Consider the following 57,671-nt stretch of genomic DNA (forward strand, 5'->3'; position numbering starts at 1 on the left):
GGTACTGCACTCGACAGGGTGTGGGAGAGTAGGACACCGCCGGAACATCATTGCGAAAGGCCCTCCAACTTCGGTTGGAGGGCCTTTTTGCGTTCTGAGCAGTGGGAGAACACCCGGAGTCCGCCGGCTTCTCACACCGGCGGATCCCGCGGAGCGCAACTACTGCACGGTGATGCCGCTGGCAGCGAGAGTCCTTGTCACAGCAGCGATATCGGGCTCGACATTGTATGGCGGCCCGGGACGCAGTCGCCCGAACAGCAACTGGCTATCCAATCGGTAAGCCTCGGCGTCGGCCAGCAGATTGTCCACGTCCGGCCCACCCGGCGCCATCTCCAGATGCGGAACCAGCTCCAGAAGCAGTTCATCTCTGTCGATCACGCCGTGGAGCCCGCTGCTCAACCCATCATCGCCCAGGTCATCCGGATAGACCGCCCGCCCCCAAGCCCCCTCTTCGTACCAGTAGACGGTGCCCGCCCGGAAGTCTTCATACAGCTCCCGGAGCTTGTCGAACGGAAGCCATTCCGGCCCGCCCGCCAGCACATCGACCGGCGGGTCACAGAACCTCAGCTCACTCACTTCCTCCTCCCCATACAACAGAAACCGCCCCTCGCCCATGGACGTCAGTGTCCACACAGTGCAGGCGGAATCGTCCCAATGCAAACCTTCCCCGTCGATCCAATACCCCGTCCGCCCATACCCCTGCGCCTCATCCCTGCTGTTGGCTTGAAGCGCGGCAATGAACGCCCACCGCCCCCACAACGTCCTGGCATCCGGCAGGTCTTCCGGCCGTCCCGGCCGATGAATGGTCATCGCACATCCCCCATGGTGAATTCTGCTGTTGAGCAATGCTATCGGCTAAGGGTTCGCGATCGTCACGCCGCAATGCCCGCGGCGACAAGTGCTCTGCAGATCGCGGGCAGGTCGCGCGAACCCGGGTAGTCGTCATACGTGCGCAGCCGTTCGAGCAGTTGCCGCGGCTCGAGGCGACCAGCTTCGGCATCGGCGAGAAGCCGCTTCGCGGTGTCTCCGTGTGCCTCGTCGACGAGCTCGTCGGGATAGGGAGCACGAGCCCACACCCCGCGCTCATACCAGTAGACGCAGCCGACTTCGTGGCCCTCGATCCTTTCCCGAAGCGTGTCGTAAGGCAACCACGCCGGCGCTCCCGCGAGCATGTCGATCGTCGTGTGATGCCAGCGCAACTCACCGGAATCGTCGTCACCGAAGAGCACGAACCGGCCCTGCCCCATCCGGCGCATCGTCCACCAGGTGCAACCACCGTCGTCGTAGTAGAGCTCGTCGCCCGGTAACGCAGAAGCCGCTGCCGTATCGACACGGGTTCTCCTCGTCCCACGGGGTCATGTGCGCGGCCGCGACCAATGCCCATCGCGCCCACAACGTTTCGCCCCTCGGCAGATCCTCGGGCAACCCCGGGTAGTGCATGCTCATGGTGAGAGGCTTTCACATCGGCGGCCAGGTCGGACCACGAGCACGCACCGCCGAACCCGAGCGCCGATGTCGCTGCGGGCGACGACGGATACCCTGGTGTCGATGGCTTCGGGGAGCGAGGGGAGCGCCGAATGGCCCAGTCGCCGACGTTGTCCGCTGTGGAGATCGCCGCGGAGCGGGTCCTGCTGCGGAAGGCACGCGCTGCCGACCGGGAGCGGCTCATCGAGCTACGGACCGACTCGGAGGTCGCGGCCTATATCGGCGGTCCGCGTCGCAGGGAAGACGTCGAGCGATACCTCGACGAGATCGGCGGCGTGGCGAACGCCACCGACGCGCCTGGCACTTTCATCATCGCCGACAAGGCAACCGACGACCTCCTCGGAACATTCGAGCTCAGGCGTCGCGCCCCGGACCAGCCCGGTCGCGTCGCCGGCGGCGAGGAACTGGAACTGGGCTACCTGATGCGCCGCGAGGCCTGGGGCGCCGGCCTGGCATCCGAGGCCGCCACTGCCGTATTACGCACCGCCGCAGCCGAACTCCCCGACCAACCTGTCCTGATCGTCACCCAGACAGCCAACAAACGCTCGCTCGGCCTGGCGACCCGCCTGGGATTCCGCCCGATCACCATCTTCGAACAGTTCGACGCCGAGCAGGCACTGCTTGCCGTGAGTCTTCACCTGTTCAAACCCTGAGCCGGCTCGAGCATCCTGGAATACCGATGGCCCGGGAGCACAGGCGAAGGGTCGTCTACCTTGCAGGATGGATGAGTGCTGGATATGTTGACGCCATGAATCTTTCCACTGAGAAGGGCGTCGTGCGCCTCGGGCGATGATCCCCGGAAGGGCCCAGTCCCCGGGCGTGCGCCGTCGTGCGGGTGTTCGGCCGGTTGCCAGACTTCGCAAGCGTTCGACAACTGTCAGCGTGATCGGGTTCGACTATCGGCCAGGACCGCCCGGACGTACCGATGTCCATCAGATCGTGCCCCACATTGATTCCATCCCTCTCACCGATCTCATCGATACCTTCGAAATCTGCGCAGGCATGGAACCGGCGGGTGACGCGTACGGTGGCCTCGTCCCCGTATTCTTCCGGTTCGGGTCAGCGATCGACCATTTCCATATGTCCTCTTCCCGCAGTGAGCTGAAGACCCCCGTACTCGCCTGCACCTGCGGGGAAGTGGGTTGCTGGCCTCTGATGACGCGTATAGGCATGACCGGCGACCTCGTAGTGTGGGACTGCTTCGAACAGCCCTACCGCACCGCTCGTGACTACACCGGATTCGGCCCGTTCCTGTTCGACCGAGATCAGTACGACAAAGCCGTCCAGAAGCTCGACGTCGCAATCACTGCCCACAAATGACATGCCCATGTCGCATCGGCCCGTATGTGCGTGTTCGGGCAACGTCGGATTTGGGCCGGTGGTCGCACGGACTGTCAGACTGGCCGGATGAACCCTGATGCGCGGGCCCGGGCACTATCCTCTCTGCGTGGACTGGCGGTAGGGGACGCGTTCGGGGCGTGCTTCGACGACGCCATCAACCATGGCGCGTTGCGGTCTCGAACCCTGTTGCCCGGGCCGTGGTTGTGGACCGACGATACACAGATGGCGTGCTCGATCTTCGCTGTGCTCAGCGCCCACGGTCGAATCGATCAGGACACGCTGGCTCATTCCTTCGCCGAGCACTACGACATCTATCGCCGATACGGGCCCGGGACGAGCCGGATCCTGCGGCTCATGCGGCAAAAGGGCTATCCCTGGGCCGAACTCGCTCGACAGGCACGGGAGGGGCGGGGTTCGTGGGGCAATGGTGCCGCTATGCGGATAGCACCGCTGGGTGCGTGGTTCGCTGACGACCTGGACCGCGTCGTCGACGAGGCGACAGCTTCGGCGGTGGTCACCCACGCCCATCCCGATGCCGTAGCGGGTGCGGTCGCGGTGGCTGTCGCAGCTGCCTTGTTCTCGGCGCAACCTCGGCTACGCCGCAATCAGTTTCTCGGTGCGGTGGCCGCCCGTACCCCGGCCGGCCAGGTCCGAGACAAGATCAGGGCTGCCCAGGGCATCCGCGATTCCGGCACCGCGGCAGCGGAACTGGGGGTCGGGCACGAGACTTCCGCGCTCGATACCGTCCCGTTCTGCCTCTGGCTCGCGGCTCACCACGGCCACGATTTCGCCGATGCGTGCTGGAAGGCCGCCGTGGCAGGCGGTGATCGTGACACCACCTGCGCGATCATCGGCGGAATCATCGGTGCGGGCCCTGTTCTCGAGGGCGTGCCGCCCGAATGGATCGCGAGCTGCGAACCGCTACCCGAATGGGCAACCGCATCTACACCGCTCGCCTGACCCACGTCGACGAACACCCCGCCGGTCACCGCGTACTTCGCCGATGGCACCACCGCCACGAGGCTGTTCATATGCCCGATTGCCGCCCGGCGATTCGGCACAGTCCGGTGGAGGGTCGAGCCTCGTACCAGTAAGCACAGCCCAGCTCTGCCCCACTGATGCGGTCGTGCAGCTCCTCATACGGGAGCCACTCCGGCGCCCCCGCCAGCACGTCGATCGCGGGCCGATGCCACTTGACCTCGCTCGACTCATCCTCCCCATACAGCACGAACCGCCCCGCCTCGATCCGAGCCAGCGTCCCCCACGGTGTCGACCGCTCTGCTCCTGGGCCTCTGTTCCGGTTATCCGGGTCGAGGGGTCGCTGGAACCGCTCAGGGGGCCGCGTCGGGAAGGTTGTCGGCAGCGAACTCGGCTGCCGGCGGGCACAGGTATTTTATGCTCGCCCCCGCGACGACCTCCATGGAATGGAAGTCGTCTGACCGTGTGTTGGGCAGCAGCGCGCTGCCGAGATCGCCACTCCCGCTGTAGATCTGATAGCAGATCCTGCGGCCTTGTATGGCGAGGTCGGTATCGGAGATGCCACCGCGGTCCACGCCGGAAACTTCGATGGAGCGCAGGAACCCCGGCACGTCCTCGGTCAGCGCATCGATCTGCCCTTGCACCCATGGATCCGGACGGGGTGTGGCCTCGGCGATGCCGACGCAGAGCATCGCACCGAGCGCGAGTGTGGCGAGTAGCGGCGAAACACTACGGCGTAGCGTCATCTGCTCACCGTACCGGCGATGTGCGGTTGCTATGGGCAAGTCCAGGGACTTTCGCTGATTTCCCTGTGTGCGGAGCTGTGGCAGCCGTGATCTCGACCGGATCGCTTTGGATTCGAGAAGCTCGAGAGACGCCGGGCGCCGGCATCTCGAATCTCGTCCACACCCGGGGGTGGGGCGCGAGTAAGCCGAGGGGTTAGATGGGGGATCCGATGATCGGGGAGGCTTTTCGGGGAATGCGGGGAAGAATGAGAATTCGCGAGGTGGTCTACGCGACGAGTCTGGGTGTAGTAATGGCGGTGTCGGCTTGCGGTCACACGATCGACGGGTCGGCCGTGGCTGCTGAGGCGAACACGACCGTCGCGAACAACTGGAAATCGCCACAGGGAACCTGGATCGGCACCTACGAATGCTCCCAGGGGACCACCGGGTTGACGTTGACCGTGCAATCCGAGACGCATGCCGAGTTCGACTTCTATGCGCTACCGGAAAATCCCACGGTGCTGTCGGGCCGTTTCCACATGCGCTGGCAAGTCGAATCGGGCCGCCTCGTCTTTCGCCAATCGGCCTGGATCGACCGACCGGGTTCCTACGTGATGGTCGACCTCGTCGCCGACAGGACCGACAGCACAACCACGCTGAGCGGCCAAGTGATCGGCGGTGGCTGCACCACCTTCCAACTGAGCCGCGACGTGTCCTGACCACGTCGCCGGCTGCGGGTCATGCAGCCAGTCCCGCAGCTATGCCTGTGGTTTCGATGCCGTCGAGTGTTCCGCGATGATCCCGGCGGCAGCGAGGGTCCTGGCCGCGGCGGCACGGTCCGGTGGAGGATCGAATCGAGTTTCGCTGCGCAGCCGGTCGAGCAACAGCTGGGCGTCCAAGCGGTAGTCTTCAGCATCGGCGAGCAGGTTGTCGACGCTCGGTCCGTCGGTGGGCTCGGTCAGGTGGGGGATGAGCGCTCGGATCACCTTGTTCCGGTCGGCCAGTGCTGCCATGCCGCAGTCCAGGCCGTCGTCGCGGAGGTCGTCCGGGTAGGGCACACGCGCCCATACGCCGTTCTCGTACCAGTAGACACTGCCGACCTCGTATCCTTCGATCCGATCGCGCAGTTCTTCGTGCGGCAGCCAGTCCGGTGCGCCCGCCAGCATGTCGATCGGTGGCTGATGCCACTTGACCTGGCTCGTTTCGTCCTCCCCGTACAGCACGAACCTGCCCGCACCCATCCGGGAAAAGATCCACCAGGTGCAGCCGGAGTCGTCCCAGTGGAGACCATCGGCGTCGATCCAGTGGCCACTGTAGTTGTCCTCCGCCGCGCCTTCTGCGCGAACTGCGGCGATCAGCGCCCATCGGGCCCAGAGTATTTCGGCCTTCGGTAGGTCGGTAGGGCGTCCCGGTCGGTGAATGGTCAAGGTTGCGGACTCCTGGCTAGTGGATCTGGCGCTCGCAATAGCGTCGGTGCCGTGATTTCGCGAGATGGTGCGAACAACGATAGTTACTGTGCCAGTGCGAAATCGAGCAGTCACGTCCTGGTTGCGTTATGAAATCTCTGCTGCGACGCCACGTGGTCGCTGTCGATGTCGGCGAGGTCGACGCACGTCGACGCTCGCGGCTACGATGTTCTGCGAGGCTGCAATCACTTGGACGGCACGGGCGGGTAGAGCCTGATCTCGACCGTGGCGGCCAGCGGTTCCAATGCAGTCCTGATCAATGGGCTCACCTGTTCCCAGGTGAGCCCGCCGTGCCCGCACCCGAGGGCGGGGATCGCGATCGACTGAATTCGGTACCTCTCGATCGTCTCGACCAGGGTGGGTAGGCCGGCGGACACGTCATCGAGTCGGCTGGCCGAGCGCCAGTGTCGCTTCGTCGGGAAGTTGACGATCAATCGCGGCCCGCGGGCAGCACCGGTTTCCCACACGAACATCCGGCCGACGTGGAGACCACCCATCCGTGCTGTACGTGCATACTCCCGGAACATGTCCGGGTAGGCCTGCTTGAACTGCAGCGCGATCCCCTTGCCCATGACTCCGACGGTGTTGACTGCGTTGACAAGAACTTCGGTGTCGGCATCGAGGAGGTTGCCGGACTCTTCGCGGATCATGGGGTGAATGTACGAGGACCATCCGACAAGTACCGAGGTAGCCGACGAAGGCGTCCGGGGATCGCCGATCGAAGGCAGGCTGAGCCGCAGCCCGCCCGATGAGTCTCCGTTCAGCCATGCCCGAGTGCGATCACCGTGATCGGAGTGCCGTCAGCCACCCTGCCATCTCAGACGTCGGCATCGACATTCGCCCACAGTTCGGTACCCAGCCAGGCAGCTGATGCGGCGGGGTCCTGGTCGACATCGATGCCGATGGCGTGGATAGTGCCCAGTTGACGATCGCTTCCGCGGACCCGCAGTACTCGACGCGAGTGCCGGTGCGTACGCGGATGCACGATCGCGGCCGTGCGGGAGTCGGCGGGGGAGTACCCGCTGATATAGGTGAGCAGCTGATGGGTGTCGGCTGCGGAGACGGAGTTGTCCTCGTAGCGTTTGTATTTCGCGTCGATCGGAAAGCGCCGTGGTGTGGCTGAGGGCGCGAAGGTGACCACGATGTCCGGGCGGAATGTGCGAGGGGACAGGTCACCGGACACCATGATCTTGGCGGCGGTGGTGGCAGTGGCGGTACTCGTGCCAGGTGGTGCCGAATCGGCGATGAGCCGGGCAACCGCCTTCTCCCATACTCCGGGGAGGTGCAGGAGAAGGCTTTCCGCGGCGGCGCCGGTATCGGTGAGCAGGTCGGTGACACCACCGGCGCGCAGGATCAGACCCGCCCAGATGTGGGCGGGGCGGTAGCGGCGGTTGAGCCGGTTGTAGGTGGCCCGCGACAGGGCGCCGATGGCCCCGGACACTCGGCCGGCCGCGGGAAAGCTGGTTGCCAGATTCGACAGCCGTTGTGCGAGTGCGGGATCGGAGACCATCGCCCGAGCGACGTGGAGGGCATGGCCGCAGACCTCGTTCTCCCAGATGGACGGGCTGCGGTCGAAGGTGTCGTGGTGGAGCTGATCGAGGAGCCCGTAGCGCCGGGTGGCTTGGGTGACAGCGTCGAACCGGCCGCGCAGCACCGGGGCGAGCTGATGGTTGCGGACATAGTCCCGGCGTAGTCCGTCGCGGAGCAGGATCTGGCATTCGTGCGCCAGGGCGGCGGCGACGAGATCGGCGAAACCGTTTGGCGAGACGGACCAGTCGCGCGCCGTCGATTCGTGTGGGACCGGCACCGCCAGGGCGTAGCAGAGCCAGCGGATGAGGGACTCGCCGCTGAAGGCGAGCTTCGGCTCGATCACGAGCCGGAGGCGGTCCAGGTTGAGGACGCCGACGGTGGCGTCTGCCTTCAGGCGCCAACCCGTGCGCGACTCGTCCACGATGATGCGGCCCCGCGTCTGGAGCGCCCGCAGCCGGGCGAGGTCGTTCGGGGTGAGCAGACTTTCGGGAATCTGAGCGGATCCATACTCGCGCAGTCGGATCTCGCGCCGTTCACTCATCGAAGGCGACGCCGCTCGTTATGAACTCGGCCGCCAGTGCTGTCGGCAGGTCGGCGACCGTGATGATCTTGGGACGGCCGGTCTCGGGGTCGACGAGAGTCCCGAGGACGCGGTGCAGCAGTTCGGCACGGCCCATGCAGTAGTCCTCGAGCAGTGGCACGATGTCGTGATAGTAGGCGGCGGCGAGTTCCTCCTCCGTCGAGACCGGGAGACCGTTGTGGAGCAGGTAGGCGTGGCCGACCTGATGGTCGGCGTCGAGATGAGTGGCGATGCGGTCGTTGAGCGTGGACAGCAGTTCCGAGAGGTCGAGCGGGCCGATGGTGCCGGAAACGATCTCCGGGTCGGGTCCGACCTGAACGAATGCGAAGCGACGGCGAATCGCCGCGTCGAGGTGGCCGACACTGCGGTCGGCGGAATTCATCGTGCCGATGATCTGGACGTTGGGCGGCACCGTCAGGACGCGCTGGCTGATCGGCAGTTCGACGCCGAGGCCGCGCTTGTCGGATTCCAGAACGGTGATCAGTTCGCCGAAGACGCGGGGTAGATCGCCGCGGTTGATCTCATCGATGATCAGGAGGAATCTGTCGCTCTCGTCGGCCGCGGAAGCCTCGGCGCAGAGCTTGTGGAACAGTCCGTCGGTCAGTTCCAGGTGCAGGCCAGCCGTGCCGGGATGATGTGCGGGCTTGAAGCCTTCGACGAAATCCTCGTAGCCGTAGGAGGGGTGGAAGGTGACCAGGCGGACGCGGCCGGTGTCGAGCAGCTCGGTGACCGCGGCGTTGCGATCCGGTCCGTCGATGTCGGCGGCTCTACCGTGGAGGGCGAGAGCCACATTGAGCGCGAGCCGGGTCTTGCCGGTGCCGGGCGGACCGTGCAGGATGACCTGGCCTTTTCGATCCAGAGCCGCGGTGACCACGGAAATGGATTCAGGCAGTTCGGCTTCGATGCGATCCGTGCGCCGCTCGTGGGGCGAGCTGGTCAGCTCGGCGAACAGACTGTCCGAGACCTTGACGATGGTGCGACGCCATCCCTGCGGGGTTTCCAGCCGTCGGGCAACGCTGGTGTCCCATGCGACGGGGACCACGTGCTTGCAGTCCGCCCGCGTGTCGTCGAAGCGGTAGCCGCCGGTCACTGTGCCGACAGCGAGCACCGTGGACATGCCCTGGTTGGCGATGATCCGATCGCCCGCTTCCAGATCGCGGTAGGCGAGCAGGTTCTTCGCGCTGCTGATCGCACCTCTCGGCCACAGCGCGGTGAACGCCTCTTTGAGGTCGGTGTCGCTGGTGTATTGGGAGAGGTCACCGAGTTCGTCCCAGCCGACACAGATGTAGTTGCCGTCCCGGCAGTCCTCCCAGTATTTCGCCTGTTCGCCGGGCGCGATCTTCCAGATCGGGCGGCTGGGTTCGCGGGGATCGAAATTGTCGTAGAGGAATTGCATCACTTCGTGCGGTGCCCAGGTGGCCAGTTCCGGATCTCGCTGCACCAGCCCGAGCAGCTGGCGGTTCGCTCGCCAGGAGGTGGCGCCGCGTTCCGGGACGCCACCGAGACGAGCGATGAAGCTGCGCAGGTGCGAACCCGAGAAGATCGGCAGGAAGTGCCGCGGGAAGTAGGTCGCCAGCGACTTGGTCACCAAGGAGGGACCGAATCGCAATGCGTCGAGGTCGTCGAGCTCGTCGAAGGCCTCCCGGGCGGCCGCGTCGAACGCGGCCACGAACTGCCCACGCAGACGCTTCCACCCCGCCTCCAGATCCGATCCGAGCCGCGGAGCCAGATTCCACTCCCCGGAACTACGCCGGAAGATGATGTGCTTGCGCGCACTGCCACCACCGATGCCACCGAGATCGACCGTGTCGAACTCCATCAACCGGCAGTAGGTACCCGGCCCACATCCCAACGCGTAACGCTCGACCTCGAGCGTCGGCCAGTCCTCGAGCGGGAACTCGGCGAGGACTCGCTTCCGTTGTTGCTCGGCATTGGTGACGCGGTAGGCGACTCGGCTGCGGTCGAAGGAAGCGATCGCATCGGAGAGTTCCATCTGTCTTCAGTCCTACGGTCGGATTCGCGGTGGTCAACGGATGCTATCCGGCCGAGATCCCGCACCGCACCGTCCGCCGGTCTGACGCGGCACGACCGCTGCGGATCCGGTAGCAGGCGGACATCGCCTGGTCGCAGTTGTCTATGGAATCGTCCGGGCAGCGATGGCCGTATCGACGGCGCGGGCGACACGGTGCGCGGCGTCCTGCCAGCGGCGTAATTCCTGAACCGCCGGCGCCAGCTCGAAATCGTTGTGGTGGGCCGTCGTCGACAGCGCCGACCACAGCAAGCGTGCTTCGGCCGCGGCTTCCTCACCGAGGTATTTGGGCAGGACCAGTAGTTGCGCTCGCACTGTCACACGCACCATCTGGGGTGATACGGCCTGCGCCGAGGACACGCCTGACCTTGGTGGTCGCCGCGGACTCGATTGCGAGCCGGCAGCACAGGGCGATCATCTCGTCGGCTTCCTCGCGGGGGAGATTGCGGGTGAGGCTGAGGGCGCGGGCGTCGTCGATGTAGCGGCGGACGGGGTCGATCGATACCCGGACTTCGACGACGGATCGTTCCCGCCGTTGCACGTCGAGGACGGTCGCGGGAATCTGCAAACGCCGCACGGCTTCCGGAAGGCGCAGGTCATGGGTGAAGACGATGACCTGCCTGCTGCTCGCTACTTCGGCCAGTACGCGAGCCAGCCCGTCGACCTTGGCCGGGTCCATCGATTGCACGGGGTCATCGATCATCAGGAACCGGAACGGACTCTGCTCGGCGGTGGCTCGCGGCAGGAACAACGACAGCCCGAGTGCGTGCAGCTCGCCCTGGCTCATGACTCCCAGCGCCGCCCCGGCGACACCGTCGACGGTGACGTCGAGACTGACCTTGCGAGTCTGCGCCGTCCCTTCCAGCACCACATCGCCGAGCTCGACATTGCTCTGCTGGCGCAGCGTTGTCCAGACCCGCTGTGACAGTTCGGTCAGCGGTCGCATGCGCTCATTACGCAGGGTCGCGGCCGCGTTCTTGAGCCAAGCCTCCGCCGCTTTGACCGTTTTGAGCTCCTCGGGCGCGCTGACACAGGTCGTCGCACTGTCTACCCAGGCAGCGATCTGCCGGGCGAGCGGCGCCCACACGTCGTCGAGTCCGGCCAGTTCGGCGCGGGCACGTGCCTGCAGTGCCGCCAATTCCGCCCGCACCCGCTGATGCCGAACGGGCATTCGAGCAGGGAATGCAGCGGAATCGCCGACCGCGAGGCCGGCCCATTCCCGCCACGCCAGGACGGCGGACGCTGAGTCGATCGGGCAGTTCGACAGGGCCGCAGGGAGCGGACGGATCAGGTCGCGAACCTGGGCAACTGCCGACGCGTGCTGTTTCTGCGCCTCGGCGAGTTCGACGGTGCGGGCGCGGATCTCGGCGATCGTCTGCCGTGTGGCACCCCGCCACTGCTCGTCGAGTGCGCCTTCGCCGCACACCGGGCACGGGCAGTCGGTGCCCTCCGCGAGTTCGGCGGCCAGCACGAGGAGGTCGAGCATCCGGGAGCTGGTCTCGGCGTCGGAAGTCGCGGCGCCCAGCAGACGAGTCGTCGCGGCGGCGAGGTCGGTGAGAGCTGTCGCGACGGCTTCCTCCGATGGCAGTTCGACCGAGGCCACCGCCGCCAACGAGGTGGTCGCTCCGGATGATTCCCCGACGCCGAGCGCGATGCGCGAGAGCGCGTCGAGATCGACGCGGCGCGCCCGCAGCTGCTGCTCGACCGTTCGCGCGCGCTCGTCCTCGACGATCGAGAGTTCCGCGAGCAGCGTGTCCTTGCCGCGCCTGGTCTCCTTGATCGCCTTGTCCAAGTCGAGCCGTCGGCGCTGCAACCTCGCCAACGCGGTCGTCAGATCGTCCAGGCCGAGCAGACTGTGCAGCGCGTCGTACATGCCGCTAGGTGTCCCGTCGATGAGGGACCCCAGTTCGCTGTAGGAGAGGAACGGGCGATACAGCTCGAGCGGCCGCGCGAGTCGCGCGCGATCCAGCGGACCTGCGCCACCCGCCTTGCGCTCGGTTGTCCATCGACCGGCTTCCAGTTCGGTGCCCGGCTCCCAGCTCCCGGTGATGGTCAGCGGGTTGTCCGGGCACTCTGTCTGTAGTTCGACCGCGATGCGTGGTGTCGTGCCGTCGTGCAGGTTGCGCCAGCCGTCCTTCCAGATCTTGGACTTGTTCGCCCAGCGCTTGTTGTCGCCGGTGATGGCGAACTCCGCAGCTTCGGCGAAACTGGACTTGCCGCAACCATTTCGGCCGACCACGAGTGTCAGACCGAGTGAGGGCTGGACAGGGAGCCGGGCTTGCTGTCCGATTCCACGAAACCCGTTGACGGTGATCGACCGGACGAACATTCCGGCGAGTGCCTCGCCGGTACCGGCTGTCTCAGCGGCGACGCTCTCCGGGATAGACGCGAGAACGGTCTCGGCGACCTCGGGCGGCACTGCGGTGTCGACGGCAAGTGCCGCGGCGACGAGATCGGTGAGACGTCCGGTGGATGAATCGGACGTACTGGTGACAGATGACGATTCCTGCATCGACGATCCCCCTGGTCGTATGAGATGGCCCGAGGAGCCGGCGGGCCGAGACGCCAATCGTGAGCCGCCCAATTCTATCCGGGATCTCCCAGGTGGGCATGCGCTTGGCAAACTTCGAGATAGTTACAGCTGGTGGCGATTTCGAGAGAATCTGTACTGTGTCGCTCCGCTGGCGACAACTCGGCAACCGTCCAGTTCGGTCAGCAGGGACCGGGTATGCGGTGGCGCTGCTGGTCGGCGATCCACCACGACAGTGCGCCGGACCCGGCGCCGATGAGAGCCCCGGGGACGGCGCCGACGATGAAGATCGGCAGGCCTGCGAACGCGCCGATGGCTGCGCCGATGCCCGCACGCAGTTCCAAGGTGTCTCCGGGCATCATGCACATGGCCACCGGTCGACCGGCCTCGTCGAGGCTGACGAGGATCGCGGCGGCGGGCGTTGCCGTGGGCGCGGTGGTGGGCGAGGGTGCGTCCGCTGCCGCTGGGCCCGCGAGGGCGATGAGCGCCGATCCTGCGAGGGTGGCGATCGTGGTCTTCATCATGAGATCTCCGTCGTTGTCAGGCGGCCTGGGAAGGCCGAATGCGGATGGTGGGGTGGCGGTCCGTCACGACAGGGGTTCCGGCTTCACGCGGTCGACGAACTCGGCGGGCAGCGTCGCGATGGTCGGACTGTTCAGCTCGATCGGCATGATCCAGGGTGTTTCCTGGGTGCGTGGTGCGACGGTCCGTCGCTGCCGGTGTTCCTCGGTGAACAACCACGCCGTCCACACGCGACCGATGTGGTCGGCGACGGCGAGCGCCCTGAACCGCGCCTCGTCGTGCTCGGGTGCCGAATGCTCCGGGACGGGCAGGTAGGTCGGAACCACCAATGTGGTCTTCTTGCGCCGGGAGTATTCGGCGACGGCTTGGGCGATGCTCTCCTGGAGACGGGTGGTGGCGTCGACCAGGTCGTCGAAGACCTCGATCCGGACGGCGTGGGCGAACGACACCGGAGGCTCCGAACCGTCGGTGAGCACCACCGAGCGATCAGCGGTGAGCGAACGCATCTTCTCGACGTATCCCGGGTCGTCGTGCCGGAGGACGACGGCGTTCGTGTGGCGGACGATGTGCTCGGCGCTGCAGCTGGTCGTCCACACCGCGGTGTGTTCGGCATGCGGCTGCCGGTCGACGATCGCGAATCCCAGCATTGTTCTCCTTGTAGTCGGCGAGTCGGTGGTTCTAGTCGGTTTCGGGATCGGGCCAGTGGTCGATCCGGGCTGGACCGGGACCTGCATCGGTGTCGTCGAGGCGGCGCAGACCTGTGAGACAGGCCCCCGGAGTCTGACTGCCGGTCTGGACCAGAATCAGGCCGCCGAGCAGGAACATCTGGCCCACCGGCGCCTCGACCGCGAAGCCGGTCACCGTGAATCGGCCGTAGGAGTTCTGCTCGAAGTGCCCGAGGGCGGGGTCGCCGTGGCGCAACCGCGCCAGCTCGGCGCGCACGTCGGTGGGGGCGTCGAGTACATCGGCAGACCCGGCACTGAGGTCGAGCAGTTCCGGTACGGGGTTGACGGTCGAGGAGGACGTGTCGAGTGCGTGGCCGCCGATGAGCATGCCGCCGGTCGCCGAAGACCGCACTACTGTTCCACGCACCGCGAAGGTGCCGTACAGCTCGGAACGAAAGACGGCGGTTGCCGGCCCGCCCGAGGCGAGCGTCGCGAGGGCGGCCTTCAAAGCCCGAATGTTCCTACGTCGGGGCGGGCGGGGCAGGGTGGGAACGGTCATGTCGAGCTCCGGTCGGAGGGGATGGTGTGTGAGGGGTTCGCTATTTGCGATTCATCGCGTCGAAGATCGCGACGAGGATCCAGACCGGCAGCCAGAGCCCGCAGGTGATGAGCGTGAGCACCAGGTGCAGACCATGATTCGGTCCGCGCCGGACGATGAACGGGCCTGCCCCGACGCCGTTGTTCTGGGTGACCGAGATGATCGGCATGGGGTACCCGGGAGGCACTCCGTATCCCTGCGGAGCGGGGTACGCGGGAGTCTGAAGGGTGGGTGCGGGCGGAACATGCGGCGGCGCTGTCGGATACGGGAACGGCGGCGAGGCCGGCTGTGGTGCACCGGGAGGCGTCGGGTGGATGGGCCGCGGAGGGTAGGCGACATCACGTGGCTGGGGCGCCTGCCGATCCGGCGCTCCGTCGAGATGGTCCAACGGCAAAGTCGGATCGTGGACCGCGGGCGGGTTGGCCGGAGGGGTGGTCGGCTTGTCGATCGGCTCGCTCATCGCCGCACCCCACCGAGCCGGGCCAGACGGGTCCCGTTGATCCTGGCCAGGTCGGCGAGGTCGTGCGCCCCGGCCATGCGCGCGAGTGAGATCGCCACATCGGCCGCGGCCGCCGCGTCGGCACCTGCCTCGTGGTGGTTGTCGAGGACGATGCCGAGCGCCGCAGCGACCTGGTTCAGCTTGTAGCTACCGAGCCGCAGCTGACGCTTCGACCAGGCGTAGGTGCACCCGTACTGCCACCCCGGCGACACGATGCCGCTGAATTCACAAGCGCGGCTGAGGTTTCCCATGTCGAAGACGGCATTGTGCGCCACCACCGGCAGATCCCCGACTGTGTCCAGCACCCGCGGCAGCAGCTGCGCGAAGCTGGGCTGCTTGGCCACCAGGTTCGGGGTGATCATGTGGATCCGCATATTGCGGGCCGCGAACTCGCCGACCACGGCGGGCGGGCGGCACAGCCAGGAATGGGTGGCCACTCGCCGGCCTTTGTGCACGATGGCGACGCCGATCGCGCAGATGCTGCCGTGTTTGGGATTGGCGGTTTCGACGTCGAAGGCGGCGAAGGAGAGGTTCTCGGTCACTCGATGTCCTTGGGAGTTGGTTGGTCAGAGCGGGGTGATCGACTGGATCGTGACGACCGGCGTGGTGCTCGTATCACTGCTGACGCGGCCGGTGATCACTCCGGCCTTCTCGCCGACGACCGTGATCGAGTGGACGCGTTCCCAGTCGGTGCCCTCGTCGAGCGCGACGGTGACGCGATACCGCTTCGACGGATGGAACACGACGGGTGTCGTGGTGACGATCTCCAGTTCGTAGGCGAATATGCAGCCCGCCGAGCCGAAACACTTCTTCTCGGTGACGGTCAGCTCCGGCGCGATGTTCTGCGTGGAGGGGACGTCATAGACCGGGGGTGCCGGGATCGACGTATGGGCGATGGTGGCCGCCGGCGTGGCCGATGCCGCGGAATGGCTTGTCGCGGTGGTGTTGTCGCCGGTCCCAGCGACCGCGCCGATCGCGGCGAGCAGGACCCCGATCGTGCACAAGCCACCGACAGCGGCCAAGGCGATCACGAACGGCTTCGTACTGGCGCTGGGCGGGGCGGGCGGGCGCGGGGGCTGGAGGGGCTGCGGATGCGGATAAGTCACGGGCCTTCTCTGATCGTCTGGGTGGGCGCAGAGACCTCGCGAGGCGCTGCGGAGCGGAAGACTGCGGCACCTCGATGCGGTGCGTTGTACACAGCCTGGCTGATGTCGAAAACATTGTCAAGCGTGAGTGCGGATGTTGACGTTTCTTGAGTTTTAGTTAAGGATTGGCGTTGTATACGACCACGGTCGGGTGCTGTGGTGATCCCGCGAGCTCCGTCCCGAACCGGCATCCGTCGCATACGTCGACACGGCGGCAGCGATACGGTGAGACATTTCGCGGCGCGCACGGGCGTCCTGTGGCCGGGCGGTACGGCCTGTAACGAGGTCGAACCGGTCGCCGACGTGGTGACTATCGGCCCGAGCCCACGCGCTCGAACCCAGATGGCAATTTTGAGGAGGTAGTGAGTGGACACCGGCAAGCACAGCGAGCTGGCCAACCACGCGTGGTCGGTCGCCGACCTGTTGCGCGGCGACTACAAGCAGTCCGATTACGGCAAGGTGATCCTGCCGTTCACCGTCTTGCGGCGGCTCGAATGCGTGCTGGCGCCGACCCGCGACGCGGTCGTGGCGAAGGCGGAGTCCTTGGCGGGCAAGGACATCGACGTCCACAAGTTCCTCACGATGGCCGCCGGTGCGGTGTTCTACAACACCAGCGATCTGACGTTGAAGAAGATCGCCGCCGACCCGACATACGCGGGCAAGAACCTCCTCGCCTACATCAACTCCTTCTCCGAGAACGCGCGGGAGGTGCTGGAGAAGTACGAGTTCGCCCAGCAGATCCGCAAGCTGGACTCGGCCGGGCTGCTGTACCAGGTGGTCGGCAAGTTCGCGGACCTGGACCTGCGGCCGGAGGTGGTGTCCAACCACCAGATGGGCTACGTCTTCGAGGAGCTGATCCGCCGCTTCGCCGAACAGTCCAACGAGACCGCCGGTGAGCACTTCACTCCGCGTGAAGTGATCGAGCTGATGGTGAACCTGCTGATCGCGCCGGATGCCGACTTGCTCAGCATGCCTGGCGTGGTGCGTCGGGTGCTCGACCCGGCCTGCGGTACCGGCGGCATGCTCAGTTCCGCGGAGGCGCACATCACCGCCTTGAACCCGCAGGCGACGGTGGACCTGTACGGGCAGGAGCTGAACCCCGAATCATGGGCGATCTGCCGGTCCGACCTGATGATCAAGGGTGAGGACTCCGAGAACATCGTCCTCGGCAACTCCCTCGACGACAACGACGGCCACCCCAAGACCAAGTTCGACTACATGCTCGCCAACCCGCCGTTCGGCGTGGAGTGGAAGAAGATCAAGGACGACGTCGAATGGGAGGCGGCCAACCTCGGCGACGCCGGTCGCTACGGTGCCGGCCTTCCCCGCATCAACGACGGTTCGCTGCTGTTCCTGCAGCACATGATCTCGAAGATGAAGCCGGTCAACGCCGCCGGCGAGGGTGGTTCGCGCATCGCCATCGTCTTCAACGGTTCACCGCTGTTCACCGGTGCCGCCGAATCCGGTGAGTCCAATATCCGCCGCTGGATCATCGAGAACGACTGGCTGGAAGCTGTTGTCGCGCTGCCGGATCAGCTGTTCTACAACACCGGCATCTCTACGTACTTCTGGATCCTCACCAACCGCAAGAAGCCTGATCATCAGGGCAAGGTGGTGTTGCTGGATGCGCGGGACCACTGGGTGAAGATGCGGAAGTCTTTGGGGGACAAGCGTAAGCAGCTGAGCGATGAGCAAATTCAGGAGATCACGCGGCTGTACGGTGATGCGCTGACGGTTGCGAAGGATCCGACACACCCACTGCACGGCAAGGTGAAAGTCTTCGACAACGAGGACTTCGGGTATCGACGAATCACCGTGGAGCGGCCGCTGAAGCTGCGGTTCGAACTCACTGATGAGGGTTTGGACCAGCTCGCCTCGTCGGCGCCTGTTCGCAAACAGTACGGAGACTCTGACGTGTTTAGTGTCCTCTTGGCGCCGTTGGTGGGCACTGTTTGGAAGGGGAAGGCGGACGCTGTGTCTGCAATGCGCGACGCAGTTGTCGGTGCCGGTGAGGCATGGCCCAGCGGTGCACCTTTCGCCAAGGTCTTCCGGGAAGCCATCGGAACACGCGATGCGGAGGGTGAGGTTCAGATGCACAAGGGCGTACCCGAACCAGACTCTGACCTGCGCGACTTCGAGAACGTTCCGTTGGCCGAAGACGTCGATGAATACCTAGTCCGTGAGGTCCTGCCTCATGTGGCGGATGCATGGATCGACCGGACGAAGACAAAAGTGGGCTATGAGGTTCCATTTACGCGACACTTCTACATCTCTTCTCCACCTCGACCGCTGTATGAGATTGATGCTGAGCTGAAGGCGCTCGAGGCTGAGATCCAGAATCTGTTGGGCGAGGTGACCCGTGGCGTGGCCTGAGATTCCAATTCGTAGAGTTGTGGAGTGTCTTGATGGGCGCAGGGTTCCTCTAAATCGAGAGCAGCGGTCTGATATTCCGGGCGATGTCCCTTACTGGGGCGCTGGTGGGGTTCTGGACTACATCTGCGATTCGATTTTTAACGAACCTCTGGTTCTAGTCGGTGAAGATGGCGCACCGTTTTTTGACAAGAGTAAGAATGTCGCCTTCTATATCGAAGGTCCCGCCTGGGTGAATAATCATATTCACGCGCTTAGGGCAGTTGGGTGTGAACCTCGGTTCTTGATGTATGCACTGAATGCTGTTGACTATAGTCGCTATATTACCGGTACAACCCGCGACAAGCTAACTCAGGATGATCTAAAGCGAATCAACATTCCTGCTCCGTCAATAGGAGAGCAGCGGCGCATCGCTGACTTCCTCGATGCCGAAACCTCCCGCATCGATAATTTGGTAGGGGCGTCGCAACGCCTACGCGAGGGCTTGCTCGAACGTCGGGTAGCTGGCGTGATCGCCGCTGTATCTGGCCAAGGCCTGGTCGAGGGGCTTCGCCCCACAAAGCTCCCGTGGCTTGAGGCTATCGCGGTGGATTGGCCAGAGATCCGATTGGGTCTGGTAGCGAAGATGGGTAGCGGTCACACGCCGAGTAGGAGTCGGCCAGAGTGGTGGCAGAACTGCACTATTCCTTGGATCACGACCGGTGAAGTTAAGCAAGTGAGAAACGACCGCCTCGAAGATCTGGCCCAGACGCGGGAGATGATCAGCGAGGTTGGGCTGGCAAACTCGGCGGCTGAACTGCACCCCAAAGGCACAGTAGTGCTTTGCCGCACTGCGTCGGCGGGATACTCCGCGGTGATGGCATCGGATATGGCGACCAGTCAGGATTTTGTCACGTGGACGTGTGGCCCGAGGCTGAATCCGTACTACCTCCTGTGGTGTCTTCGGGCGATGCGTTCAGATTTGCTCGGGCGCCTCGCCATGGGATCTACTCACAAGACAATATATGTCCCGGACCTGCAGATGCTGAGGATTCCGCTGCCGCCGCTTGATATGCAGATCAAGATCGTCGAACTGATTCGTCAGCAGAACCGTAGGATTGATGGCTTGGTCGATGCCGTCGACAAGAGAATCTCGTTGCTTGCCGAGCGGCGCACCTCTCTCATCACCGCCGCAGTGACCGGCCAACTCGACGTCACCACCGCCTCCGGGCGGAATCTCACCCAGGGGGTATAGCGAACAATGTCAGTCCATAGTGAGCAGGTGTTCGGGGAGGCCATCGTGCAGGCGATGGTGGGGAGCGGCTGGGTGGAGGGGAATCCGCATGAGTACCGGGCGGAGCTGGGGCTGGATGTGGGGGAGTTGTTGACGTTCGTTTCGCGGACGCAGCAGGTGGAGTGGGACGAGCTTGTCGCCGCCTACGGTGCGGATCAGAACGAGGCTCAGAGTGGGTTCGCGAAGCGGCTGGGGCAGGAGTTGGCTGCCAAGGGGTTGATGAAGGTGCTTCGGGAGGGGGTGAAGGACCGGGGGGTGTTGATTCGGGTTGCGTATTTCAAGCCGAATCTTGTCGGGTCCGATGAGGTGTTGAAAGCCTATAAGGCCAATCGGCTCACCGTTGTTCGGGAACTGCCGTACGCGACGAAGCCGGGGGCGTCGCGGCCTCGGTTGGATCTGGCGTTGTTGCTCAATGGGATTCCGGTGGCTACTGCCGAGTTGAAGAATCCCTTGACCGGGCAGGGGGTCGAGGAGGCGAAGAAGCAGTATCGGGAGGATCGGGATCCTACCGAGCTGATCTTCAAGCATCGGGTGATCGCGAACTTCGCTGTCGACCCGGATCTGGTGTTCGTGACCACGCAGCTGCGGGCGGCGAAGACGGTGTTCCTGCCGTTCAACACCGGCTCCGAGGGGCCGGGTAACGCTGGTGGCAAGGGGAATCCGGCGGCGACGGTGGCGGGCAAGTACGCGACGTCCTATCTGTGGGAGGAGGTCTGGCAGCCGGACAACTGGCTCGATCTGCTCGAGCGGTTCGTGCACACCACCGAGAAGAAGGTCGCGGGCGGTAAGGCTGTTCGGTCCACGATCTTCCCGCGGTTCCATCAGTGGGATGTGGTCAAGAAGCTCACCGCGCATGCCACCACCCATGGTTCCGGACACGACTACCTGGTGATGGCCTCGGCCGGTTCCGGGAAGTCGAACACCATCGGCTGGCTCGCGCATCGGCTCAGTGATCTGCACACCGCCTCGTATGACAATCTGGATCCGGAGGCCCGGGCGGCCGGATTGCAGTCGGGTGTACCGGTTTTCGACAAAGTCATCATCATCACCGACCGCCGAAACCTGGACTCCCAGCTCCGTGACACTGTCGGCGGGTTCGAGCAGGTGTCGGGACTGGTGGTGAAGATCGATGACAAGGTTGGCTCGAAGTCCGAGCAGCTGGCCAAGGCGTTGAGCTCGCAGAGCGGCAAGATCATCACCGTTACTCTGCACACGTTCCCTGCCCTGCTGGACTATCTGCGTCGCGAGCAGACCGAACTCGCCGGTGGGCGCTATGCCGTGGTGATCGACGAGGCGCATTCCTCGCAGTCCGGCGATGCGGCCGCGGCGGTGCGGACCGCGCTGCGGGATATGGGTCTGGACGCTGACGACGAGGACGAAGGCGCCGTCGAGGTGAGCATCGACGAGCGGTTGCGTCGTAAGGCTGTCGAGCGGTCGAAGGCTTCGAACATCTCCTACTTCGCGTTCACCGCTACGCCGAAGGCTAAGACGCTGGAGAACTTCGGTACCGCGGACGGCGCCGAATACCGCCCGTTCCATACCTATTCGATGCGCCAGGCCATCGAGGAGGGCTTCATCCTCGACCCGCTGCGCAACTACGTCACCTACAAGGCGTACTACCGGTTGGTGAACCAGAACCCCGACGATGTCGAGGTTCCCGAAGCGAAGGCGTCGAGTCTGCTCGCGCGGTTCGCGTTCATGCACCCGTATGCCGTCGAGCAGCACGCGCAGGTGATCGTCGAACACTTCATCGCGCACACCCGGGGGCGGCTCGGTGGACGGGCGAAGTCCATGGTGGTGACTGCTTCGCGGCAGAGCGCGGTCGCGATGGCTCGCGCAATCAAGCGATACCTGGGTGATCGGGAGTACGACGTCAAGTATCCGGATGTCGGTGTGCTGGTTGCCTTCTCCGGGAGCTTGGAGGTCGACGGTGAGGAGGTGACCGAGTCGTCGGAGAACGGTGGACTCGCCGAATCCGCCCTGCCGAAGGCATTCCGGTACACGCGCGCCGACGACCGTGCCACCCAGGCGGGCGGCAAGGGGCAGAAGGAATACCGGATTCTGGTGGTCGCCGAGAAGTACCAGACCGGGTTCGACGAGCCGCTGCTCACCACCATGTACGTGAACAAGTCGCTCACCGGTATCGCCGCCGTGCAGACCCTGTCGAGGCTGAACCGCACCAGGGAAGGCAAATCGCAGCAGGATCTGGTGGTGCTCGACTTCGTCAACGACGCCGAGAAGATCCAGGAATCGTTCGCGCCGTACTACGAGGACGCGTTCACCCTGCCGACCGACCCGAACCTGCTCTACGTCGCCCGCGATCGGGTGGTGGCGGCTCCGATCCTGATCACCCAGGAGATGAAGGATTTCGCCGGGGCCTACCTCGTCGCGGAGCAGAAGGCTGCCGGGTCCGCCGCGAAATGGGCCAAGCTGCACGCTGAGCTGTATCGGCACCTCGAGCCGGCCGTCGAACGGTTCCAGATCTTCCTCAACAGTGAGGAGGAGGACGATGTCGCGCTCGCGGAATCGTTCCGCGCCGACCTCAACGACTACGTGCGCAAATACGGCTTTCTCGCGCAGATCGTGCCCTACCAGGACCCCGACCTCGAACTGCTGCATCTCTACGGGCGACACCTGCTCAACCGGCTCCCGCGCCGCGCCGACGGTGGCCTCGACATCGGCGAAGTCGACTTGAGCCACTTGCGTCTCGAGCAGACCGGCGAGCACGACCTCGGCCTGGCGCCGGAAGGCTCGCAGGAGTTGCGGGGGTTCGGTGACGGGACCAGCGCGCCCAAGGAACCCGAAAAGTCGCTGCTGTCCGCACTGGTCGACCGCTTCAACGAACGGTTCGGCACCGAGTTCTCCGAGGAGCACCTCGCGCTGCCGTTCGACGCGGCGATGAACGAGCCTCAGGTCGAACAGGCACGGCTGGCGAACAAGAACGTCGACGACTTCGGCGTGGTGTTCGACAAGGTGTTCGCCGAGAAGATGGTCGAACACTTCGATACCCTCAATGATCTCGGCGAGCGGTACTTCGCGCGGGACAACGAGTTCAAGAAGGATCTCGATCGGCAGGCGCGCACAGCGGCGTTCCGGCTGCTCGGGCGGCGGCACGGACTGCCCGAGATGTAATGCGGCGGTGGTGAGGCTGTCGCGGAATGGCAGGGGGTAGGCGGTGCCCGCACGGCGTATCGGACAGCGATACGAGCTGATCGAGGAGATCGGTTTCGGCGGTTTCGGCTCGGTCTGGCGCGGATACGACACCGTGCTCGATCGCGAGATCGCGGTGAAGATGATCAGGTTCACCCAGATCAATTCGCCGAGCGAGGCCGCCGAATTCGCCGAGCGGTTCCGGCGGGAGGCGCGCATCACCGCGCGGATTCGGCACCACGGGGTGCCGCAGGTCTACGATGCCGTTCTCGATGCCGAACTGAGCGAGGTCTACCTCGTGATGGAACTCATCGAGGGCGCCACGACGCTGCGGCACTACCTCGGCGGCGAGTCGGAACTACCGGTCCAGTGGGCGGTCGCGGTCACCGCGCAGACGGCGACCGCTTTGTCCTATGCGCACGCGCTGCCGGTTGTTCACCGTGACCTCAAACCGGACAACATCCTCGTCACGCCGAATGGCACCGTCAAGGTCATCGACTTCGGGATCGCCGCCCTGCTCACGCCGGGTGCGCCCAAGCTCACTGCGACCGGTGTCCCCCTGGGCTCAGCCGCATACATGGCGCCCGAACAAACCATCGGAGCGAAAGCGACGCCGCGGACAGACTTGTACGCGTTGGGTTGCGTTCTCTACGAAATGCTCTGCGGCTACCCGGTATTCAGCGGTGCGGGGCCGATCGTTATGCACCACCACTACGAAACGCCGCCCGTTCCGCCGCGGGAGATCCGTGCCGATGTCCCGGTCGAACTCGATGACCTCGTGGTGGATCTGCTGGCCAAGAAGCCCGATGATCGTCCCGTCGACGCGGCCGAAGTCTACGAGCGGTTGCTTCCGTTGCTTCCGGCCTCGGGATCAGTACTCGATGTCGGTGCGGCTCTCGTCTCGGGTGTGCCCGATCCGACGGCGATTTTCCGCAGACCCAACGCGCCGCTACGCCCCGACCGGGTGGCGCCCACTGCCCGATTCCAGCACGCTCTCGAACCCACCACACCGATCAGTGATGAGGTGCTCGAGCAGCAGTTGAACAGGCGAGTGGACGAGTACCGGGAACTGATCGCCGACAATCGACCGCTGCAAGCGGCCGGTGTGCTCGGTGACTTCCTCGAAGGGGTCGGCGCGGCTTTGGGGACCGACAGCCAGCGTGTGCTCGACCTGCGTTTCGATGTCGCCCTCGCTCGCTTCCTGGGCGGGGAGATCAGGGTGGCCAGAAGCGAATTCGAGGCCCTCGCCACCACCTGCTCCCGGGTGCTCGGCTTCACGCACGAACTGACGATCGACTGCCGGAAGTTCGCGGTCGACTGCCGGATCGAGCTGGGCGAACTCACCGAGGCATTGGCCGAGATGCGCGCGGTCACCGCCGATGTGCGCGCGGTACAGACCGATGGCAGCGAGACCGCACTCGACATGCGCCTGGCGTTGGGTCGACTGCTGGCATTGGTCGGACACCGCGCCGAAGCGCGAACTACTCTGACCGAACTCGTCGATGACCTGTTGCTCATCCGTGGGGTCGACGACGCGCTGACACAGGAAGCCTCGGCGGCGCTCGCGCGGCTCACCGACGACGATCCCGTTCTGGGCGACGGCTGACCGGGTGTGAGTTCGGCCGGCGTACTCGGACTGCCAGTGCCTCAATTGGTCTGGCTGGTGGTGAGATGTCGGCCGATATAGCCGATATAGACGCGGCGGTCGGCATTCCAGTTGTCCAGGTAATGCAGGCGCGGACCGACCATGCCCATGTTGTTGGCCAGCCGGAAGTGGGCCTGCATCTGCGCTCTTCGGGTGGCCGACACCGAATCAGGGACCGGAAGATCGCGTTCCTTGCCGAACCGATTCATCGTGGAGTCGGATTCGTGGGAAGCATGGCGCTTCATCGTGACGGTGCGATATCCGGCGGGTGTGTTGCGGAGGTACTCGTGGACGTTGCCCCGATGCTCGCCGTCTCGTCGTGCCCGGAGATAGTCGGCGAGGACCAGGGCGGCCTCCCAAGCGTTTCGTGCGGCGATGCCGAGCTGATCGTGTTCGTCGAGTGCGCGGCATAGGTCCGGCTTACCGGTGAAGAAGACGCCGTCGTCTTCGATTCGTTTGAACCAGGTCAGCAGTTCTGCGCAGCTCTCGGGGTAGGCGGTCACCTCGCTGTCGGACAGTGGGCGATAGGCGATATCGGCGGCCTTGCGATCGACGAGTTCGCGCTGGAGCCGGCGGACCTCATCGGAGAGGCGCTGCCGTTCGTCGACTTCGATACATGCCTCGAGTTGTGCGTCCGCGATCTCTTCGCGGAGTTCGCTGATCTGGTCTTGCAGCAGCTCGATGTCGTTCCTGCGCTGTTCGAGCAGCCGGGTGGTGCGTTCCACCGCTTCCGGGAGGATCTTGACGCTCGATCGGCGGCGGATCGCCTCCAGCGAAGCGCGATCGATGATCTCGAGTCCGAAGATCTCCCGGACCAGGGCTGTCACGGTGGAATCGGCCGAGTCGGGACGGATCGTAGGTGCAGGCTCGGGCTCGACGGGAGTCGGAGTGGGGGTGAATGTGGCGACCACCGGTTGCGGTGGGCTCGACGGTGGCGCGGACGTGTCGACCGTTGCCGGAGTGAGGCTGTCGACGACGAGCTTGTTCTCGACTCGGTCCAGAGTGCGTAACTGCTTGCGGATGTCACTGGGCAGCTCTCGGGTAGCGCCGTGGCGGCGGGCGATGCGGCCCAGCATTCGCGCGATGGCAGCATCGCTGAGGCTGCCCAAGGTGTCCGGCGTGAGGAAGCGGTGGCGGCGGTGGTCTTCGGCGACCGCGGGGTCCGCCCCCGGGAGAAAAGTGCGCAGCGACCACGGCGCAACTGTGTGCTCGTCACCGAGTTCCTCGGCGAACCGTCGCGTGGCCAACGGATCGAGGATGGCCACCTCGGCCTGGCCCGTGAGATCGGACGACCAGCGTGCCAGGCGTTGACGAAACTTGTCGAAGTCGAGTTGATCGTCGCTGGCGGCGACGAAGATGAGGCCGTGCCGGTCCGGGTCGGTGACACGTTCGGCGAGGTCGGTGACGGCGTTGGAGTTGACCAGGTGTGGTTCGTTTGTGAGCTGAGCGTCGCCGATGACAACGGGCAGAACTCCGAGCAGCCGCGGTGCGATCCGCGGAGTCGCGACACGGTGATTGGTGTCGTTACCGACTTCGAGCAGAATCCAGCCCGGGCCGTTACCTGGACAGGCTGCGGTGAGTTCGGTCGTCCACGCCCCCGTGGTGTGATGCTCCACGAGCCGCAGCCGAAGTAGCTCGGTGTCGCCGATGGTATGTCGGACGACGGCAAGTGACCTGTCAGCGTCTTCGAAGTGGCCGGATTCGTGTACCGCGATCGACCAATGCTTCTCGCTGAGCCACGTTTCGAACTCCTGGGTGATCAGCGTGGAGGTTCCGTGGGCGGAGTTGAAATGGACGAGCGATCGATACGGGTGTTCGGCGACGCGACGGTGGGGGGTTCGCGGCATGGTCGCTGGCGTGGCGGTCATCGAGGTCCGTCCTGATGGGAGGCGGGAACGCGAGGGCGAAGAAGTCGGGATGATCTATATCAACCGTAAGTCTGAATGAAAACAATGTCAACGGCTATATCGATAGTGTGACTGTTGCGGAATCTCCGGTGAGTACGCCTCGTGTGTCGGTGTGCTTGGCAGATCTGATGGAGACGATCAGGGTCGTCGACGCTTCCGAAGTGGCTCGCCTGCTGGAAGATTCGCGTCTTCTGGCGCAGTGGTGGACAAGCACGCCGATTGATCAGGTCGCTCGCGGGATAGGGGTGGCGGAGACCGCACGGGTGGTCGTGCGTGCTCTGCGGCGATTCTGTAGTGAGGTCGAGGTGGGCTGGCTTGGCCTGCTGTCCTGTTCGGGGATGCGGCGCGCGACATACCGTCGATGCTGAACCAGATCCAGGCCGACGAGCGGTTCGTTCGAGTCGACCGCGACGTTTACGGTCTACGCGCCTGGGGCGGGCATGAATACACGACGATCCGCGACCAGATTGTTCGCGAGGTAGAGCAGGCGGGCGGAGTGGCCCGCACCGCAGATATCGGTGGCGGGTGGCCTGGCCCGGCAGGCAGCCGAACTGCGGCTCGCTGCGCCCGCTGCTGTTGCACCTCGGCGCCGTTGCCGGCGATTGTGTATTCATCCACGCCGAGAACGGGGTGCTGCGAGCGCGCCACGTGCGTATCGGGCGGGACACGCCACCGGGAGTTCGTGCGGCGCGGTTGGCGGGAGCCGATGGGCGGACGTGAGCTCGGTGTGGTCGGAGCTCCGAACTCGGATCGGACTCCCGCCCGAGGCTGACCGGGGCGAGGCACTTGCGCATCTGATCGCGCGTGGTGACCGGGACCTCGTCGAACTGCTGGAGGGTTCGTCTGAGTAGGAATGGCTGTGATCGGGACTCGCAGGCTGGCCCGGCAATGCCGCCCTTGCTACGGTTCTTCGACCTGGTTGCGGCACAACAGCGAGAGGTGGCCGGTCGTGGTACAGGGCTCGGTCGAGGTCCCGACTGAACACGGTGGCGATGATCATCGGACAGCCGACGAGTACGCGGCCACCCGGCTGGCGCTGCTCGCCGACCGATACGTTGAGCCGCCGGCGTTGTGTGCGGGTACTGTCGGCGCGCAATCCGTTTCGCTGGATGAGCTGGTCGGTGCGGGCGCACTGACCGTGCACGAATCGCCGCCGACGGTCGCAGCGGGAACGGGCGGGGTGGAAATGCTGAGCGCGAAGGATATTCGCGTCGGGCGTCGAGCGAGCAAGAACGGTGACGCTTCCGTGCCGGGTGCGGTGACATCGGAGCCTGGCGATGTGCTGGTCGCTCTCGTCGGCGGGCCCGCGGTGGTTCGCGTCAGCACCGAATCTGTGCTGTGCGGGCCCGGAGTCCTCGTACTTCGTGGCAAGCCCGCGGTGATCGATCCGTATCTCTTGGCTGGAGTGCTGCGTGCTGCCGCCGATATCGCCGATGGCAAGGTGCACGATCTGTATTCCGTGCGGTTCCCTCGTGTGCCGATCAACGAGCAGCGGCGGCGCGGCGCGGCGGTAGCGGAGCTGCTCGAGTTCGACGCGACATGGCGGCGGCAGCGGGTGGCCGTCGAGCAACTCGTGCGGACAGGATTGGCCGGCCTGGCCACCGGCCGGTTGGATGTATCGCCCGCTGTAATCGATGGCACCGCGCGGCCGAGGGCACGGCTGGGATGATCGAACACATCCAGGCCGCGATTCGTCAGCGGTTCGGCCGGATCGAGAAGGAGCAGCGGTGCAGCCGCAGGTGGTGGTAGGTGGCCGGTACGAACTGGTTCAGTCGGTTGGCATCGGTGGGATGGGGCAAGTCTTCGAGGGATTCGATCGCCATCTCAAACGCCGAGTCGCGGTGAAGCTCACCAGCGCGAATCTCGATGCCGACCCGGAATGGACCAAGCGTTTCTATCGGGAAGCCGAGCTGATGGCTGGAGTGAGTCATCCGGGAATGCCGACAATTCACGACGCGGGAATCCAACCGGGGCAGCCGGATCGGCCGTTCCTTGTCATGGAGTTCGTCGAGGGACGGACCTGGGAGGAAGTGCTCGCCCACCGCGGGCCGCTCCCGGTCGGTGTGGTCGCCTCGCTCGGCGCCCAGGCTGCGGCGGTGCTGGCAGCCACGCACCGGCACAGGGTTTATCACCGCGACCTCAAGCCGGCGAATCTGATGCTGTGCGACAACGGAACAGTCAAGGTGCTCGACTTCGGGCTGGCAGTCGCACTCGACGGTGACTACACCCGATACAGCAACACCGGCCAGACCTTGGGCACCCCGGCGTTCATGGCACCCGAGCAGATCGAGGGCGGTGACATCGTTCCGCAGACCGACCTGTACGCGCTCGGGCTCGTCCTGCACGAGCTGCTGACCGGGCATCGGGTGATGGGTGGCTCCAACGCGTATGTGGTGTGGAACAACCAGGTACACACTCGAGTACCCGACGTGCGGCTCGACCGTGCCGATACGTCGCTGGATATGGCTTCGCTGATCATGTCGATGGTCGAAAAGGACCCGCGACAGCGGCCTGAAGACGCGGCGACGGTGCACGCTGTCCTGCTGCGCCACGCTGCTCCCGTCGAAACGCTCCCCGAGGTAGGCGACCGGCACAGTCCGGTTCATATGTACGCGCGGGCGGTGAGTGCTCCAGGCGCGTCACGAACTGCGCCGACCCTGGTGGCCGGTACACAGACCACGCCGACATCGTCCGCCGCTGCACCGGAGGTCACCATGTCGTTCAGTCGCGGCGATCTGCACGCCGCGATGCGCAGGGCCCGAGATCTCGCTGACGAGTCGCGGTACCGGCCGGCGGTGCAGGAGTTGAGTGGCGTGATCGACGCGGCGGTGATCGCGCTCGGAGCACGCGACGTCGACGTATTCGACGCCAGGGTCGAACTGGCCGACCTGCGATTCGAAAGCGGAAACTATGCCGCTGCCGCCGATTTGTTCCGTACGCTCGTAGACGATCTCACCGCCGAACGGGGACCCTACGACGAACAGGCGATGTACTGCCGTCGCCAGCTCGCCGGGTGCAAGGTGCACACCGGCCGCGTCCGCGAGGCGCTGGCCGAACTCGATCGGCTCCACGGGCAGATGCTCGCGCGCTACGGTGCTGACGACAAGCGGGTGATCGATATCGGCGCGCAGATTACCCATATCCGCGCTACTTGAACCGTCTCGAATCATCTCGGTCTGTCACACTGTTCCCGCCGGCAAGCGGCAGGAGCGGTGGAACAACGGTGGATGTGGGGACTGCGGTGTATTCGGATGACAATGAGTACCGTCGTGCGCTGTCAGCGGTGGTGAAGGAATGGCGTGAGTCGCTGATCGACCTCAGCAGCCGCAATCGTCTCCTGAACTACAAGCCGACACGGGCGTCCTCGCTGGAGCTGTCCACGCCCGCCGCAGAAATGATCGTCGCAGCGCTGGAGCGCGGCATCCGCTTCGCGCCACTACCCGATGTGGACGGCGACCACGACGACACCACGCACGTGGATCGGCAGCAACGGGCGACCGCCAACGCTGAGATCCTCACCGAGAAGACCACGACCAAGGCGCTGGAGTCCACGCTGAAGGCGTTGAACCGCCGGGCGACCCAGATCTTCAACGACTACGGTCTGTGGACGCTCCAGCTGGGCATCGGCATGCTGAACTGGCGTGAGGACAACGCCACCAGCGGAACCGACGCGCCCCTGGTCCTGGTGCCGGTCCGTATCCAGCGCAACAAGCGCGGCGACTACGTGCTGCAGCTCAATGTCGACGACGAGCCCCGGTTCAACCCTGCCCTGCGGATCAAACTCGAACAGCTGCACCTCGACTGGACGGCGACGATCCCCGACGAGCCGACCGAAGTTGCCGGCATCCTCTCGGGGACACGGAATCTGGTGCGGCACAAGCCGGGTTGGACTGTGACGCCCCGAGTCGTGCTCGGTATCTTCGCCTCCCACAAGGAGGCGATGTATCAGGATCTGCTCGACAACGAGGCCCAGGTCATCGCCAGCGACCTGTTCGGCGCGGTGGCGCTGGGGCCGGACGCACGGATCGCTGCGGATCGGTTCGCCTTCGATCCCGTCGACCTCGACCGGATCGATGAGGCTTTCCCGCCCGAGGACACACCGCTCGTTCTCGATGCCGACTCATCACAGCGCCAGGCTGTCGCCGCCGCGGTGGGCGGCAATTCCTTCGTCCTGGACGGACCGCCTGGCACCGGCAAGAGCCAGACGATCACCAATATCATCGCCGCGCTGTTGCATGCTGGTCGTTCGGTGCTGTTCGTCTCCGAGAAGGCCGCGGCGCTGGACGTCGTGCTCAATCGCATGCGGGCCGTGGGACTGGACTCCTACGTACTCGCCCTGCACAGCAACAACACCTCCCGTAAGGCCGTTGCCCAAGAACTGGGACGTGCGCTGATCGAGACACCCGCCGCAGAGCGTATGCGTCCCGAGGCGCTGGAAGAGCAGACAACACACCGGCACTCGCTCAGCGCCTACGCCGAGGCGATGAACGTGGTTCGCGAGCCCTTCCAGTCCTCGATCCACGATGTGATCGGCCGGGTCGGTGCGCTGGCGGCGGCGCGCGAGGCGGATCACCTCGTGACGGCCGCGGCGCAGCGCAGCGTCGGCCGTCAGTTCTCGCTCGACCGGCTCGATCGCCGCACGCTCACGGAGATCCTCGACCATGCGCAGGCCATCGCGCAGACTTTCACGGTGGTGCACGACGCCGAATATCCCTGGAAGGGGATTCGGCAGGTGGCCGAGGGGCCCGATGTGGTGCGTCGGCAGGCAGCGGCGGCACTGGAGCGTCTGCGGGCTACCGTAAACACTTTCGCGACTCTCGCTCCTGAGACCGGTCCGACCGACAACGACGCCGGACTGGACCGACTGAGCGAGCTGGTCGACCTCCTGTCCGATCGACGCTCCATCCCCGAATTCTGGTTGACCGCAGGCGGATTCGATCACATTGTTGAGCAGCCCGTCGTCGAGTTCCGGGCACTGCTTCACGAGGTTCGCGACGCGCGAACGAAGGCTCAGCAGGTCGGTGGCAACCGGTGGGAAGAGCTGCCGGAGTCGCTGAATCCCGCGAAGACCGAATCCGAGCGGGCGCTGACCGCGCTCACCCCCGCCGGCATCGATCCCGCCGATCTCGCTGTCCCGTATCTCAAAGAACTGCAGACGAAGTTTCACACCTGGATCGAGGACCTCGAGTCGCTGATCGACTCGGCGACGGAACTGGCCGAGTCGATCGGGCTGACGCCCCCGAAGACACCCGCGCAAGCGCGGGTTGTCGGTGCGCTCGCCGGATTCGCCGTCACCGAGAGCGCCCCACACTCGGCGATGTTGGAGCCTGGCGGGCTGGTTCACGCAGAAGCCTCGGCCGTGGCCGTCCTCGCCGCCGCATTACAGCGGTTCTCCGCTCGCTGCACCGAGGTGCGACTCGCGCAGCAGCGGGCGGCCGCAGCACTCGGCACACACTGGATCCGGCTGCCCGCATCGCTGTCCGATACCGCACCGAACAGCGAACAGGAACTGGCGGTGCTGGTCCCGGCCGGCATCGATCTCGCGGCATTCACCGCCGCGCGGTGCGCCGAACATCGGCTGCGGTTCGAGGACTTGGTCCAGCGCCTCGATTCCGCGGCACGCCAGGCCGAAGCGGTCGCGATGCAGTTCGGTATCGACGCGTCGGTGCCGGTCGGCGAGCTCGGTCGGCTGGTGGAACTCGCCGACCTCGCTCAGGTGCCCGATCGAGCACTGCCCGACTGGTTCAAGCCCGGGGTGCTCGCACAGGTCGAGGTGGCGGTCGGCGAGGTCACGGCGGCGGCGGATGAACTGGCAGCCGCCGAGAGAGAAGGCCGGAAGGTATTCGTCGCCGAGCTGGTCGACTCCCCGGGGGCCGCGGAGGCTCTCGAACGGCTGCAGCTCGCGAGTCCCGGCTTGGGCGGCGCTTTCTCCAAACAGGTTCGTGCCGACCGCAAGACGATCGGGGCACTGACCGCTACGGGGACCTGGCGAAAGGACCTGCACGAGCATCTCGCCGCCGCCTTGCGCTGGCACGCGGCGCACGCGGCCTTGCGCGCTACGGCCGCCGAGCACGACGAACTGCTCGGCAGGTACGTCGCCGATGGCGAACCCGATGTGTCCGGAATGCGGAAAGCTCTCGCGCAGGCGCACCGGGTGATCGAATTGGCCGGCGTCGGTGACGACGATGAGCGGGCTCGAAAGCTGCTCTCGGCCACCGTTTCCGATGGTGTCGCCACCGACACGGATCTCGCCGTGCGGCGTGCGGATATTGTCGCGGGTCTGCACGCGTGGGATACCGAGTCGACTCGCGCGCCACTGGCCGCTGTCGCCTCCGAGCTGGCCGCCCAGACTGCCGGGGATGTCGCGCGATGGCTGCGCGCGCACATCGACCCGCTCGAACGGGCGGAATCGTTGATCAACGGGGTGACCGCCGTTCCCGCCGCAGGTGAAGGTGACGTCGCGAATCTGACGCTGGCCGGCGCCCGTGAGATGGTCCGCTCCGCGCAGGCCGCGCAGCGCCTCACCGGCGACTTCGAAAGCAGGCAGCGGGTCGACCGTCGCGTACTGGGGCCCTGGTACAGCGGCCTGGACACCGATTGTGGGCGACTCTCGGTGACGCAACCAGAATCTGCGGACGGCTTCGAGGCCATGCGCGACCTGCTGAAGCGCGCCGAGTCGTGGGCGGGCAACAGTCCCGCCGACGCCGAGCGCGTGCTCGGACGCTACGCCGCTATCGAGGAGCACGGAACCAAGGCGTTGGCCGACGCGTTGACCGCGGCTCGGCGCATTGTCGAAGGTGCCCCCGACACCATCGGTGACCCGACACGTCGGGCTCGCCTGTGCGGAGCACTGGCTGACGGATCGCCGGCACGGTCCGATCTTGTGTCCAAAGGCGAGCGAATCGCGATGTCGCTCGACATCTGGGTCGAACGCACCACCGAACACGGCGCGACCACGCCGTTGCAGGACATGCCGTTCGACGTCTCGATCGAATGGATGCGCGCGCACAGAGAACCGTTCCAGCACGCCCTCACTTTCACTTCGACGGTTTCCCGGGTGATCGGTGCCGAGACCAAGATCAACTTGTCCCAGGCCCGGCGCACAGCCGATATTGTTGGCAGGGCCCGCCGAGCGCAGGAAAGCCTGGTGATCGAGGACGAGCGTTGGGAAGCGTTGCTCGGTGATCTCTACACCGGGATAAGCACCGACCCCGACCTCCTCGATGACGCGCTCGGATGGGCTCGCCGGGTCCGTCGTGCAGCGGACATCAGGAAGTACCGGCTGGGGCACACCGGGAAGCGCTCGACCGAAGGGCTGCCGCCGGTCTCGGCCGCGACGGCCCGAGGGATGCGTACGTTGCCGGCGGAGACAAGTCTTGTCGCCGATCGGACAGAGTGGAATCGCCTGCGTCACGTTTTCGCGGCATGTTTCGACGACCAACATCGCGGATCGGTCGAGCAGCGATTGCTGCTCTCGCTCGTCGACGCGGCTCACTGGTTGCGCGAACTCGCTGACAATGCCGAGGGCCCTGGAGTGTGGCGTCGCTACGCCGACGCCACCGCCGCATTGACAGAGCTGGGTCTCGGTGGCATTCCCGACTCGGCGGCCGAAGAGGGAATGCCTATCGCCGAGCTCGCGCCGATCCTGGAGAAAGCGATTCTCACCGCGTGGGTGAACCTGCATCTCGAGCGCGACCAGCGGCTGTCGCCGACTCGCGCCGACGACCGCAACCGCCTCGTCGAACGATTCCGCGACGGTGATCGCGCACTGATTCGCAACGCTCCGGCCAAGGTGATCGCGTCGGTGAACAAAGCCCGCCCGGCCAACATCACGATCGGTAGCGCCGCGGCGATCCTGCGCGAGGCGGAAAAGAAGTCCAGGCACAAACCGGTGCGTCAGGTTCTCGACGAATGCGGGGAAGTCGTCCGGCGGATCAAGCCGTGTTTCATGATGAGCCCGCTCACAGTCAGCCAGTTCCTGCCGCCGGGATTCCGGTTCGATGTGGTGATCTTCGACGAAGCCTCGCAGGTATTGCCGGAAGACGCGGCCAACTCCCTGTACCGCGCGGACTCGCTCATCGTGGCCGGTGACCAGAAGCAGCTGCCGCCGACCTCGTTCTTCAGCGTTACCGGTGAAGCCGGCGACGACGAATGGACCGAAGACGGGGTCGACAAGTTCGAGTCTGTGCTGGATCTGTGTAAAGGCAGTGGTGTGCTGCGTGGGCTGCCCCTGCGATGGCATTACCGCAGCAGGCACGAAGACTTGATCGCCTTCAGCAACCACGAGTTCTATGGCGACACCATGGTCACCTTCCCCGGGGTCTATGAGAGCGGCCCGGATATCGGTGTGGAGTTCTTCAAATCCGACGGTGTGTACGACCGCGGCGGACGCCGCGACAACCCGGGTGAGGCCGCGCTCGTCGCCGAACGGGTGATCCATCATGTGCAAACGAGGCCCCACCTGACTGTAGGTGTGGTAGCGCTGTCGAAGGCTCAGGCCGAGGCCATCGAAACAGCGGTCGCTGCCGCGCGTGCCGGTCGCCCGGAGCTGGAGTCGTTCTTCAACGACGACCGCCTCGACGGATTCTTCGTGAAGAACCTCGAATCGGTCCAGGGCGACGAGCGTGACGTGATCATCCTGTCCATCGGTTACGGCCCGGACGACTCCGGCAAGCTGCACGCGAATTTCGGTCCGATCAACAACGATGCGGGTTGGCGGCGACTCAATGTGGCGGTCACCCGTGCGCGTCAGCGGGTCGAACTGGTGGCATCCTTCTATGGCGGGGATCTACCGGTCGCCGAGAAGGAGAAGAAGGGCATCCGCCACCTCAGGCGGTACTTGCAGTTCGCCGAAGCCGGATCGCAGATGCTTGCGGCCGCCGGAAGCGAGCCGAGTCGGCACCTCGACGGCCCGTTCGAGCACGATGTCGCTGAAGTCCTGCGGGGTTGGGGTTACGACGTCGCGCCGCAGGTCGGTGTTGCCGGATATCGCATCGACGTGGCGGTTCGGCACCCCCAGCATCCCGGTGTTTTCGCGGTGGGCATCGAATGCGATGGCGTGATGTACCACTCGACCCGCGCGGCACGAGATCGTGATCGACTGCGGGAAGAGGTGATGAGAAATCTGGGCTGGTCCATTCACCGGATCTGGGCAACCGACTGGCACGGCGATCGTGGTGGTGCACTGGAGCGTTTGCGTCATGCGGTCGAAGTGGCTGTCGCGCGGGATCCATATCAGGTGCGCACAGTCGACGAACCTCCCGCGGAATCCGATTCGGTGCCCACTGACTCGCTGACCCCGGTCGAAACACACAGTGCGGAAGCGGAATCGGTATCCATCGGTCCCACCTGGGCTAGAGAGTACGACGGATTCACCCAGCAGGAGTTGTTCGACCTTCGTTCGGCGTTGGCTGATCAGCTCGACCTCTGGGATGTTCCGTTGCAGGATCACGACGCCACCGCGTTGATCGGCGAGGTCGCGCGCACTGTGGTCCACCGCGAAGGACCGATCGAGCTGGAACTCCTCATCGCTCGTATCCGGGATGCTTGGGGGTATGCCAAAGCAGGTTCGGTCGTACGCGGCCGGATCCAGCACGTGTTGGCGCGTGAAGTGTCGAACGGGACATTGACCTGCGATGGTACGGCCTACGCGATACCTGGTATCGACATCGAGCATGTTCGGACTCCGAGTCGGAGTTGCGCGCGAACCGTGGGACAGATTCCGGGCGCCGAACGGAAGTTGGCTTTCACAAACACGATTCGTGGCGGATACGGCGTCGGTCGAGATGAACTGATCAAGGAGGTCGCACGGTTGTTCGGGTGGTCACGTGTGGGCCAGGGTATCCGTCCGACACTCGAACGCGACCTCGATGATTTGATCGAAGCTGGTGTGTTGGTTCAACGTGCTGAGGGTATTTCGGCCGCGTGATCGAATCGGCGCGGACGGGCGCCCACAGAGTGGGCGGTCGCTGATCTCTTGGGTCCAGTGTGGATCACGCGGAGAATGGAGTTCGGTTGACCCGATCCAGCGCACGATGAGGAGCAGTTGTTGTCTGAGCCGGTTTCTACGATGCCTGTGTGGTCGGGGTTCCTGACGCCGATTCTCGAGGTCCTAGCTGACGGGAGGACCTGGCGGAAGCGGGAGCTTGTCGGTTCTGTGAGTGATCATGTCGGGCTCACCCTAGAGCAGCGCGCCGAGGTCCTCCCCTCGGGACAGCGACGGGCGGCGAATCGGATCGGTTGGGCGCTCAGCGCGCTGTCCCGCGCTGAGCTGATCACGAAGCCCGCGCGTGGAGCGTTTCTGATCACTTCGGGCGGTCGCGACAGCTTGGCCAGGTTTCCCGAAGGCCTGGATGAGCGAGCGCTGAAGACGATTCCGGCGTATGCGGAATACGTTCCGCTACGTGCGGGGTCAACAGTGGGGGCAGTGGAAGCGACACCTGACGCGGTATCGGATCCGTTCGAGCAGATAGAAACCGGCGTTGAGCGAGTGCACGCCGAAGTCGCTGCAGAACTGCTGCAACGTATGCGGGGCCAAGATCCTGCGGCATTCGAACAGACAGTCCTCGACGTGCTGGTGGCGATGGGCTACGGCGGTACCGAGCGGCGCGCGCAGCGGATCGGCGGATCTGGAGACGGTGGCGTAGACGGTGTGATCGACCAGGACGCGCTCGGCCTGGACCAGATCTATGTGCAGGCCAAGCGGTACGACCAGGGAAACAACATCGGACGCGATACGGTGCAGGCGTTCGTGGGAGCCCTGCACGGTGTCGGCGCATCGCGCGGAGTCTTCATCACCACGAGCGCGTTCACCCAGCATGCGCGAGAGTACGCCAAGAATGTGCCGATCAGGGTGATCCTTATCGATGGGCACCGGTTGGCTGAGTTGATGATCCAGTACGGGGTGGGCGTGCAACAACGGGCGGTTCTGACCGTTGTCCAAATGGATGAGGACTACTTCGAATAGCGCCAGCCGGTCGGGTCTCGGAGCTCGCCAGATCGCCTGAATCTTTCGGTCGTCACTTGTACTGTCTGATCAGTGCGCGATATCGCGCAGTCTTGGGTGTTCGGGCAAGGCGGTGCTGTGGTGGTACGTGATTGGTTTGCGAATCGGGCGCATCGGGGCGATCAGGACCCTCGGTTCGACCCTGAAAACGACGACCCACGCGATCCTTTCGAGTTCGGCGCGGTGCGCGAAACACGTTCGACGGCCGCGCCTCGACGACGGAAGAAGAAACGGCCTCGGGCCGTCTCGAACGGGAGCAACAGTCGCGGTGCGCACAGTGCAGTTCGAGAAACTCCATCGCCCGCCAGATCTCCTTCCGCGGATGAACGGCAATCTGCGGTGGAGGCGATCGTGTTAGGGGTACTTCGCGACGATCCCGAGCCGACGTTCGGGCAGTACCAGCGGGCCGTCCGCGCGGCGGGCTACGGAGAGATCGACCGCGTCGAGGTCAGGGCGATTTTCCAACGAGTCGCGGCCAGGAACCGTGCTCGCCGGTCGTCTGCCGACGCATCGAAGCCGAGACGAGCCGACCAGCCGCGACAGCGCGGGTCCAGCGACAGGCCACGATCACGGCAAATCGTCGGAGCAGCGGATCGTTGCCCTTCCTGTGACGTCGTGCCGGACAAACAGAGCGGTGCGTGCCGCTGCGGTTGACACTTTCCGCCGGCGCGGTTGCGTTGTCTCCTGGACTGTTCAGTCGGTGAGGGTGCACACCCACAGGTAGTCGCGGGCTCGGCTGGCGGCTACCAGGTGTTGGCGGGTGCGGAGGGCTTCGGCGTCGCGGGCAGGGCGGGTTGGGGGTGGGGTTGTGAGGAGGAGGAAGACGGCGGTGAAGTCCATGCCCTTGGCGCGGTGGACGGTGCCGACCTTGATGTCGGTGGGTTGGGTGCCGTCGTAGTGTTCCAGGGGCATGGCGCGCAGGCCGGCTCTGCGCAGGGCGGTGAGGTAGCGGTCGATGTCGGTCCTGGTGGAGACGATGACAGCGATGTCGGCGTCGGGTGTCAGGTTCGCGTCGCGGATCGCTCGGGGGAGGGCGGTGAGTGATTCGCGGCGGGTGAGGCGGGCTTCGACGACGTCACCGTCGGGGAGCGTGGGGGTGCTGTCGCGGATGACCGCGCCGGTGCCGCCGTCGAGGTCGTCGACGGAGTCGGGGGTTTCGATGCGCTGGACGTAGGACAGGACCGCGGCGCGGTTGCGGTAGTTGGTGCGCAGGATGCGGCCGCGGCCGCCGGGGACCGGGATGCCCGCCTCGGCCAGGGTGCAGCCACCGACGTAGACGCGCTGTTGGCTGTCGCCCACCAGGAGAAGCTGGGAATCCTCGCGGGCGCCGGCGATTTCGTAGACGAGCTGGAGTTGCCGGAGAGTGAAGTCCTGGACCTCGTCGACGACGACCAGTCCGAAGCTGTCTTCGTCGCTGAGGGGGCGGGCGCGCAGTTCGTCGACGGCGAGGGCGATCAGATCGTTGAAGTCGTGTGCGCCGCGCGCTGCGAGGCCTTGCTCGTAGGGCTGAAACCACTCGTCCCAGACGGTCTTTCGAATCTCGTTCCTGAGAATGATGCCCTCGCGGCCGCTGCGCTGTACACCGAGGTATTCGGCCGGACGCGACACCCCGCGGCCTTTGATGATGCGGTCGATCTCATCGTGCCAGTACCCGAAGTCGGTGCCGTCGACGGCGGTGAGGGTACCGCGGATTCGGCGCCACGCATCGGCGAGTGCGGCGTTGACGGCCGCCTCGTCGACATTGAACGGCACGTCTCGGTCTTTGAGGAACCGGAGCGTCCAGGCATGCAGGCCGGTGAAGACCGCGCGGTCGACAGCCCGGGGCGCCAGACGGGCGAAGCCGCGTTCGTGGAATGTGGGAAGTGTCTTGACGAAAGTGGTGAACATCAGGCGGCCGGGATTGCGTTTGGCCCAGTGCGCCATACGGTGCAAGGCGACTACGGATTTGCCGGTGCCGGCCGGGCCACTGATGCGGGCCGGACCGTTGAAGTTCGCCTGAACCAGGCTGAGCTGGGCGGGATCGAGAAAGGTCATCCAGTCGCTGAACGGGCGGGACAGCGCGGCGGCACGTTCTGACTCGTTGAGGTCGGTCGCGGTGAAAAGTTCCGCAGCGGGGTCGGTTTCGACGGCGAAGTCGAGACGCAGGTGGGTATAGCGGTCGATGCCGGAGGCTGCGAGTTGGGCAGCGCGCGCGGGTTTGTAGTGCCGATCGCGTCGGGTGAGGGTGTCGAGGAAGCCGGGTTCGTCGACGATGTGGACGCGGCCGTCGGATTCGGCGCGGAATCGGCCGGGCAGCACGACGACGATTTCGGCCATGTGTGGGACGAACCGGAAGTCGCCGACGGCGAGACAGGTGAGGGGTTCTTCGGCGTGCTTGCGCAGCTCGCCGAATTCGGAAGTGTCGGGCGCGGTGGCGGCGAAGACGATCGCGAACACTCCCGTCGGGCCGATCGCGAAAGCAGTGGGCCTGCCCGGCCGGAACGGGGTGGTGCGGACCAGCAGATGCCAGCCTTCGGCGGCGAGAACTCCCGTGAGCACCCGTCGTTCCGGCGAGCTCAGGTGGGTCTGTTCGGCTAGCGCCTGCTCGGCCGCGCGCAGGCGCCGCTCACGTCGGATATTGGCCATGGTTTCCCCCTCGAACCTGGTCGGTGGTCGCCACCTGAAGCTTGCTGGCAACGCTAATCCGTTGCTGGACAATATAGTTGAAGGGCGCGACGGGTTCGCGGCGTTCGGCCGATGTGGCCTCAGGTGGGGTCTGTGGTCGGCTCGTTGATCGAAGCGTTGCCGCGGCGGGTCAGCCAGACCGCGCAGACAGCACACAGGCCCGTGGCGATCAGGCCGGGCACGATCATGTCGGGGCGGGCGAGCGCGAGTTGTTGTGAGGTATCGGTAAGCATCAGTTCGGCTCGCCCACGGGCCACGCCGGACCAGGGGATGTACTCGCCTTCCAGCCAGTCGCCGTAGCGCGGGATCGAGGTGGCGTCGGTCGCTGTGGGGAGTTGTGCGGTGGTGAGTGCTGCCACGGTGGGCAGGACCGACCAGCCTGCCAGGAGTGCGGGTCGCATGGGCAGGCATGAGGTGCCGGTCGCGGCCACCGCGAAGAGCAGCAGTGCGCCCGCGAGCAATCGCACCCAGTTCGTCTCGGAGACGAACGACAGGGTTGCGATCAGGCCGGCGGCCGCGCACAAGCCGACGGCGAGGGCCGGGCTGCTGACCCGTAGGCCGTAGAGGGCGCCGCCGATCAACGCCACGGCACCGACAAACAGGGTGACTGTCGAAGGAGTGCGGTCGAACCCTGGAAGCGCGACCAGGATGGCAGCCGCCGCCATTGCCGCGGCGAGCGAGTTCGCCTGGTCGGGAGGCAGAATTCGCTGGGCTGCCGCGAATGTGCCCAGGATCAGGACGATCGCCGCCGCGGGCAGCCACTCGGACTCCGACCAGAATCGCACGACGAGTCCCGCCGCGATCGCCAGTGTGGCGCCGAAAGCGACTGGGGTGATGGATGGTTCGCTGTCGATCCGGTCGGCGCGCGACAACCACAGGGCTGCCAGCAGTGCGAGGAGCGCCAGGCCGGCCACGATGAATTGCCACGGCTGTTCGGCGACGACGGTCGATGACGGGAAGTCTCCGTAGAGATATCGGCTGGGGTCGACGAGGGTGTCGAGTTGGAATCCGAGAACGCCGCCTGCGATCACACCGCCGAAGAACCACCGCTGGGCGGTCGGGAGGGTGACGGCGGGAACGATGAGCAGGCCGAGGCCGATGCCCAGGGCGAGCGGCAGTTCGTTCCATTCCTGGGGTGCGGGTAGCGCGTGGAGGGCACCGACAACAGCCAGGCCTGCGAGGCCGGTAGCGAAGGCGGCCGCACAGCTGAAGCGGCCCCAAGCCAGCAACCAGGCCGCGGTCATGCCGACCAGGGCGGCGATGACCGCGGTGGTGGCCGCGGGTGTGCCGAAAAGCTGTTCGCTCGCCGTAGTGGTCCATCCGGTTCCTACGGTGCGGTGGACGCTGTATCCCAAGATGGCGCCGCTCAGTAAACCGCAGGCGGAGATCGCGACCGATCGGCAGTTCATCTGATGCACCTCGGCTCCGTTCCATCTGTTGCCGCGCCCAACCGCTGGACCGCTGACGACAACGCCACTGCTGTCGCTTTCGGCAACTTTTTCGTTACCTCTACCTGCTCGTGGGCGGTCGCGGCGTGGGCTTTGAGAGGGGGTCGCTATCAGGCGAGGTCGGAGTTGTCGGACGGGGCGCGTACGCTGCCCGGCATGGGATCACGGTGCGTGATTGTCGTCAAAGATGTTGGTGCGGAGGAAATCTACTATTCCCACTGGGGTGGGGAGGCGATGCACCTCGACTTACTGGCGGGGCCTGACGCCGCCGTTCGTTTCGCGACCGCGCAGCGGCGGGAGCAACGGTGGGTGGCCGATCTGGTCGCGGCGGCGGTGATCGACGTGGGTCGGCGTGTGCTGCTGTGGTACTCGAGGTCGTTCGATGAGACAGCGGCGATGTATGCGGTGCTGGAGGCTATGCGGGAAACCTGGGCCGGCTGGACCGTGCACTGGGCTCCGGGCGCGGACGGCGAGCTGATTCGCTATTGCGAGGGCTGTCGGCCGATGTGCTCCGTCTTCATCGTGGAGAACGATCGGCCACGTGTCCACGCGTCGCCATTGCCGGTCCGTGCGTTGATCGCAGCCGGACCGGCGGTCCTCGAGCAGATCCACGGGTGGCCGTGCTCCGACAAACCGGAGGCGATGCCGAGGCACGGCCTGCTACTCGCCCCGGCCGACCGGGTCGGTGCGCACTGGGCCTTCGACGGGAGCGCCGACGATATCGACGTTGCGCAGGCGGGGTGGGGCGAGTGGAACTGGGAAGACTGGCGGCAGCGGCTGGAGGCCGAGGCGGGATCGGAGCGGCCGGCGCCGTCGCGGATGGCGGTGGCCCTCACGGAACTGTCGGAGGCGTTCGACAAACATCAGGTTCTGGACACCGGCACCGAACTCGCGGCGGTGCTGCTGAACGCGACCGGCTGGATCGAACAGGCGCTGCGGTCTGCCGGTGGGGAGGCGGTGCGGGTGGAGGACAACTCGTTCACGCATCGGCCGGTGGAGCTGACCGAAGGTGAGGTGCTTCGTACCAGGGTGGCGATCCGATCCGCTCGTACGCGGTTCGAGGGGTGATCGTGGGCATTCGATGGTCCGCGCGGCCGGGGCCAGGAGACGTGATCCGCGACACGTTCGTGTGCCCGATTCGGCGCTCGAGCGGCCCGGATGATCGCGGGCGGCGGTTCGATCGATTCGCGTACCCGGGCGGTGGGCTGTCAGGATCGCCTCGCAGTGTGGGCGAGGTGGCTGTGCGCCGAGTCGATCGCCAGGCGCCCGCTCGAGTTCGGATGTGGTTGGAAAGGAACGCCGGGGTTGACGACGGACGCGCGGGCTGAGGTGGAGAAGTTCCTGCTCGGGGATCGGTTCGCCTGTCTGGCGGGGCGGTCGGCGTGGCGGCAGGGTGGGATCGCGCATCGGCATTACGACGTGATGGGTGGGGTGGAGTCGGCTCGGCGGATGGCGGGGGATCTGGCGGAGTTCGTCGATGGGGCGGATTGGGGGGCTCGGAAGTTCACGAGTTTCGTGGCGACCTTCGAGGAGCCCCGGGGGGTCGACGAGCTGCGGTTCGAGGAGTTGTTGTGGGAGCATTTGCAGCTGCTGCACGAGGTGGACGCGGAGCGGTATGGGTGGGCGGCGGGGTGTTCTTCGGATCCGCAGTCGGGGGAGTTCCGGTACAGCGTGGCGGGGCATCCGTTCTTCGTGATCGGGTTGCACGAGACGCATCGGCGGTTCGGGCGGCGGCCGCCGTTTCCGATGTTGGCGTTCAATTCGCATGAGCAGTTCGCGCGGATCAAGGCCGAGGGGATGTGGGATCGGCTGGCGGACAAGATCCGGAAGCAGGACATCGGGTTGCAGGGGGATATCAATCCGAATCTGATGGAGTACGAACAGTTGTCGGAGGCTCGGCGGTATTCGGGGCGGCCCAAGCCCGCTGATTGGCAGTGCCCGTTCAGTGCGCGTCCTGCCGCGGGGGAACGGGAGATGGCGGGCGTTCAGCGACCCTGATTTTCCGGTGACCGGTGTCGCGGTTGCGCCACGGGACCGGTTGTCCGGCCGATAGCCTGTGCTCGTAAACGGAGAGGCCCCATTCGGGGATCGGGAGCCGCGGGCGCACCTCGAGGGGCGTGCCATTCTGGGCGCCGAACAGCAGAGTCGTCAGGACGAGTCGTACTCACGTCGGGTGCAGTCTTCGACCAATCTCGGTGTCTGGCGGCGTGAGACCGAGCTGAGTCGTGCGGGCACACGTGTCCGTAACCGCACGGTGAAACTCGTGGTGGCCGGTGGGTTTCTGATCGCCGGATTGGTCGGCGCGGTGGGGGTGTACATCGTCTCGAATCACGGTGCGGGTGGGGACAATGCCGGCATCGCGGTGCCGGCGTCCGCTGCGGGTCTGTCCGCCGAGCCGAGCACGACGGTTCCATCGACGACGGCGTCGGCGTCGGCGTCGGCGTCGGCGTCGGCGTCGGCGAGAAGTCTCCCGACCACACAGGCGGCATCCTCGTTGGTGCCGACTTCCGCGCTCGCACAGTATTGTTCGGTTGGCATCGTGTGCTGGTGGGATTCTCCTGATTTCAAGAGCATCCTGCATTCGATACCGCACGGCGAAGTCGGACCGGTGGCGTCGGGGAACTGTCTCGCACTGGGCGTCGCCACGCTGGGGCCGCGTAACGCGTCATCGATTTCGAACGCGACCACGGTGTCGCAGACGCTCTGGGAGAACTCGGACTGCACGGGCGAGTCGATGGTCATCTCGCCTGGACAACAGCTGGCGAAGGTTCCGACGTTCGTCTCCGCGATGAGTGGCTGACGGTCTTCGGCCCTGCCCGGGACACTAGAATTCGGCGGTGCCCGCGCCATTGTTGTTCTGCTCCGATCCCTTGAATCCCCGGCAGGTCGACGACCATTTCGCCACCCAGTCCGAGGCTGTGTCGACGGCGGGCGGAACGGTCGCGTTGCTGGACCACGAGGCGCTCGTTGCCGGGGATCCGGTCGCGGCGGTCCGGCGGGTGCCGAGGTCCGGTGGCCGGATGTGGTACCGCGGGTGGATGATTCCGGTGGATCGTTATCGCGAGCTGGCCCGGGCGCTTTCGGCGCGCGGTTGTGCGCTGGTGGTGTCGCCCGAGTGCTATGCGAAGGCACATGAACTACCGGGGTGGTACGAGGACTTCCTCGAGGTGACGCCCCGGTCGCGGTGGATGCCGGGGGAACCGGGAGAGGTACCGGGCGAGTCGGCACTGGCGGAGGTGGCCGGGTCGCTCGGTGCGGGGGCGGGGATCGTCAAGGACTATGTGAAGTCGCGCAAGCACGAATGGGACAGTGCTTGTTACGTGCCCGATCTGCGCGATACTTCCGCGCTACGGCGCATCGTCGAGCGGTTCGTCAAGCTACAAGGCGAGTCCTTGGCCGGTGGCGTGGTTCTTCGCGAGTTCGAGGACTTCACCGGCGTGACGGGTACTCGTGCCGAGGAGGCCAGGGTCTGGTGGCTCGATGGTGAACCTGTGCTGATCGGGCCGCATCCCGATGATCCGACGGTGTTTCCGGAGCCCGAGTTGTCCGCGGTGGCGCGGGCGGTGTCGGCTCTGGGGTGCCGCTTCGTGACGACCGACCTCGCCCGTCGGGCGGACGGCGAGTGGCGGGTGATCGAAGTCGGGGACGGGCAGGTCAGTGACCTGCCGTCGACGGTCGACGTGATGGGTCTGATCGCGCCGTTGATCGCGAGGTGATGACGCGGCCGGTTCGAGGAGGTTATCCGCCCGCTACGGCGGGGATGATCATCAGTTCGGAGTTCGAGGTCAGGGGTGTGTCGAGGCCGGCGAGGGTGCGGCATTCGTCGCCGTCGATGTAGAAGTTGACGTAGCGGCGGAGGGTGCCGCGTTCGTCGCGGAGGCGGCGTTCGAGGGCGGGGGAGGCGGTGCGCAGGGCGTCGAGAGCCTGGCCGAGGGTGGGGGCGTCGACAGTGAGTTCGTGGGCGCCGTCGGCGTAGGGGCGCAGGGGGGAGGGGAGGATGACGCGGGCCATGGTCAGGCGATGACGGCGGCGCGGACGCACAGGACGTCGGGGAGTTTGTCGGCGACCAGGTGCCAGTGGGTGCCTTCGTCGGGGCTGCAGTAGACCTCGCCGTTGCGGGTACCGAAGTAGATGCCGGTGGGGTCGGCGTTGTCGGCGGTCATGGCGTCGCGCAGGACCGAGGCCCAGAAGGGGACTTCGGGGAGGCCGTCGGTGCTGGCCGACCAGGTGCTCCCGGCGTCTTCGCTGCGGTAGACGGCGCAGGTGGCGTTCGGAGGGAAGCGGAAGCGGTCCATGTCGGCGTCGAGGGGGAAGGTGTAGACGACGCCGGGGCGGCGGGGGTGGGCCAGGATGGGGAAGCCGAAGTTGTCGGGTGGGAGGTCGGCGTCGATCGACTGCCAGGTGGTGCCGTCGTCGGTGCTGCGGAAGACGCCGCCGTGGTTCTGCAGGTAGAGGGTGCTGGGGGTTTCGGCGTCGCGGGCGACCTTGTGCACGCACTGGCCCCAGTCGGGGAGTTCGCCGGGGAGGAAGTCGGCGGTGACGCCGTGGTTGGTGGGCTGCCAGGAGGCGCCTGCGTCGGCGGTCTGGTAGACGCCGCCGGTCGACATGGCCACGGCGAGGCGGCGGGTGTCGGTGGGGTGGGGCAGGACGGTGTGCAGGGCCAGACCTCCGCCGCCGGGTTCCCATTGCGGGCGGTGCGGGTGGTCCCACAGGCCTCTGACCAGGGTGAAGTTGCGGCCTCCGTCGGTGGAGCGGAACAGGGCCGACGGTTCGACACCCGCGTAGACGACGTCGGGTTCGGCGTCGGTGGCGGGGGTGATCTGCCAGACGCCCTGCAGGGCGGACTCGGTGTCGTCGGGGAAGGCCAGGGGCGCGTCGTCGGGTTCGGTCCAGGTGGCGCCGAGGTCGTCGCTCGAGACGAGGGTGGGGCCGAAGTGGCTGTTGAGGACACCGGCGAGCAGACGTGGGGTGGGGCGGCGGGTGTCGATGGCGAGGGCTTTGACATCGGCCACGGGGAATTGGGGCGGGCTGACGGTCCAGCTCGCGCGGCCGTCCGTGCTGCGGGCCAGGAACAGGCCCTTGCGGGTTCCGATGCCGAGAAGTACGTCCATTGCCGACCTCCAGGTCGTTACGACGACGCGGATGGCATCGAGCGTACTCCCGCGGATCAGCCGAGCAAGAACGCGACGGTGGGAAAGACGATGGTCGTGGCGGCGGCGAAGACGATGGTCCCGACGCGGCCCGACCGATGTTTGTTGAACACCGTTGCCGCCCAGCAGTAGATACCGAACGAGATGAGCAGCGAACCCCAGACGACGAGGGCCCGGCTGGATTCTTCACCGAGCGGTTGGACGGTGCCTTTGTCGAACGCGAGGGCGAGCGTGATGATGGTGACGCCTGCCGCGGCGGCCGCGGCGAACACCGCGGCGCCCGCGGAACTGTTCATGGTGACCGGCGCCCGCGGCGTTTGCGCGATGTCCTGCGGGTCGGTGTGGTGCGCGCCGGATTCGCGGCAGAGCATGTCGAAGACGGTGGCGGGGTTGACCCATTGGCGGACGCCGGAATGGACCTCGGTCAGTGCCTGCACGGCCTGCGCGGTCGAATAGGAGGTGATGATGCCCTCGCGGGATGTCCGGAAACCGCCGTGATCACGATGGGTTCGCACGGACTGCTGGAAGTCGAGCAGCTGCACGAGCGCGGTGCGGAAGGTCGGATGGAAGATCAGCCGATCGCCTGCGGTCGCCAGGGCGGCGACGGATTGCTGCAGCGTGGAGTGATACCAGGTCTGGGCCACCGCGCCGCGATGGATCTGTTCCTCTTCGAGGGTGCCCGGGGAGGATTCCAGGTGGGCGAGAATCCGGTCGACGGTGAGCGTGTGGGCGCGAGCGAGCCGGGCACCGCCGAGCGCGGCGATCGCGGGATCGCCCAGCAGGTGCGCGATCTGGGCGGCCGCGTGGTTCGAGGCCGCGCGGGAGTCGTCGTCGAGCACGGCGGTGACCAGGAACGAGACACCGCGGGCGGTCGCCTGGGTGGTCGCGTCGTCGGAATCGGGGAACTCGAGCAGCGAGCGGACCGCGGCGGTGGTCGCCGTCACCGAGATCGGGGCGATGCCGTCCGACAGCGCCCAACCGCCGGTCTCGAGATCCTGGGTCGTGAGCAGCGTGTGCCGGGACGCGACGATCTCTTCGGCGGTCAACGGTTCGCCGAGGCGGCGCAGCGCCCGCAGGCGCCAGGCGGCGTCGACCGGGGCCTGGAACACCCATTCGCCCTGGGTGTGGTGGGCCACCGAAGTGCGTCGCATCATGGCCAGTACGGCGGGGGCATCCGGGACCGGACGCCGGGCCGCGGCGAGCGCGCAGACCACCTCCGCCGTGTCCTGCGGGTTGGGGGCGACGTCGGCCGACCAACCCCAGCCGGCATAGCCGTCTCCGGGGCGCACGATGGTTCGGCGGAGCCAGTCGCAGGCCCGGATGATGCGGTGCTCGAAATCCGACACGATGCCCCCAGGGCCAAAAACTCTGTGCCGCAACTATAGCCGCGCATCCTGCTCGAGGACGATGGCAATGACGATCAGACCGCCCGCCGCCAGCAGCCAGATCGACATGCTCGCGTGGTCCAGCGCCGCGATCAGGGTCCAGGCGACGATGGCTTCGTTCAATCCGATGACGCCCGCGGTGGCGGCGTCCGTGGTACGCATCGCGCGCCAGTAGAGCGCGAATCCCGGTCCGAGCAGAAGGGCGCCGAGCCCGAACTCGATCAGGAGCTGACCGGGGTTCGCGGTGCCGACGAGCAGGTAGGGCAGTGTCAGGACACCCGCGACACCCAGCTGGAGACTGGCCGCCACGGTCGGGTCTCCGCGCCGCGCGGATGCACGCGCGACGAGTGTGATCAGCGCCGCGACCGAGACCGCGCTGCCGAACGCGAGCGCGCACCCGGCGATCGCCTGCGCGGTCGACACAGTGGTGCCAGGGCGCATGGACACCAGGACGATCGCCGCGAGAACGAGCGCGATCTCGGTGATCGCCCTGGCATCGAGCGGTCGGCGACGTCCGAGCAGAGCGCCCAGCAGCAGGATGATCGGTGAGGTCAGGTGCAGGGCCACGACGACCGGGGTCGGTCCGATCGCCAGTGCCGCGGCATAGAGCGTGATGTTGACGGCCTCCAGAAAACCCAGTACGAGAAAGGTTTTCGGATGCGCCCGGAGATCTCGCAGTGGTCCGCGGCCTGCGGCGACAGCCAGGACGAGCAAGGGCACGGCAGCGCCCAGGGCCACCGCCGGGCCGACAGTGCCCGATCCGAACAGCGCCAGTCCCGCTGAGAAGAACCCCCACAGGGTCGTCGCGGCGATCAGTGTCATGACCGAGGTCTGTCTGCGGTCCAGCTGCGTCATTCCTCGCCCCCGACTGTTCGTCCGCCCGGGCCAGATTAACCTCCGGCACAGGACATTCCGGTCATTGTCCGAACGAGCGCCTGAGTTTCGCGTTGATCAGTGTGTTCATGCGGAAGCGGAGGTGGCCGACCGTCGAGTCGTCCAGCTCCGGCGTGTCGACCGACAGGGTCCAGCGCAGATCGGTGCCGCAGCCGCCGTCGGAGGGCAGGTCGAAGCGTATCCGGGCGGTGGGATGTTTCGGCCACAGCGAACTCCAGACGACCAGGTCGGGATGCGATCGTTCCAGGACGGCCGGGCGTTGCTCGTCGGACAGCAGGATCAGCCAGGGCCGGGTCGGGTCGCGATCCGGGTCGGTGAGCGCGGCGAAGACGGCGTGGGGTGGGGCCGGTTGGTTCCGCCTTCTGCTGCCGATGATGTGCACAGGGCGAGCGTAGTCACACGGCATCGGCCGCCGGCGGACCCGCGCCGCGCCGATATCGTTGGGTGGGTGAGGCTTTGGACGTTGCAGGCGCCGGAGGTGGTGGCGGCGGTGCGGGGGGACGGGTGTTATCGGGCCGGGTGGGAGTTGGTGGTGGGGAATTGGCGGGGGGCCTATGGGGAGATGGTGGCGGAGATGGGGCGGCGGGGGATCGACTGTGGTGGGGCGGCGCCGGTGTGGTGCTGGCCGGGGCGGGCGTGGCGGCGGGGGGCGGTGCGGACCTCGGCACGGATGCTGCTCGGTGATCACGAGTGGGCGCACGGGCGGTGGTTGCTGCGGCTGGATGTGCCCGACGAGATGACGCTGGCGACCTCGTACGCGGTGTGGAACGAGTATCTGGGGTACGCGACGGGGTTTCAGGACCAGCCCGAGCGGATGGACTGGTCGGGGCGCAAGACCTGGGAGTTCGACGAGATCCAGGTGTGTGTGCCGGAGTTGCGGCGGGAGTGGGTGGTGGGGGCGCGGCCGTATCCGCCGGAGGCGGACATCGTCGCCCGGATCGAGGCGGACCCGCTGCTGCGGGAGCGGTATTCGCCGATGCGGGAGGGGCGGTGGCGGCGGTCTGTTCGGGAGCGGCTGCGCCGGTGACGCTGCCGCGGTCCGGACGGCACCGCGGCAGCGGGCAGGCGCTACGCCGGGGTGTCCGCGCCGGACAGGGCCGCCGCCACCTCGTCGAGACCGCAGGCGCCTGCCCGGACGACCAGGAGTTTGCGGACGCGGTCGGGGAGTTCGGCGCGCAGGGCGACGAGGGTTTCCCAGGCGGGGTGGTCGGTGCTGCCGAGCAGGTCGACGAGGGTGTCGAGTTCGGGCATGCCCTCGAGCAGGGCCAGGACGCGGGCGCGGGGTTCGCCGTCGACGGACAGGGCCAGCGGGAGCATGGTGGGGGCCTCGGGGCTGGCCAGCACGATCAGGTCGCGCAGGAAGTCGTCGTCCTCGGCGAGGACGCGTTCGGCGATGCGGCGCTGCTGGGCGGTGTCGAGGTGGCGGACCAGGGGCAGCAGGTCGAGCCACAGGCCCTCGGCGAGGGAGATGTCGGAGACGCGGGCGAGGGTGGCGGGGTCGTGCATGACGGGTCGCTGGGCCAGGCGTTGCAGGCCGGTGATGGCCATGCCCGCGGCGACGGGGAGCAGGGCGTCCCAGGCGTCGAGTTCGGTGACGGCGGTGAGCAGTCCGTCGAGGACCTCGTCGTCCTGCTCGGCGACGATGTCGGCCATGCGGGCGCGTTCCTCGGGGCCGATGATGTCGAGCAGCGAGATCGCGTCGGCCCACTTCTCCTCGGCGTACATGGCGGCGACCATGCCGGGGACGCGGTCGGTGACCATGTTGAGCAGGCGTTCGGCCTGGGAGCTGTCCTCGAGGTGCAGGCCGACCTGGAGGATGTCGCGGTCGGCGGCCTGGGGGAGCGCGGCGAAAAGGATGGAGTCGGGCATGGCGCCAGCGAGGCGGCCCATGGTGAGGTAGTCGCCGCGGTCGATCAGTTCCTTGGCGACCTCGGCGGCCATCGTGTCGGGGACGCGGGCGATGACCTCGGCGGCGCGTTTGGGGTCGAGCAGGACGGTGGCGTCGGCGAGGAACTTGGGGGACAGGTTCTCGGCGATGGCGACCGCGCGGGCGGGTTCGACGGCACCGGCGACGGCCGCGGCCAGGGCCGGGCCCAGCGCCTTCTCCGCGACCAGCGCGGCGACCGGCTTCGGCACCAGTTTCACCGCGGCGGCCACGCGTTGCATGCGCAGCACGTCGCGGCCCGACATCTCGTCGCTGACCTGATCGCGGAAGGCCTTGATCGCCGAAGGCGGTTGCGCGGAGAGAAAGTCCAGCTCAGCGGGGTCGACGCCGAGGACACGGGCCAGCTTGGCGATCTCGGCCACGGTGTGGCGGATGCTGCTCACAGTCCGAGCACCTTTCGCACGGCGGGGCGGGCCACGCGCGGGATCAGGTGCATTCCGGCGCCGAGCGCGTCGTCCATCGCGGCCTTGCGGGCGGCCAGGGCCGCAGCGGCGAAGGCGTCGAGGCGGGCCAGGTCGGCGCTGTCGAGCGTCGCGAACTCCGCAGGCGGCGGCGCGCCGAGGGTCGCGGTGAGCTGGGCTAGTCGATCCGGCACCGACGTGCTCCTTCGATGATGTTGCGGCAGTGACGATTACACGATAGCGGCGGGTGCGCGACAGTGCCGGGTCGCGGCGACGCGGCGAGAAGGCACACATGATCGCGGCCGGTGCGGGATACTGAGACATCGTGCGCGACCCGCCGCACGAGCGTGACATTTTCGCGACCATTTCGTAATGTGTCAGAGACTTGTTCTCGACAGTAGCTGGTGATAGATAACGTGCCTGGTCAACATCGCACCCCGGCGCCGCCTACCGGGCGCACGTCCCTGGCCGTCTGCAGCCTGGCGGCCACGGTGCCCGCCATGATCTGGATGGCATTGCGGCCTGCCGAGTCCCAGGTGCAGCAGGTCAGCGCGGTGACACCGCAGACGCCGTCGGCGATCGAGCTGGACCCGCTGCCCGCGCTCACCCACGACGCGCCCGCCGAACCGACCCTCGCGCCGGTCTCCGCCGACGACGAGACGGCGATGCTCTCGGCACAGAAGCTGAAGCTGTCGTGCTCGACGGAGTGGAAGGGCACCCGTCCGCACGTCGCGCAGGTCTCGCACATGGTGCAGAAGATGTTCGGGCTCTCCGACATCGGCGGCGCGCACGGCCGCTACGACGGTGACCACGGTGCCGGTCTCGCCCTCGACATCATGACCTCCAACCAGGGTCAGGGCGACGCGATCGCCGCGTTCGTGCTGGCCAACAAGGCGCGCTTCGGCGTGACCTATGTGATCTGGCAGCAGCGCTACAACGACGGCAACGGCTGGTCCTACATGGAGGATCGCGGCAGCACGACCGCCAACCACTACGACCACGTGCACGTCTCGTTCGCGGCCTCCGCCGCCACCGACCTGCTCTGCTGACATATTCCGTTCAGGCATATCGCCTCGGGAAACCGGACGCCCTCCTACTGTGAGGTGATCGGCAGTCTCGCGAGGAGGTATGTGGCATGGGACGGTTGACCGGCAAGGTCGCGGTGATCAGTGGTGGTGCGCGCGGAATGGGGGCCGCGCACGCGCGCCGGTTCGTCGCCGAGGGCGCCTCGGTGGTGCTCGGCGATATCCTCGACGACGAGGGCGCGCTGGTCGCGAAGGAACTGGGCGAGTCCGCGATCTACCGCAGGCTGGATGTGCGCGAGCCCGAGCAGTGGGCCGCGACCGTGGCGGCGGCGGTCGAGACCTTCGGCGGGCTGCACGTACTGGTGAACAACGCGGGGATCGTCAACGGGAACCGGCTGGTGGACTTCGCGCTCGACGAATGGCAGCGGATCATCGACATCAACCTGACCGGCACCTTTCTCGGCATGCGGGCCGCGGTGCCCGCCATGACCGGCGGCGGGTCGATCGTCAACATCTCCTCGGTGGAGGGGATGCGTGGCAGCCCCGGGCTGCACGGCTACACCGCCACGAAATTCGCGGTGCGCGGGCTCACGAAGTCGGCGGCGCTCGAACTCGCCGCGCAGGGTATCCGGGTGAACTCGGTGCATCCCGGGCTGATCAGCACGCCCATGACCGAGGGGATTCCCGCCGACTTCCTGCAGATCCCGCTGCAGCGCGCGGCCGATCCGGACGAGGTCTCGGCGCTGGTGGCCTACCTCGCCTCGGACGAGTCGTCGTATTCGACCGGTGCGGAGTTCGTGATCGACGGTGGGCTCACGGTCGGGGTGCCGCACAAGAGTTTCTGAGTGGTGCCGCCTCAGTCGAGGCGGCGGATGTCGCCGCGGACCCGGTAGAAGCCGCCGCGGGCGGATTCGGTGACGGCGTCGACGACGTAGCGGGTGCCGGGCGTGCGGATGTCGCGGGGGAACTGGACGTTCCAGCCGCGTTCGTAGCCGGGCGAGACGACGTGCACGCGCAGCGAGCCGCCGTGTTCGACGCATTCGACGACGATGCCGTCGCCCGCGTCGGTGGTGACCTCGACGGTGCTGGAGACCGCGACGGCGGAGATCTCGGGTGCCTTGACCGAGACGGTGCTGGGGAGCACGCCCTGGTCGGCGTCGCGGATGGCGGATTCGCTCACGTCGAGGCAGGCCAGGGCGCCGGAGGTGGTGACGAGGTAGAGCTTTTCGTCGTGGTACTGCATGGAGTAGGCCGAGCCGCAGCCGGTGGCCAGTTTCCACAGGCGGGCGCCGGTGGCGTCGAAGCAGTAGACCGAGGAGTGCGAGTCACCGGCGAAGACGTAGCGGCCGTCGGGGGAGGCGGCGCAGGAGAAGACGGCGGCGTCGCACTGGTAGGCGCGGGTGGTGCTGCCCTGCTTGGTGATCTCCTCGACGCGGTTGGCCGCGGTGCCCGCGTAGACGTCGGAGGTTTCCTGCCAGCCGAACAGGACCGAGCCGCGCGTCGGTGAATGCCACTGGGTGACACCGGTTTCCAGGGTGTACTTGGTGACGCCGCCGCTGTGGCCGTGGTAGACGCCGGTGGGGTCGAGGCGGACCATCCAGCCGGCGTTGCCGGTGCTGCGCGCCGACCACAGGGATTCCTCCTCGTGGTCGATGACGGTCAGCCCGCCCGCGGCGTCGGAGGCGGCGAGGATGCCGTCGTGGATGTCGAGCCAGTAGACATCGGTGGCCGAGACGTCGTAGGCGGCGCGCGGGACCTTGCCGGACAGGTCGTAGACGCGGCCGTCGTCGCAGCCCGCGTAGATCCAGAAGTCGTCGGCCACCAGGCATTTCACGCCGTCGGGCAGCTGGTAGCGGTTGGTCACCTCGCCGCCGGGGGTGAGGGTGAAGACCTCGCCGTACTCGTTGCCGACCCAGCAGCGCTGATCGTCGACGAAGATGCCGAACGCGGCGGCGCCGGAATCGAAACGCCACAGCACCGGGGCGCTCTTGGCGGTGGAACGCTGGCTGGTGATGACGCGGCGGGTCACCGACCGACGCTGCCGCGCCCCCATCACCGCGGGCGCGTAGCCCTTGCGGACCTTCTCGCCGATCTTCTTCCGCGCGGCCGCCTTCGCCTTGTCTTCGGTGGCGAACGAGCTGGCCTTGGCCTGGCCCTGCTCACCGATCCGGCCGTAACGGATGTTCACCTGGGTGCCGGTGACGATCACCTCGTAGAACTTGTGCGAGGAACCGGTGTCGTCGGACAGTTCCAGGTAGGTGGTTTCGGCGGTCGTCATGGATCCTCGCTGAGCTCGTGCGTCTTTCGAACGAGCGAAAACTAGCAAGGCCCACCGACAAATGGGGGCCCGCTCACATCCCCGGGACGTCGAGAAGTGGTGGGGGATAGGTGGAGTGGGGGATCTCGGCGCGCCAGGGGCGGTGGATGGTGGGGCCTTGGAGGTGGGCGAGTTCGGGGAGCCAGTGGCGGGTGTAGGAGCCGTCGGGGTCGTAGCGGTCGGCTTGGCGGAGGGGGTTGAGGGTGCGGTTGGGGCGGGTGTCGGTGCCGGTGCCCGCGGCCCACTGCCAGTTGAGCTGGTTGTTGGCCAGGTCGGCGTCGACGAGCCAGTGCAGGAAGTGGGCGGCGCCGATGCGCCAGTCCAGCCGTAGGGATTTGGCGAAGAAGGAGGCGGTGATCAGGCGGGCGCGGCCGGGGAGCCAGCCGTCGGTGACGAGCTGGCGCTGGGCGGCGTCGATGATCGGGTAGCCGGTGCGGCCCTGCTTCCAGGCGGTCACCGCGTCGGGGTCGTCGCGGACGGCGAACGGGCCGGGACGGTAGCTGGTCCAGGCGGTGTCGGGGCGGGCCGAGAGCAGCTGGTGGTGGAAGTCGCGCCAGGCGAGCTGGCGGGCGAAGGCATGACCGCCGTCGGTGGACAGATCGGTGCGGTGGACGATCTCGACCGGGGACAGGCAGCCGAAGTGCAGGTGCGGGGACAGGTGTGAGGTGGCGTCGGCGGTGAGGTCGTCGTTGCGCTCGGCGTAGTCCTCGATCGGGCCCGCGAGCCACTTCCGCAGCAGGGCACGGGCGCTGATCTCGCCGCCGGTCGGGCAGTTCGGGGACGGGTCACCGGAGGACAGGTCGGCCGGTATAGGTAGGGGGTCGCTGCCGATGTCGGGGACGTGCAGGGCGCGCGGCGCGCGGAAGGGCGTGCGCTGGTGGGCGTCGAGCCAGCGGCGGAAGTAGGGGGTGAACACCGCGTAGTGATCACGGCCGGTCGCGGGCGTGAGGACGGCGGGGTCGGCGGCGGTGACGACCGCGCTGTGGGTGTGCACCGCGCAGCCGGTGTCGGCCAGGCGCTCGCGCAGGGAATCGGTGCGGCGGGTGGCGTAGGCGCTCACGTCCTCGGCGAGATGCACTGCGTCGGCGCCGGTTTCGGTGACCACCCGGGCCACCTCGGCGGCAGGGTCGCCGCGGCGCACGACGAGTCGGCCGCCGATGCCGCGCAGGCGCTCGTCCAGTTCCGCCAGGGCGGCGGCCAGGAAGACGGCGCGGTTGGGTGGGCAGCGGTCGGGGACGATGTGGTCGTCGATGACGAACAGCGGGACGACGCTGTCGCTGTCGCGATGCGCGGCGGTGAGGACCGGGTTGTCGGAGAGGCGCAGATCGCGGGTGAACAGGGCGATCGCGGTGCTCATCGGGCGCAGAGCGGGGTGATGTCGGTGCGGCCGCCGGTGGTGGGGGTGGTCAGGTAGACGCAGGTGTTCTGGCCCGCGGCGGTGATGGCGGCGTCGATGTCGTTCCAGGTGGCGGCGTCGACGGACGGGGTGCGGGACAGGACGAAGCCGGACAGGCGGCTCGGATCGGTGACGACGGCCCAGGAATAGTCCGGGCCCAGCGCGGTGACGATGTAGTTGGGCGCGCCGGTGCGCTGGTCCTGGCCGGGGACGCCCGGGAACGACACGTGCAGCTGGGCATTGGTGGCCGGATCGGTGACCGTCGCGCTGCCGCGGATCTCGTCGACACCGCCGGACCAGGTGCGGCAGCGGTTGTAGACGCCGACGTCACCGGATTCCTCGAGGGTGTAGGTGGCGGTGGTGTCACCGGCGCAGTTCAGGCTGAACGGGGCCGGGACGGCGGCGAGCTGGTGCCATACACCCAGATAGCTCGCGAGGTCGAGGGACGGCACAGGGGCCGGGGGTGCGGCGGAGGCGGTCGCGGAGCCCACCGCGGCGGCACCGACGGTGGCGCAGACGGCCAGCGCCACGCGGAACGAAGCAGCGGAACAGGGGAAACGCACTGGTCCTCCTCGGTCGGTGATACTGACATGCTAGCAGTGAACGATGCATAATTGATGCAGTCGGCGAGAGGAGTTCCGTGAGGGCATGGCTATGACACGCGGGCGCGGCGCGATCGGTCAGAATGGAACGATGCTCGCCGGTCCCGCCCCTGCCTCCGATACGGCCGGATACACGGTGCGCGCGGTGGCGGATCGTCTCGGAATCCCGACCGCCACCCTGCGTAGCTGGAATCGCCGCTACGCCGTCGGTCCCACGCAGGCGCGCCCCGGCAAGCACCGTCTCTACACCGAGGCCGATATCGCCCTGCTCGAACGCATGCTCACTTTGATCCGCGACGGTGCCAGCCCGGCGGGGGCCGCGGCGGCGGTGCGCGGCTCGGCCGTGCCCGCCGGTGACCGCGCGGCCCTGCTGGAGGCCGCTTTCGCCCTCGACTCCTCGGGCACGGTCGAGCGGATCGAGGCGCACGTGCGCGCCTACGGTGTGGTCCGTACCTGGGAGGAACTGTGCAGGCCCGCGTTCGCCGACATCGTGGCGCGCCAGGGCGTGGGCGAGAACTGCATCGATATCGAGCACCTGCTGTCGTGGTCGATCGCCGCGGTGATGCAGCGGGTGCGGACCGCGCCCGTGGTCGCGGGCCACACCATCGTGCTGGCCTGCACCGGCGGCGAAACCCACGCGCTCCCTTTGGAAGTGCTGCGCGCGGCGCTCGCCGAACAGGGCACGGGGGCCCGGATGCTCGGCGCCGATGTGCCGACCGTGGCCCTGGCCGGCGCCATGGCGCGCGCGGCGGGGCCGGTCTCGCTGCTGCTGTGGTCGCAGCGGGAATCGAGCGCGTTGACCTCGGCCGTGCTGGCCGGCGTGGACGCGGGCGCCCAGGTGTTCGTCGGGGGACCCGGCTGGGACTGGGTCACGTTGCCCGCGGAGGTGACACGGATCGGCTCGCTCGCCGAGGCGGTCGACGCGTTGTCCTGACATCGACGACAGGAAGCGAGCTGATTGCGATGCGCTGTGTGGTCTTCGGCGCGACCGGCTACATCGG

At 66.5% G+C, this 57,671-nt stretch carries 49 protein-coding genes (1 of these 49 running past the window's edge); 21 read left to right on the forward strand and 28 right to left on the reverse strand.

Annotation, left to right across the window (positions count from 1 at the left end):
• Positions 1 to 159 precede the first annotated feature (159 nt).
• Together ACFC06_RS26640 and ACFC06_RS26645 are read right to left on the reverse strand one after the other, a co-directional pair.
• The gene (locus ACFC06_RS26640; RefSeq protein ID WP_375937345.1) at positions 160 to 810 is read right to left on the reverse strand and encodes a hypothetical protein; all 651 of its coding nucleotides are present in this window, start codon (positions 808 to 810) and stop codon (positions 160 to 162) included.
• A 62-nt stretch (positions 811 to 872) separates the two neighbouring features.
• Complete coding sequence (locus ACFC06_RS26645) at positions 873 to 1,247, reverse strand: hypothetical protein (protein WP_375937348.1); 375 nt, start codon at positions 1,245 to 1,247, stop codon at positions 873 to 875.
• Positions 1,248 to 1,577: 330 nt separating this feature from the next.
• Between ACFC06_RS26645 and ACFC06_RS26650 the strand changes: the two genes are divergently transcribed.
• The 3 genes from ACFC06_RS26650 (at position 1,578) to ACFC06_RS26660 (ending at position 3,786) form a co-directional block, all read left to right on the forward strand.
• On the forward strand, positions 1,578 to 2,138 hold the full coding sequence (locus ACFC06_RS26650; RefSeq protein WP_375937351.1) for a GNAT family N-acetyltransferase: 561 nt from the start codon (positions 1,578 to 1,580) through the stop codon (positions 2,136 to 2,138).
• 229 nt (positions 2,139 to 2,367) lie between these two features.
• Entirely contained in the window at positions 2,368 to 2,805 is a 438-nt protein-coding gene (locus ACFC06_RS26655) for a hypothetical protein (protein WP_375937354.1), read from the forward strand.
• A gap of 87 nt (positions 2,806 to 2,892) precedes the next feature.
• Complete coding sequence (locus ACFC06_RS26660) at positions 2,893 to 3,786, forward strand: ADP-ribosylglycohydrolase family protein (protein ID WP_375937357.1); 894 nt, start codon at positions 2,893 to 2,895, stop codon at positions 3,784 to 3,786.
• Between the two features lie 371 nt (positions 3,787 to 4,157).
• On the opposite strand, the gene ACFC06_RS26665 is transcribed toward ACFC06_RS26660, so the two are convergent.
• Positions 4,158 to 4,550: a DUF732 domain-containing protein gene (locus ACFC06_RS26665; protein ID WP_375937360.1), complete on the reverse strand. Its 393-nt coding sequence runs from the start codon at positions 4,548 to 4,550 to the stop codon at positions 4,158 to 4,160.
• A gap of 260 nt (positions 4,551 to 4,810) precedes the next feature.
• Between ACFC06_RS26665 and ACFC06_RS26670 the strand changes: the two genes are divergently transcribed.
• Positions 4,811 to 5,248 (forward strand): hypothetical protein, encoded by a 438-nt coding sequence (locus ACFC06_RS26670; RefSeq protein WP_375937363.1) that lies wholly within the window; start codon positions 4,811 to 4,813, stop codon positions 5,246 to 5,248.
• Positions 5,249 to 5,287: 39 nt separating this feature from the next.
• Here ACFC06_RS26670 and ACFC06_RS26675 read toward each other — a convergent pair whose 3' ends face one another.
• From ACFC06_RS26675 to ACFC06_RS26730, 12 genes are all read right to left on the reverse strand, one after another.
• Positions 5,288 to 5,956 carry a hypothetical protein gene (locus ACFC06_RS26675; RefSeq protein ID WP_375937366.1) on the reverse strand — a complete coding sequence of 223 codons (669 nt, stop codon included), beginning with the start codon at positions 5,954 to 5,956 and terminating at the stop codon, positions 5,288 to 5,290.
• A gap of 224 nt (positions 5,957 to 6,180) precedes the next feature.
• On the reverse strand, positions 6,181 to 6,645 hold the full coding sequence (locus ACFC06_RS26680) for a macro domain-containing protein (RefSeq protein WP_375937369.1): 465 nt from the start codon (positions 6,643 to 6,645) through the stop codon (positions 6,181 to 6,183).
• Positions 6,646 to 6,812: 167 nt separating this feature from the next.
• Positions 6,813 to 8,066 (reverse strand): McrC family protein, encoded by a 1,254-nt coding sequence (locus ACFC06_RS26685; protein WP_375937372.1) that lies wholly within the window; start codon positions 8,064 to 8,066, stop codon positions 6,813 to 6,815.
• Positions 8,059 to 10,098: an McrB family protein gene (locus ACFC06_RS26690; protein WP_375937375.1), complete on the reverse strand. Its 2,040-nt coding sequence runs from the start codon at positions 10,096 to 10,098 to the stop codon at positions 8,059 to 8,061. The genes ACFC06_RS26685 and ACFC06_RS26690 overlap by 8 nt, the downstream gene beginning before the upstream one ends.
• 141 nt (positions 10,099 to 10,239) lie before the next feature.
• Entirely contained in the window at positions 10,240 to 10,449 is a 210-nt protein-coding gene (locus tag ACFC06_RS26695; RefSeq protein WP_375937378.1) for a hypothetical protein, read from the reverse strand.
• Positions 10,409 to 12,646, reverse strand: a complete 2,238-nt coding sequence (locus ACFC06_RS26700; protein WP_375937381.1) for an AAA family ATPase — start codon at positions 12,644 to 12,646, stop codon at positions 10,409 to 10,411. Before ACFC06_RS26700 ends, ACFC06_RS26695 begins: the two co-directional genes overlap by 41 nt.
• A 200-nt stretch (positions 12,647 to 12,846) precedes the next feature.
• Positions 12,847 to 13,188, reverse strand: a complete 342-nt coding sequence (locus tag ACFC06_RS26705; RefSeq protein ID WP_375937384.1) for a hypothetical protein — start codon at positions 13,186 to 13,188, stop codon at positions 12,847 to 12,849.
• A gap of 63 nt (positions 13,189 to 13,251) precedes the next feature.
• Positions 13,252 to 13,833 (reverse strand): hypothetical protein, encoded by a 582-nt coding sequence (locus ACFC06_RS26710; protein ID WP_375937387.1) that lies wholly within the window; start codon positions 13,831 to 13,833, stop codon positions 13,252 to 13,254.
• A gap of 31 nt (positions 13,834 to 13,864) precedes the next feature.
• Entirely contained in the window at positions 13,865 to 14,263 is a 399-nt protein-coding gene (locus ACFC06_RS26715; protein ID WP_375937390.1) for a hypothetical protein, read from the reverse strand.
• A gap of 187 nt (positions 14,264 to 14,450) precedes the next feature.
• Entirely contained in the window at positions 14,451 to 14,636 is a 186-nt protein-coding gene (locus ACFC06_RS26720) for a hypothetical protein (RefSeq protein ID WP_375937393.1), read from the reverse strand.
• Positions 14,637 to 14,905: 269 nt separating this feature from the next.
• Positions 14,906 to 15,490 (reverse strand): exonuclease domain-containing protein, encoded by a 585-nt coding sequence (locus ACFC06_RS26725; protein WP_375937396.1) that lies wholly within the window; start codon positions 15,488 to 15,490, stop codon positions 14,906 to 14,908.
• A gap of 24 nt (positions 15,491 to 15,514) precedes the next feature.
• Complete coding sequence (locus tag ACFC06_RS26730; protein WP_375937399.1) at positions 15,515 to 15,979, reverse strand: hypothetical protein; 465 nt, start codon at positions 15,977 to 15,979, stop codon at positions 15,515 to 15,517.
• A gap of 480 nt (positions 15,980 to 16,459) precedes the next feature.
• Between ACFC06_RS26730 and ACFC06_RS26735 the strand changes: the two genes are divergently transcribed.
• The 4 genes from ACFC06_RS26735 to ACFC06_RS26750 are packed head-to-tail and all read left to right on the forward strand — an operon-like array spanning position 16,460 to position 24,492.
• Entirely contained in the window at positions 16,460 to 18,466 is a 2,007-nt protein-coding gene (locus ACFC06_RS26735; protein ID WP_375937402.1) for an N-6 DNA methylase, read from the forward strand.
• A complete protein-coding gene (locus tag ACFC06_RS26740; RefSeq protein ID WP_375937405.1) occupies positions 18,453 to 19,697 on the forward strand; it encodes a restriction endonuclease subunit S in 1,245 nt (414 codons plus the stop codon). The genes ACFC06_RS26735 and ACFC06_RS26740 overlap by 14 nt, the downstream gene beginning before the upstream one ends.
• A gap of 27 nt (positions 19,698 to 19,724) precedes the next feature.
• Complete coding sequence (locus ACFC06_RS26745; RefSeq protein WP_375937408.1) at positions 19,725 to 22,868, forward strand: type I restriction endonuclease subunit R; 3,144 nt, start codon at positions 19,725 to 19,727, stop codon at positions 22,866 to 22,868.
• Between the two features lie 43 nt (positions 22,869 to 22,911).
• On the forward strand, positions 22,912 to 24,492 hold the full coding sequence (locus ACFC06_RS26750; protein ID WP_375937411.1) for a serine/threonine-protein kinase: 1,581 nt from the start codon (positions 22,912 to 22,914) through the stop codon (positions 24,490 to 24,492).
• 41 nt (positions 24,493 to 24,533) lie between these two features.
• Here ACFC06_RS26750 and ACFC06_RS26755 read toward each other — a convergent pair whose 3' ends face one another.
• Complete coding sequence (locus ACFC06_RS26755) at positions 24,534 to 26,399, reverse strand: hypothetical protein (protein ID WP_375937414.1); 1,866 nt, start codon at positions 26,397 to 26,399, stop codon at positions 24,534 to 24,536.
• A 988-nt stretch (positions 26,400 to 27,387) separates the two neighbouring features.
• Here ACFC06_RS26755 and ACFC06_RS26760 point away from each other — a divergent pair.
• The 4 genes from ACFC06_RS26760 to ACFC06_RS26775 all read left to right on the forward strand — a co-directional run bounded on the left by ACFC06_RS26760 (position 27,388) and on the right by ACFC06_RS26775 (position 37,404).
• Positions 27,388 to 28,107 carry a hypothetical protein gene (locus ACFC06_RS26760; RefSeq protein WP_375937417.1) on the forward strand — a complete coding sequence of 240 codons (720 nt, stop codon included), beginning with the start codon at positions 27,388 to 27,390 and terminating at the stop codon, positions 28,105 to 28,107.
• Positions 28,108 to 28,165: 58 nt separating this feature from the next.
• Complete coding sequence (locus ACFC06_RS26765) at positions 28,166 to 29,593, forward strand: protein kinase (protein WP_375937420.1); 1,428 nt, start codon at positions 28,166 to 28,168, stop codon at positions 29,591 to 29,593.
• 68 nt (positions 29,594 to 29,661) lie between these two features.
• The gene (locus ACFC06_RS26770) at positions 29,662 to 36,366 is read left to right on the forward strand and encodes a DUF3320 domain-containing protein (RefSeq protein WP_375937423.1); all 6,705 of its coding nucleotides are present in this window, start codon (positions 29,662 to 29,664) and stop codon (positions 36,364 to 36,366) included.
• Between the two features lie 141 nt (positions 36,367 to 36,507).
• Positions 36,508 to 37,404, forward strand: a complete 897-nt coding sequence (locus ACFC06_RS26775; protein ID WP_375937927.1) for a restriction endonuclease — start codon at positions 36,508 to 36,510, stop codon at positions 37,402 to 37,404.
• 732 nt (positions 37,405 to 38,136) lie between these two features.
• On the opposite strand, the gene ACFC06_RS26780 is transcribed toward ACFC06_RS26775, so the two are convergent.
• Together ACFC06_RS26780 and ACFC06_RS26785 are read right to left on the reverse strand one after the other, a co-directional pair.
• Positions 38,137 to 40,068: a UvrD-helicase domain-containing protein gene (locus ACFC06_RS26780; RefSeq protein ID WP_375937426.1), complete on the reverse strand. Its 1,932-nt coding sequence runs from the start codon at positions 40,066 to 40,068 to the stop codon at positions 38,137 to 38,139.
• 119 nt (positions 40,069 to 40,187) lie between these two features.
• A complete protein-coding gene (locus ACFC06_RS26785; RefSeq protein WP_375937429.1) occupies positions 40,188 to 41,525 on the reverse strand; it encodes a hypothetical protein in 1,338 nt (445 codons plus the stop codon).
• A 201-nt stretch (positions 41,526 to 41,726) separates the two neighbouring features.
• Between ACFC06_RS26785 and ACFC06_RS26790 the strand changes: the two genes are divergently transcribed.
• The 4 genes from ACFC06_RS26790 to ACFC06_RS26805 all read left to right on the forward strand — a co-directional run bounded on the left by ACFC06_RS26790 (position 41,727) and on the right by ACFC06_RS26805 (position 45,271).
• Positions 41,727 to 42,623 carry a hypothetical protein gene (locus ACFC06_RS26790; protein ID WP_375937432.1) on the forward strand — a complete coding sequence of 299 codons (897 nt, stop codon included), beginning with the start codon at positions 41,727 to 41,729 and terminating at the stop codon, positions 42,621 to 42,623.
• Positions 42,624 to 42,860: 237 nt separating this feature from the next.
• Positions 42,861 to 43,553: a guanitoxin biosynthesis heme-dependent pre-guanitoxin N-hydroxylase GntA gene (gene gntA, locus ACFC06_RS26795; protein ID WP_375937435.1), complete on the forward strand. Its 693-nt coding sequence runs from the start codon at positions 42,861 to 42,863 to the stop codon at positions 43,551 to 43,553.
• Positions 43,554 to 43,728: 175 nt separating this feature from the next.
• Positions 43,729 to 44,355, forward strand: coding sequence for a hypothetical protein (locus ACFC06_RS26800; RefSeq protein ID WP_375937438.1), 627 nt, complete (start codon positions 43,729 to 43,731; stop codon positions 44,353 to 44,355).
• A gap of 37 nt (positions 44,356 to 44,392) precedes the next feature.
• Positions 44,393 to 45,271: an ATP-grasp domain-containing protein gene (locus ACFC06_RS26805; RefSeq protein WP_375937441.1), complete on the forward strand. Its 879-nt coding sequence runs from the start codon at positions 44,393 to 44,395 to the stop codon at positions 45,269 to 45,271.
• Positions 45,272 to 45,293: 22 nt separating this feature from the next.
• Here ACFC06_RS26805 and ACFC06_RS26810 read toward each other — a convergent pair whose 3' ends face one another.
• The 5 genes from ACFC06_RS26810 to ACFC06_RS26830 form a co-directional block, all read right to left on the reverse strand.
• Positions 45,294 to 45,566: a MoaD/ThiS family protein gene (locus ACFC06_RS26810; protein WP_375937444.1), complete on the reverse strand. Its 273-nt coding sequence runs from the start codon at positions 45,564 to 45,566 to the stop codon at positions 45,294 to 45,296.
• A 2-nt stretch (positions 45,567 to 45,568) separates the two neighbouring features.
• Positions 45,569 to 46,666 carry a WD40/YVTN/BNR-like repeat-containing protein gene (locus ACFC06_RS26815; RefSeq protein WP_375937447.1) on the reverse strand — a complete coding sequence of 366 codons (1,098 nt, stop codon included), beginning with the start codon at positions 46,664 to 46,666 and terminating at the stop codon, positions 45,569 to 45,571.
• Between the two features lie 56 nt (positions 46,667 to 46,722).
• A complete protein-coding gene (locus ACFC06_RS26820) occupies positions 46,723 to 48,051 on the reverse strand; it encodes a hypothetical protein (protein ID WP_375937450.1) in 1,329 nt (442 codons plus the stop codon).
• Between the two features lie 33 nt (positions 48,052 to 48,084).
• Positions 48,085 to 48,945, reverse strand: coding sequence for an EamA family transporter (locus ACFC06_RS26825; RefSeq protein ID WP_375937452.1), 861 nt, complete (start codon positions 48,943 to 48,945; stop codon positions 48,085 to 48,087).
• A 61-nt stretch (positions 48,946 to 49,006) separates the two neighbouring features.
• Positions 49,007 to 49,366 carry a hypothetical protein gene (locus ACFC06_RS26830; RefSeq protein ID WP_375937455.1) on the reverse strand — a complete coding sequence of 120 codons (360 nt, stop codon included), beginning with the start codon at positions 49,364 to 49,366 and terminating at the stop codon, positions 49,007 to 49,009.
• A 270-nt stretch (positions 49,367 to 49,636) separates the two neighbouring features.
• Between ACFC06_RS26830 and ACFC06_RS26835 the strand changes: the two genes are divergently transcribed.
• Complete coding sequence (locus ACFC06_RS26835; RefSeq protein WP_375937458.1) at positions 49,637 to 50,011, forward strand: hypothetical protein; 375 nt, start codon at positions 49,637 to 49,639, stop codon at positions 50,009 to 50,011.
• Positions 50,012 to 50,052: 41 nt separating this feature from the next.
• On the opposite strand, the gene ACFC06_RS26840 is transcribed toward ACFC06_RS26835, so the two are convergent.
• Positions 50,053 to 51,312, reverse strand: a complete 1,260-nt coding sequence (locus ACFC06_RS26840; RefSeq protein ID WP_375937461.1) for a hypothetical protein — start codon at positions 51,310 to 51,312, stop codon at positions 50,053 to 50,055.
• Entirely contained in the window at positions 51,309 to 51,524 is a 216-nt protein-coding gene (locus ACFC06_RS26845) for a hypothetical protein (protein ID WP_375937464.1), read from the reverse strand. The genes ACFC06_RS26840 and ACFC06_RS26845 overlap by 4 nt, the downstream gene beginning before the upstream one ends.
• Positions 51,525 to 51,830: 306 nt before the next feature.
• On the opposite strand from ACFC06_RS26845, the gene ACFC06_RS26850 reads away from it, so the two are divergent.
• Together ACFC06_RS26850 and ACFC06_RS26855 are read left to right on the forward strand one after the other, a co-directional pair.
• Positions 51,831 to 52,379: a hypothetical protein gene (locus ACFC06_RS26850; RefSeq protein WP_375937467.1), complete on the forward strand. Its 549-nt coding sequence runs from the start codon at positions 51,831 to 51,833 to the stop codon at positions 52,377 to 52,379.
• 86 nt (positions 52,380 to 52,465) lie between these two features.
• On the forward strand, positions 52,466 to 53,200 hold the full coding sequence (locus ACFC06_RS26855) for a glucose 1-dehydrogenase (protein WP_375937470.1): 735 nt from the start codon (positions 52,466 to 52,468) through the stop codon (positions 53,198 to 53,200).
• An 11-nt stretch (positions 53,201 to 53,211) separates the two neighbouring features.
• Here the strand turns inward: ACFC06_RS26855 and ACFC06_RS26860 are convergent, their stop codons facing one another.
• The 3 genes from ACFC06_RS26860 to ACFC06_RS26870 all read right to left on the reverse strand — a co-directional run bounded on the left by ACFC06_RS26860 (position 53,212) and on the right by ACFC06_RS26870 (position 56,631).
• Complete coding sequence (locus ACFC06_RS26860) at positions 53,212 to 54,633, reverse strand: WGR domain-containing protein (protein ID WP_375937473.1); 1,422 nt, start codon at positions 54,631 to 54,633, stop codon at positions 53,212 to 53,214.
• Positions 54,634 to 54,706: 73 nt separating this feature from the next.
• Positions 54,707 to 56,029 (reverse strand): cryptochrome/photolyase family protein, encoded by a 1,323-nt coding sequence (locus ACFC06_RS26865; protein WP_375937476.1) that lies wholly within the window; start codon positions 56,027 to 56,029, stop codon positions 54,707 to 54,709.
• Positions 56,026 to 56,631: a lipocalin family protein gene (locus ACFC06_RS26870; protein ID WP_375937479.1), complete on the reverse strand. Its 606-nt coding sequence runs from the start codon at positions 56,629 to 56,631 to the stop codon at positions 56,026 to 56,028. Before ACFC06_RS26870 ends, ACFC06_RS26865 begins: the two co-directional genes overlap by 4 nt.
• Positions 56,632 to 56,761: 130 nt before the next feature.
• On the opposite strand from ACFC06_RS26870, the gene ACFC06_RS26875 reads away from it, so the two are divergent.
• A complete protein-coding gene (locus ACFC06_RS26875; protein ID WP_375937482.1) occupies positions 56,762 to 57,604 on the forward strand; it encodes a MerR family transcriptional regulator in 843 nt (280 codons plus the stop codon).
• 29 nt (positions 57,605 to 57,633) lie between these two features.
• Positions 57,634 to 57,671: the beginning of an SDR family oxidoreductase gene (locus ACFC06_RS26880; protein ID WP_375937485.1), read on the forward strand. 1,417 nt of this gene lie beyond the right edge of the window; the window shows 38 of its 1,455 coding nt (coding positions 1–38); it begins with the start codon at positions 57,634 to 57,636; its stop codon lies off the right edge, out of view.

Origin of the sequence: Nocardia sp. NPDC056064 (assembly GCF_042266925.1) — a bacterium.
In the GTDB taxonomy this organism is placed as follows: domain Bacteria; phylum Actinomycetota; class Actinomycetes; order Mycobacteriales; family Mycobacteriaceae; genus Nocardia.

Excerpts from the sequence above, each read along its gene's own strand:
- ACFC06_RS26640 (WP_375937345.1), bottom strand. The coding sequence starts at position 810 with ATGACCATTCATCGGCCGGGACGGCCGGAAGACCTGCCGGATGCCAGG.
- ACFC06_RS26645 (WP_375937348.1), bottom strand. The coding sequence starts at position 1,247 with ATGGGGCAGGGCCGGTTCGTGCTCTTCGGTGACGACGATTCCGGTGAG.
- ACFC06_RS26650 (WP_375937351.1), top strand. The coding sequence starts at position 1,578 with ATGGCCCAGTCGCCGACGTTGTCCGCTGTGGAGATCGCCGCGGAGCGG.
- ACFC06_RS26660 (WP_375937357.1), top strand. The coding sequence starts at position 2,893 with ATGAACCCTGATGCGCGGGCCCGGGCACTATCCTCTCTGCGTGGACTG.
- ACFC06_RS26665 (WP_375937360.1), bottom strand. The coding sequence starts at position 4,550 with ATGACGCTACGCCGTAGTGTTTCGCCGCTACTCGCCACACTCGCGCTC.
- ACFC06_RS26680 (WP_375937369.1), bottom strand. The coding sequence starts at position 6,645 with ATGATCCGCGAAGAGTCCGGCAACCTCCTCGATGCCGACACCGAAGTT.
- ACFC06_RS26685 (WP_375937372.1), bottom strand. The coding sequence starts at position 8,066 with ATGAGTGAACGGCGCGAGATCCGACTGCGCGAGTATGGATCCGCTCAG.
- ACFC06_RS26690 (WP_375937375.1), bottom strand. The coding sequence starts at position 10,098 with ATGGAACTCTCCGATGCGATCGCTTCCTTCGACCGCAGCCGAGTCGCC.
- ACFC06_RS26700 (WP_375937381.1), bottom strand. The coding sequence starts at position 12,646 with ATGCAGGAATCGTCATCTGTCACCAGTACGTCCGATTCATCCACCGGA.
- ACFC06_RS26705 (WP_375937384.1), bottom strand. The coding sequence starts at position 13,188 with ATGATGAAGACCACGATCGCCACCCTCGCAGGATCGGCGCTCATCGCC.
- ACFC06_RS26710 (WP_375937387.1), bottom strand. The coding sequence starts at position 13,833 with ATGCTGGGATTCGCGATCGTCGACCGGCAGCCGCATGCCGAACACACC.
- ACFC06_RS26755 (WP_375937414.1), bottom strand. The coding sequence starts at position 26,399 with ATGACCGCCACGCCAGCGACCATGCCGCGAACCCCCCACCGTCGCGTC.
- ACFC06_RS26775 (WP_375937927.1), top strand. The coding sequence starts at position 36,508 with ATGCCTGTGTGGTCGGGGTTCCTGACGCCGATTCTCGAGGTCCTAGCT.
- ACFC06_RS26780 (WP_375937426.1), bottom strand. The coding sequence starts at position 40,068 with ATGGCCAATATCCGACGTGAGCGGCGCCTGCGCGCGGCCGAGCAGGCG.
- ACFC06_RS26810 (WP_375937444.1), bottom strand. The coding sequence starts at position 45,566 with ATGGCCCGCGTCATCCTCCCCTCCCCCCTGCGCCCCTACGCCGACGGC.
- ACFC06_RS26815 (WP_375937447.1), bottom strand. The coding sequence starts at position 46,666 with ATGGACGTACTTCTCGGCATCGGAACCCGCAAGGGCCTGTTCCTGGCC.
- ACFC06_RS26825 (WP_375937452.1), bottom strand. The coding sequence starts at position 48,945 with ATGACGCAGCTGGACCGCAGACAGACCTCGGTCATGACACTGATCGCC.
- ACFC06_RS26850 (WP_375937467.1), top strand. The coding sequence starts at position 51,831 with ATGATCTGGATGGCATTGCGGCCTGCCGAGTCCCAGGTGCAGCAGGTC.
- ACFC06_RS26855 (WP_375937470.1), top strand. The coding sequence starts at position 52,466 with ATGGGACGGTTGACCGGCAAGGTCGCGGTGATCAGTGGTGGTGCGCGC.
- ACFC06_RS26860 (WP_375937473.1), bottom strand. The coding sequence starts at position 54,633 with ATGACGACCGCCGAAACCACCTACCTGGAACTGTCCGACGACACCGGT.
- ACFC06_RS26865 (WP_375937476.1), bottom strand. The coding sequence starts at position 56,029 with ATGAGCACCGCGATCGCCCTGTTCACCCGCGATCTGCGCCTCTCCGAC.
- ACFC06_RS26875 (WP_375937482.1), top strand. The coding sequence starts at position 56,762 with ATGCTCGCCGGTCCCGCCCCTGCCTCCGATACGGCCGGATACACGGTG.